Source organism: Streptomyces sp. NPDC088766 (assembly GCF_044750845.1).
In the GTDB taxonomy this organism is placed as follows: domain Bacteria; phylum Actinomycetota; class Actinomycetes; order Streptomycetales; family Streptomycetaceae; genus Streptomyces.
The window spans coordinates 20,041-76,800 of the sequence record NZ_JBIVKQ010000020.1 but is presented as its reverse complement, the minus strand read 5'-3'; the positions used below and the strand labels follow the sequence as shown (position 1 = coordinate 76,800).

General features: G+C 71.6%; 52 protein-coding genes and 5 tRNA genes. 37 read left to right on the top strand and 20 right to left on the bottom strand.

What is annotated here, in order from left to right:
• Positions 1-120: 120 nt before the first annotated feature.
• From ureA to ACIP5W_RS25370, 6 genes are all read left to right on the top strand, one after another.
• Positions 121-825, top strand: coding sequence for an urease subunit gamma (gene ureA / locus ACIP5W_RS25395; RefSeq protein WP_401477837.1), 705 nt, complete (start codon positions 121-123; stop codon positions 823-825).
• Positions 822-2,531 carry an urease subunit alpha gene (locus ACIP5W_RS25390; RefSeq protein WP_401477834.1) on the top strand — a complete coding sequence of 570 codons (1,710 nt, stop codon included), beginning with the start codon at positions 822-824 and terminating at the stop codon, positions 2,529-2,531. The genes ureA and ACIP5W_RS25390 overlap by 4 nt, the downstream gene beginning before the upstream one ends.
• An 11-nt stretch (positions 2,532-2,542) precedes the next feature.
• Positions 2,543-3,610, top strand: a complete 1,068-nt coding sequence (locus tag ACIP5W_RS25385; protein WP_401477831.1) for an agmatine/peptidylarginine deiminase — start codon at positions 2,543-2,545, stop codon at positions 3,608-3,610.
• Positions 3,591-4,202 (top strand): TetR/AcrR family transcriptional regulator, encoded by a 612-nt coding sequence (locus ACIP5W_RS25380; RefSeq protein WP_401477828.1) that lies wholly within the window; start codon positions 3,591-3,593, stop codon positions 4,200-4,202. The genes ACIP5W_RS25385 and ACIP5W_RS25380 overlap by 20 nt, the downstream gene beginning before the upstream one ends.
• A 328-nt stretch (positions 4,203-4,530) precedes the next feature.
• Positions 4,531-6,135, top strand: a complete 1,605-nt coding sequence (cimA, locus tag ACIP5W_RS25375) for a citramalate synthase (protein WP_401477825.1) — start codon at positions 4,531-4,533, stop codon at positions 6,133-6,135.
• A gap of 276 nt (positions 6,136-6,411) precedes the next feature.
• The gene (locus ACIP5W_RS25370) at positions 6,412-7,764 is read left to right on the top strand and encodes a hypothetical protein (RefSeq protein ID WP_401477822.1); all 1,353 of its coding nucleotides are present in this window, start codon (positions 6,412-6,414) and stop codon (positions 7,762-7,764) included.
• Positions 7,765-7,951: 187 nt separating this feature from the next.
• Here ACIP5W_RS25370 and ACIP5W_RS25365 read toward each other — a convergent pair whose 3' ends face one another.
• On the bottom strand, positions 7,952-8,734 hold the full coding sequence (locus tag ACIP5W_RS25365; RefSeq protein ID WP_401477819.1) for a serine protease: 783 nt from the start codon (positions 8,732-8,734) through the stop codon (positions 7,952-7,954).
• Between the two features lie 441 nt (positions 8,735-9,175).
• On the opposite strand from ACIP5W_RS25365, the gene ACIP5W_RS25360 reads away from it, so the two are divergent.
• A complete protein-coding gene (locus tag ACIP5W_RS25360; RefSeq protein WP_401477816.1) occupies positions 9,176-9,484 on the top strand; it encodes a YdeI family protein in 309 nt (102 codons plus the stop codon).
• Between the two features lie 28 nt (positions 9,485-9,512).
• Here ACIP5W_RS25360 and ACIP5W_RS25355 read toward each other — a convergent pair whose 3' ends face one another.
• Together ACIP5W_RS25355 and ACIP5W_RS25350 are read right to left on the bottom strand one after the other, a co-directional pair.
• On the bottom strand, positions 9,513-10,148 hold the full coding sequence (locus ACIP5W_RS25355) for a hypothetical protein (RefSeq protein ID WP_401477813.1): 636 nt from the start codon (positions 10,146-10,148) through the stop codon (positions 9,513-9,515).
• A 577-nt stretch (positions 10,149-10,725) separates the two neighbouring features.
• The gene (locus tag ACIP5W_RS25350) at positions 10,726-11,334 is read right to left on the bottom strand and encodes a YceI family protein (RefSeq protein ID WP_401477810.1); all 609 of its coding nucleotides are present in this window, start codon (positions 11,332-11,334) and stop codon (positions 10,726-10,728) included.
• Positions 11,335-11,735: 401 nt separating this feature from the next.
• On the opposite strand from ACIP5W_RS25350, the gene ACIP5W_RS25345 reads away from it, so the two are divergent.
• A complete protein-coding gene (locus ACIP5W_RS25345; protein WP_401477807.1) occupies positions 11,736-13,331 on the top strand; it encodes an acyl-CoA carboxylase subunit beta in 1,596 nt (531 codons plus the stop codon).
• 57 nt (positions 13,332-13,388) lie between these two features.
• Entirely contained in the window at positions 13,389-13,583 is a 195-nt protein-coding gene (locus tag ACIP5W_RS25340) for an acyl-CoA carboxylase subunit epsilon (protein WP_401477804.1), read from the top strand.
• 254 nt (positions 13,584-13,837) lie between these two features.
• Here the strand turns inward: ACIP5W_RS25340 and ACIP5W_RS25335 are convergent, their stop codons facing one another.
• The 8 genes from ACIP5W_RS25335 to ACIP5W_RS25300 all read right to left on the bottom strand — a co-directional run bounded on the left by ACIP5W_RS25335 (position 13,838) and on the right by ACIP5W_RS25300 (position 24,425).
• Positions 13,838-14,419, bottom strand: coding sequence for an ATP/GTP-binding protein (locus tag ACIP5W_RS25335; RefSeq protein WP_071369867.1), 582 nt, complete (start codon positions 14,417-14,419; stop codon positions 13,838-13,840).
• Positions 14,400-14,987 carry a DUF742 domain-containing protein gene (locus ACIP5W_RS25330; RefSeq protein WP_401477800.1) on the bottom strand — a complete coding sequence of 196 codons (588 nt, stop codon included), beginning with the start codon at positions 14,985-14,987 and terminating at the stop codon, positions 14,400-14,402. The genes ACIP5W_RS25335 and ACIP5W_RS25330 overlap by 20 nt, the downstream gene beginning before the upstream one ends.
• 96 nt (positions 14,988-15,083) lie before the next feature.
• Positions 15,084-15,497 (bottom strand): roadblock/LC7 domain-containing protein, encoded by a 414-nt coding sequence (locus tag ACIP5W_RS25325; protein WP_004983065.1) that lies wholly within the window; start codon positions 15,495-15,497, stop codon positions 15,084-15,086.
• Between the two features lie 10 nt (positions 15,498-15,507).
• On the bottom strand, positions 15,508-18,795 hold the full coding sequence (locus tag ACIP5W_RS25320) for a nitrate- and nitrite sensing domain-containing protein (RefSeq protein WP_401477797.1): 3,288 nt from the start codon (positions 18,793-18,795) through the stop codon (positions 15,508-15,510).
• A 380-nt stretch (positions 18,796-19,175) separates the two neighbouring features.
• On the bottom strand, positions 19,176-19,751 hold the full coding sequence (locus tag ACIP5W_RS25315; RefSeq protein WP_030793795.1) for an ATP/GTP-binding protein: 576 nt from the start codon (positions 19,749-19,751) through the stop codon (positions 19,176-19,178).
• Positions 19,732-20,130, bottom strand: a complete 399-nt coding sequence (locus ACIP5W_RS25310; RefSeq protein ID WP_263213113.1) for a DUF742 domain-containing protein — start codon at positions 20,128-20,130, stop codon at positions 19,732-19,734. Before ACIP5W_RS25310 ends, ACIP5W_RS25315 begins: the two co-directional genes overlap by 20 nt.
• Positions 20,131-20,243: 113 nt before the next feature.
• Positions 20,244-20,657: a roadblock/LC7 domain-containing protein gene (locus tag ACIP5W_RS25305; protein WP_003993189.1), complete on the bottom strand. Its 414-nt coding sequence runs from the start codon at positions 20,655-20,657 to the stop codon at positions 20,244-20,246.
• Positions 20,658-20,666: 9 nt separating this feature from the next.
• The gene (locus tag ACIP5W_RS25300; RefSeq protein WP_401477793.1) at positions 20,667-24,425 is read right to left on the bottom strand and encodes a nitrate- and nitrite sensing domain-containing protein; all 3,759 of its coding nucleotides are present in this window, start codon (positions 24,423-24,425) and stop codon (positions 20,667-20,669) included.
• Positions 24,426-25,019: 594 nt separating this feature from the next.
• Between ACIP5W_RS25300 and ACIP5W_RS25295 the strand changes: the two genes are divergently transcribed.
• From ACIP5W_RS25295 to ACIP5W_RS25255, 9 genes are all read left to right on the top strand, one after another.
• Complete coding sequence (locus tag ACIP5W_RS25295) at positions 25,020-25,205, top strand: hypothetical protein (protein WP_401477791.1); 186 nt, start codon at positions 25,020-25,022, stop codon at positions 25,203-25,205.
• Positions 25,206-25,336: 131 nt separating this feature from the next.
• Positions 25,337-26,113, top strand: a complete 777-nt coding sequence (locus tag ACIP5W_RS25290) for a fumarylacetoacetate hydrolase family protein (protein ID WP_401477788.1) — start codon at positions 25,337-25,339, stop codon at positions 26,111-26,113.
• Positions 26,106-27,590 (top strand): glutamate--tRNA ligase, encoded by a 1,485-nt coding sequence (gene gltX, locus ACIP5W_RS25285; RefSeq protein ID WP_401477785.1) that lies wholly within the window; start codon positions 26,106-26,108, stop codon positions 27,588-27,590. Before ACIP5W_RS25290 ends, gltX begins: the two co-directional genes overlap by 8 nt.
• A 203-nt stretch (positions 27,591-27,793) precedes the next feature.
• The gene (locus ACIP5W_RS25280; protein WP_401477782.1) at positions 27,794-28,525 is read left to right on the top strand and encodes an HAD family hydrolase; all 732 of its coding nucleotides are present in this window, start codon (positions 27,794-27,796) and stop codon (positions 28,523-28,525) included.
• Between the two features lie 91 nt (positions 28,526-28,616).
• Positions 28,617-28,688, top strand: a tRNA-Gln gene (locus tag ACIP5W_RS25275).
• 56 nt (positions 28,689-28,744) lie between these two features.
• A tRNA-Glu gene (locus tag ACIP5W_RS25270) sits at positions 28,745-28,817 on the top strand.
• Between the two features lie 62 nt (positions 28,818-28,879).
• Positions 28,880-28,952, top strand: a tRNA-Glu gene (locus ACIP5W_RS25265).
• Between the two features lie 20 nt (positions 28,953-28,972).
• Positions 28,973-29,044: transfer RNA gene (locus tag ACIP5W_RS25260), tRNA-Gln, on the top strand.
• Positions 29,045-29,072: 28 nt separating this feature from the next.
• Positions 29,073-29,145, top strand: a tRNA-Glu gene (locus ACIP5W_RS25255).
• Positions 29,146-29,236: 91 nt separating this feature from the next.
• Here ACIP5W_RS25255 and ACIP5W_RS25250 read toward each other — a convergent pair.
• Complete coding sequence (locus tag ACIP5W_RS25250; protein ID WP_401477780.1) at positions 29,237-29,881, bottom strand: MerR family transcriptional regulator; 645 nt, start codon at positions 29,879-29,881, stop codon at positions 29,237-29,239.
• A gap of 80 nt (positions 29,882-29,961) precedes the next feature.
• Here ACIP5W_RS25250 and ACIP5W_RS25245 point away from each other — a divergent pair, with 80 nt between their 5' ends.
• Positions 29,962-30,468: a DUF4188 domain-containing protein gene (locus ACIP5W_RS25245; protein ID WP_401477777.1), complete on the top strand. Its 507-nt coding sequence runs from the start codon at positions 29,962-29,964 to the stop codon at positions 30,466-30,468.
• A gap of 98 nt (positions 30,469-30,566) precedes the next feature.
• Here ACIP5W_RS25245 and ndgR read toward each other — a convergent pair whose 3' ends face one another.
• Positions 30,567-31,283 carry an IclR family transcriptional regulator NdgR gene (gene ndgR / locus ACIP5W_RS25240; protein ID WP_081219617.1) on the bottom strand — a complete coding sequence of 239 codons (717 nt, stop codon included), beginning with the start codon at positions 31,281-31,283 and terminating at the stop codon, positions 30,567-30,569.
• Between the two features lie 207 nt (positions 31,284-31,490).
• Here ndgR and leuC point away from each other — a divergent pair, with 207 nt between their 5' ends.
• The 4 genes from leuC (at position 31,491) to ACIP5W_RS25220 (ending at position 34,823) form a co-directional block, all read left to right on the top strand.
• The gene (gene leuC, locus ACIP5W_RS25235; protein ID WP_401477775.1) at positions 31,491-32,921 is read left to right on the top strand and encodes a 3-isopropylmalate dehydratase large subunit; all 1,431 of its coding nucleotides are present in this window, start codon (positions 31,491-31,493) and stop codon (positions 32,919-32,921) included.
• A 6-nt stretch (positions 32,922-32,927) separates the two neighbouring features.
• Positions 32,928-33,521, top strand: a complete 594-nt coding sequence (leuD, locus tag ACIP5W_RS25230; protein ID WP_401477772.1) for a 3-isopropylmalate dehydratase small subunit — start codon at positions 32,928-32,930, stop codon at positions 33,519-33,521.
• 271 nt (positions 33,522-33,792) lie between these two features.
• Complete coding sequence (locus ACIP5W_RS25225; RefSeq protein ID WP_401477769.1) at positions 33,793-34,023, top strand: hypothetical protein; 231 nt, start codon at positions 33,793-33,795, stop codon at positions 34,021-34,023.
• Between the two features lie 137 nt (positions 34,024-34,160).
• The gene (locus ACIP5W_RS25220) at positions 34,161-34,823 is read left to right on the top strand and encodes an HU family DNA-binding protein (protein WP_401477766.1); all 663 of its coding nucleotides are present in this window, start codon (positions 34,161-34,163) and stop codon (positions 34,821-34,823) included.
• Between the two features lie 95 nt (positions 34,824-34,918).
• Here the strand turns inward: ACIP5W_RS25220 and ACIP5W_RS25215 are convergent, their stop codons facing one another.
• Positions 34,919-35,122: a hypothetical protein gene (locus ACIP5W_RS25215; RefSeq protein ID WP_363092086.1), complete on the bottom strand. Its 204-nt coding sequence runs from the start codon at positions 35,120-35,122 to the stop codon at positions 34,919-34,921.
• Positions 35,123-35,132: 10 nt separating this feature from the next.
• Positions 35,133-35,771: a 2-phospho-L-lactate guanylyltransferase gene (cofC, locus tag ACIP5W_RS25210; RefSeq protein ID WP_401477762.1), complete on the bottom strand. Its 639-nt coding sequence runs from the start codon at positions 35,769-35,771 to the stop codon at positions 35,133-35,135.
• Positions 35,772-35,942: 171 nt separating this feature from the next.
• Here cofC and ACIP5W_RS25205 point away from each other — a divergent pair, with 171 nt between their 5' ends.
• From ACIP5W_RS25205 to ACIP5W_RS25195, 3 genes are read left to right on the top strand one after another with little or no spacing between them, the layout of a single operon-like run.
• Positions 35,943-36,734, top strand: a complete 792-nt coding sequence (locus tag ACIP5W_RS25205; RefSeq protein ID WP_401477759.1) for a lysophospholipid acyltransferase family protein — start codon at positions 35,943-35,945, stop codon at positions 36,732-36,734.
• Complete coding sequence (locus tag ACIP5W_RS25200; protein ID WP_401477756.1) at positions 36,731-37,741, top strand: NAD(P)H-dependent glycerol-3-phosphate dehydrogenase; 1,011 nt, start codon at positions 36,731-36,733, stop codon at positions 37,739-37,741. The genes ACIP5W_RS25205 and ACIP5W_RS25200 overlap by 4 nt, the downstream gene beginning before the upstream one ends.
• Before the next feature lie 59 nt (positions 37,742-37,800).
• Complete coding sequence (locus tag ACIP5W_RS25195) at positions 37,801-38,976, top strand: D-alanine--D-alanine ligase family protein (RefSeq protein ID WP_401477753.1); 1,176 nt, start codon at positions 37,801-37,803, stop codon at positions 38,974-38,976.
• 10 nt (positions 38,977-38,986) lie between these two features.
• Here the strand turns inward: ACIP5W_RS25195 and ACIP5W_RS25190 are convergent, their stop codons facing one another.
• Positions 38,987-39,487: a DUF3515 domain-containing protein gene (locus tag ACIP5W_RS25190; RefSeq protein WP_401477750.1), complete on the bottom strand. Its 501-nt coding sequence runs from the start codon at positions 39,485-39,487 to the stop codon at positions 38,987-38,989.
• A gap of 20 nt (positions 39,488-39,507) precedes the next feature.
• On the bottom strand, positions 39,508-39,741 hold the full coding sequence (locus ACIP5W_RS25185; RefSeq protein WP_382781682.1) for an Lrp/AsnC family transcriptional regulator: 234 nt from the start codon (positions 39,739-39,741) through the stop codon (positions 39,508-39,510).
• 206 nt (positions 39,742-39,947) lie between these two features.
• On the opposite strand from ACIP5W_RS25185, the gene ACIP5W_RS25180 reads away from it, so the two are divergent.
• Together ACIP5W_RS25180 and thiD are read left to right on the top strand one after the other, a co-directional pair.
• A complete protein-coding gene (locus ACIP5W_RS25180; RefSeq protein ID WP_401477746.1) occupies positions 39,948-40,913 on the top strand; it encodes a thiamine-phosphate kinase in 966 nt (321 codons plus the stop codon).
• Complete coding sequence (gene thiD / locus ACIP5W_RS25175; protein WP_401477743.1) at positions 40,910-41,731, top strand: bifunctional hydroxymethylpyrimidine kinase/phosphomethylpyrimidine kinase; 822 nt, start codon at positions 40,910-40,912, stop codon at positions 41,729-41,731. Before ACIP5W_RS25180 ends, thiD begins: the two co-directional genes overlap by 4 nt.
• Before the next feature lie 141 nt (positions 41,732-41,872).
• Here thiD and rpmB read toward each other — a convergent pair whose 3' ends face one another.
• Positions 41,873-42,058, bottom strand: coding sequence for a 50S ribosomal protein L28 (gene rpmB / locus ACIP5W_RS25170; protein WP_004924906.1), 186 nt, complete (start codon positions 42,056-42,058; stop codon positions 41,873-41,875).
• A gap of 255 nt (positions 42,059-42,313) precedes the next feature.
• Here rpmB and ACIP5W_RS25165 point away from each other — a divergent pair, with 255 nt between their 5' ends.
• Entirely contained in the window at positions 42,314-44,035 is a 1,722-nt protein-coding gene (locus ACIP5W_RS25165; protein ID WP_401477740.1) for a DAK2 domain-containing protein, read from the top strand.
• Between the two features lie 77 nt (positions 44,036-44,112).
• On the opposite strand, the gene ACIP5W_RS25160 is transcribed toward ACIP5W_RS25165, so the two are convergent.
• A complete protein-coding gene (locus ACIP5W_RS25160) occupies positions 44,113-47,100 on the bottom strand; it encodes a tetratricopeptide repeat protein (protein ID WP_401477737.1) in 2,988 nt (995 codons plus the stop codon).
• Positions 47,097-48,941 (bottom strand): HSP90 family protein, encoded by a 1,845-nt coding sequence (locus ACIP5W_RS25155; RefSeq protein WP_401477734.1) that lies wholly within the window; start codon positions 48,939-48,941, stop codon positions 47,097-47,099. Before ACIP5W_RS25155 ends, ACIP5W_RS25160 begins: the two co-directional genes overlap by 4 nt.
• A gap of 167 nt (positions 48,942-49,108) precedes the next feature.
• Here ACIP5W_RS25155 and recG point away from each other — a divergent pair, with 167 nt between their 5' ends.
• From recG to mutM, 8 genes are all read left to right on the top strand, one after another.
• Positions 49,109-51,313: an ATP-dependent DNA helicase RecG gene (gene recG / locus ACIP5W_RS25150; RefSeq protein ID WP_401477731.1), complete on the top strand. Its 2,205-nt coding sequence runs from the start codon at positions 49,109-49,111 to the stop codon at positions 51,311-51,313.
• 265 nt (positions 51,314-51,578) lie between these two features.
• A complete protein-coding gene (gene rsmD, locus ACIP5W_RS25145; RefSeq protein WP_401477728.1) occupies positions 51,579-52,166 on the top strand; it encodes a 16S rRNA (guanine(966)-N(2))-methyltransferase RsmD in 588 nt (195 codons plus the stop codon).
• Between the two features lie 26 nt (positions 52,167-52,192).
• Entirely contained in the window at positions 52,193-52,672 is a 480-nt protein-coding gene (gene coaD / locus ACIP5W_RS25140; RefSeq protein WP_401478022.1) for a pantetheine-phosphate adenylyltransferase, read from the top strand.
• Between the two features lie 99 nt (positions 52,673-52,771).
• Positions 52,772-53,848, top strand: a complete 1,077-nt coding sequence (locus tag ACIP5W_RS25135) for an ATP synthase F0 subunit B (RefSeq protein WP_401477725.1) — start codon at positions 52,772-52,774, stop codon at positions 53,846-53,848.
• A 175-nt stretch (positions 53,849-54,023) separates the two neighbouring features.
• On the top strand, positions 54,024-54,677 hold the full coding sequence (locus ACIP5W_RS25130) for a YceD family protein (RefSeq protein WP_401477722.1): 654 nt from the start codon (positions 54,024-54,026) through the stop codon (positions 54,675-54,677).
• Positions 54,678-54,679: 2 nt separating this feature from the next.
• Positions 54,680-54,853 carry a 50S ribosomal protein L32 gene (gene rpmF, locus ACIP5W_RS25125; protein ID WP_007493396.1) on the top strand — a complete coding sequence of 58 codons (174 nt, stop codon included), beginning with the start codon at positions 54,680-54,682 and terminating at the stop codon, positions 54,851-54,853.
• A gap of 7 nt (positions 54,854-54,860) precedes the next feature.
• Positions 54,861-55,709 carry a ribonuclease III gene (gene rnc / locus ACIP5W_RS25120; RefSeq protein WP_401477719.1) on the top strand — a complete coding sequence of 283 codons (849 nt, stop codon included), beginning with the start codon at positions 54,861-54,863 and terminating at the stop codon, positions 55,707-55,709.
• An 83-nt stretch (positions 55,710-55,792) separates the two neighbouring features.
• A complete protein-coding gene (gene mutM / locus ACIP5W_RS25115; protein ID WP_401477716.1) occupies positions 55,793-56,653 on the top strand; it encodes a bifunctional DNA-formamidopyrimidine glycosylase/DNA-(apurinic or apyrimidinic site) lyase in 861 nt (286 codons plus the stop codon).
• The last annotated feature ends 107 nt before the right edge of the window (positions 56,654-56,760 follow it).

Genomic DNA, 56,760 nt, shown 5'->3' with positions numbered 1-56,760 from the left:
GCACTCTCGTTTGAACAACGCTCAATTCAATGAGCGCCTGTGCGTCAAGAAGCCCATGGAGTGGGTCCCAATGGGTTAGAGTGACGCTCTAATCCAGAGGATGCGAGGAGGTGTCCCGGCGTGAGACTGACTCCGACGGAACGGGACCGGCTGCTGCTCTTCGGTGCCGCCGAGCTGGCCCGTGCCCGCCGCGCCCGCGGCCTGCGGCTGAACGTGCCGGAGGCCACCGCGCTGATCGCGGACGCCGTCTGCGAGGCCGCCCGCGACGGCGCCCGGCTCGCCGAGGCGATCGAGCGCGCCCGCGCGGTCCTCGGCCCCGGCGACGTCCTGCCGGGCGTCGCCGACGTCGTCACGGAGGTGCACGTCGAGGCCGTCTTCGACGACGGTTCCCGGCTCGCGGTGGTCTCCGACCCGATCGGGGGCGGTCTCGGGGCCGGGGCGCCCGGCGCGCTGCTGCCGGGGCCCGAGCACGCCGAAGCCGGGGCGGCGGTCCGGCTGACGGTCACCAACACCGCGGACGTGCCCGTCTCCGTCACCTCGCACTTCCACTTCTTCGAGGCCAACCCGCGCCTGCGCTTCGACCGCTCGGCCGCCTACGGCATGCGGCTCGCCGTCCCCGCCGGCTCCTCCGTGCGCTTCGGACCGGGCGAGCGCGGCGAGGTCGGACTGGTCCCCATCGGGGGCGACCGGATCGCCATCGGCTTCGCCGGCCTGGTGGACGGGCCGCTGGACGCGCCGGGAGCCCGGGAAGAGGCCCTGCGCAGGGCCGCCGCCTGCGGCTATCTCGGCGTACCGGGAACGACGGACGAGGAGCGCGGACGATGAGCCGCCCCGCAGGACACCCCGCCGAGGCCCGCCGCCTCACCCCGTACGAGTACGCCGCCACCCACGGCCCGCGCGCGGGCGACCGCCTCCGGCTCGGCGACTCCGGGCTGGTGATCCGCGTCGAGTCCGACTCCCAGCGCCCCGGCGACGAGTTCCTCGCCGGGTTCGGCAAGACCGCCCGCGACGGACTGCACCTGAAGGCCGCCGCCGTGCGTGAGACCTGCGACGTCGTCATCAGCAACGTCGTCGTGATCGACGCCGTGCAGGGCGTCCGCAAGGTGTCCATCGGCATCCGCGAGGGCCGGATCCACTCGATCGGGCGGGCCGGGAACCCCGACACCCTCGACGGGGTCGACGTGGTCGTCGGCACGGGCACGTCGATCGTGTCCGGCGAGGGGCTGATCGCCACCGCCGGTGCCGTCGACACGCACGTCCACCTGCTGTCGCCGCGGATCATGGAGGCCTCGCTGGCCTCCGGCGTGACCACGGTCATCGGGCAGGAGTTCGGGCCGGTGTGGGGCGTCGGCGTCAACTCGCCCTGGGCGCTGCGGCACGCGTTCAGCGCCTTCGACGCCTGGCCGGTCAACATCGGCTTCCTGGGCCGGGGTTCCTCCTCCTCGCCGGACCCGCTCGTCGAGGCGCTCGCCGAGGGCGGCGCGTCCGGCTTCAAGGTCCACGAGGACATGGGCGCCCACACCCGGGCGCTCGACACGGCGTTGCGGGTCGCCGAGGAGCACGACGTGCAAGTAGCTCTGCACAGCGACGGGTTGAACGAGTGCCTGTCCGTCGAGGACACCCTGAGCGTGCTGGAGGGCCGCACGATCCACGCCTTCCACATCGAGGGCTGCGGCGGCGGACACGTGCCGAACGTGCTGAAGATGGCGGGAGTCCCGCACGTCATCGGCTCCTCCACCAACCCCACCCTGCCGTTCGGCCGGGACGCGGTCGCCGAGCACTACGGCATGATCGTCTCGGTCCACGACCTGAAGACCGACCTGCCCGGCGACGCCGCCATGGCCCGTGACCGCATCCGCGCCGGGACCATGGGCGCCGAGGACGTCCTGCACGACCTGGGCGCGATCGGCATCACCTCCTCCGACGCGCAGGGCATGGGCCGGGCGGGCGAGACCGTCCGCCGTACGTTCGCGATGGCCGGGAAGATGAAGGCCGAGTTCGGCGCCCCGGCCGAGCACGACAACGACCGCGTCCTGCGCTACATCGCGAAACTGACCATCAACCCCGCCATCGCGCACGGGCTGTCGCACGAGGTCGGCTCCCTCGAGACCGGCAAGCTCGCCGACATCGTGCTGTGGCGCCCCGAGTACTTCGGGGCCAAGCCGCAGCTCGTCCTCAAGGCCGGCTTCCCGGCGTACGGCGTCGTCGGCGATCCGGGCGCGGCCACCGACACCTGCGAACCCCTCGTCCTGGGACCGCAGTTCGGCGCGTACGGCGCCACGCCCGCCGACCTCTCGGTGGCCTTCGTCGCGCGGGCCGCGCTGGACCGGGGCAACGACCGGATGCCGACCCGCCGGCGCCGGGTCGCCGTCCGCGGCACCCGTGGCATCGGCCCCGCCGACCTGCGGCTCAACTCCCGTACCGGAGCGGTGGACGTCGACCGGCGCACCGGCCTGGTCACCCTCGACGGAGAACCGCTCCGCTCCGAGCCGGCCGACTCCGTCTCCCTCAACCGCCTCTACTTCCTGTGAGGACCTCCCCGATGAGCAAGGCCGCCGCCGACGGCTTCCGGATGCCCGCCGAATGGGCCCCGCACGAGCGCACCTGGATGGCCTGGCCGTCCCCCAACCCCACCTTCGACGACCCCGAAGGCCTCGCCGCCTCCCGTGCCGCCTGGGCGTCGGTCGCCCGTGCGGTGCGCCGCTTCGAGCCGGTGACGGTGGTGTGCGGACCGGGACAGTCGGCCGAGGCGCGCGCCCTGCTGGGGGACGGCGTCGACACGGTCGAGCGGGACCTGGACGACGCCTGGATGCGCGACATCGGCCCCACGTTCCTCACGAACGGGCGCGAACTGGCTGCCGTGGACTGGACGTTCAACGGGTGGGGCGCCCAGGGCTGGGCCCGCTGGGAGCACGACGCGAAGATCGCCGCGTACGTCTCGGACCTCGCGGGGGCGAGGACGTACGCCTCGAGCCTGGTCAACGAGGGCGGGGCGATCCACGTCGACGGCGAGGGGACGGTGCTGCTGACGGAGACCGTCCAGCTCGGCCCCGAGCGCAACCCGCACTGGACCCGCGCACAGGTCGAGGCGGAGATCCACGCCCAGCTCGGCACCCGCAAGGCGATCTGGCTGCCGCGCGGCCTCACCGGCGACTATCCCCCGCACGGCTTCGGCACCCTCGGCCACGTCGACATCGTCGCCGCGTTCGCCCGCCCCGGCGTGGTCGTCGCCCACAGCCAGCCGGACCCCGCGCACCCGGACCACGAGGTGACGAAGGAGGTCGTCGGCCTGCTGCGGGCGCAGACCGACGCCCGCGGGCGCCGGCTGGAGGTCGTCGAGGTCCCGGCGCCCACCGTCCTGGAGGCCGACGGCCACTGGGCCGACTACTCCTACATCAACCACTACCTCTGCAACGGCGGGGTCGTCCTGTGCGGCTTCGACGACCCGCGCGACGAGATCGCGGCCGGCGTCTTCCGCCGGCTGTTCCCGGACCGGACGGTGACGCTGGTCGACGCCCGTACGATCTTCTCCGGTGGCGGTGGCATCCACTGCATCACGCAACAGCAGCCGAAGACCCACAGGAGTCCCGATGCCCGGTGCGGCACGTGAGCGCAGGCACGCCCCGCCCCGCGAGGACGTCCTCGCCGCCGCCATGGCGATGATCGCCGAGCGCGGTCTGGAGAAGCTCACCATGGCGGCGCTCGGACGCGAGGTGGGGATGAGCAGCGGGCACCTCCTCTACTACTTCCGCTCCAAGGACGAACTGCTCCTGCAGGCCCTGGAGTGGAGCGAGGGCCGCCTCGGCGCCGAGCGCGGCCGGCTGCTGACCGGCCGGGCCACGGCCCGCGAGCGGCTCGACGCCTACGTCGACCTGTACGTCCCCGACGGCCACCGCGACCCGCACTGGACCCTGTGGCTGGAGGTCTGGAACCGCTCGCAGAACGCCGCCGCCGACGCGGACGCCCGCGACCGGCAGGCGGCCATCGAGGGCGCCTGGCACCGCGACCTGGTGGCACTGCTGGCGGAGGGCGTCTCCCGCGGCGAGTTCCGCCCCGTCGACCCCGACCGGTTCGCCACCCGGCTGCGGGCGCTGCTCGACGGCTTCTCCATCCATGTGGCGATCGGGCTGCGCGGCACCGGCCGAGAGCAGGTCATCGGGCACGTGACGGAATTCGTGACCGACACCCTGCTCGCATCGTGACCGACACCCTGCTCGCATCGTGACGGACACTCTGCTCGCATCCTGAGACAGTCGGTGAGCGCGGGGCTGCCCTGTGCCACACTCCCCTCGTGCTCTCGTTCGCCACGATTATTGGCAGCAGGCGCGCCGGTCCGCAGTGACCGCCACGTACGACCAGGTACGGGCGGCCATCGTCGTCCTCGACCCGCGCGCAGACCTCTCGCACCCGCGAGGGGTTTTTCGTTTTCCTGGCCCACCTTCAGCCGGGAGACAGGCGCGAGGGACCATGGGGGGACGGTGGAGCCGGTCATTCCGGTAGACCGAGATCCAAAACAGGAGCCTTGAGACCATGACGGAAACCAGCGAGCTCGACGACTCGTTCCACGTCTTCGACACCACCCTGCGCGACGGCGCCCAGCGCGAGGGCATCAACCTCACGGTCGCCGACAAGCTCGCGATCGCACGGCACCTGGACGAGTTCGGCGTCGGCTTCATCGAGGGCGGCTGGCCCGGCGCCAACCCGCGCGACACCGAGTTCTTCGCCCGGGCGCGGCAGGAGATCGACTTCCGGCACGCCCAGCTCGTCGCCTTCGGCGCCACCCGCCGGGCCGGCGCCAAGGCCTGTGAGGACCCCCAGGTCAAGGCACTCCTCGACGCGGGCGCCGACGTGATCACGCTGGTGGCCAAGTCGCACGACCGGCACGTGGAACTGGCGCTGCGCACCACGCTCGACGAGAACCTGGCGATGGTCGGCGACACGGTGTCCTTCCTCAAGGAGCAGGGCCGCCGCGTCTTCGTCGACTGCGAGCACTTCTTCGACGGCTACCGCGCGAACCCCGAGTACGCCAAGGCCGTCGTCCGGACGGCGGCGGAGGCCGGCGCGGACGTCGTCGTCCTCTGCGACACCAACGGCGGCATGCTCCCCGCGCAGATCCAGGCCGTCGTCTCCACCGTCCTCGCCGACACCGGCGCCCGCCTCGGCATCCACGCCCAGGACGACACCGGCTGCGCGGTCGCCAACACCCTCGCCGCCGTGGACGCGGGCGCCACCCACGTGCAGTGCACGGCCAACGGCTACGGCGAGCGCGTCGGCAACGCCAACCTGTTCCCGGTCGTCGCCGCGCTGGAGCTGAAGTACGGCAAGAAGGTCCTCCCCGAGGGCCGGCTGCGCGAGATGACCCGCATCTCGCACGCCATCGCCGAGGTCGTCAACCTCACGCCCTCCACCCACCAGCCGTACGTGGGAGTCTCCGCCTTCGCCCACAAGGCCGGCCTGCACGCCTCCGCCATCAAGGTCGACCCGGACCTGTACCAGCACATCGACCCCGAACTGGTCGGCAACACCATGCGGATGCTCGTCTCCGACATGGCCGGCCGCGCCTCGGTGGAGCTGAAGGGCAAGGAGCTCGGCATCGACCTGGGCGGCGACCGCGAGCTGGTCGGCCGCGTCGTCGACCGGGTCAAGGAACGCGAGCTGAAGGGCTACACCTACGAGGCGGCCGACGCCAGCTTCGAGCTGCTGCTGCGCGCAGAGGTCGAGGGCCGGCCGCTGAAGTACTTCGACGTCGAGTCCTGGCGGGCCATCGTCGAGGACCGCCCCGACGGCACCCACGCCAACGAGGCCACCGTCAAGCTGTGGGCCAAGGGTGAGCGCATCGTCGCCACCGCGGAGGGCAACGGCCCGGTCAACGCCCTCGACCGCGCCCTGCGCGTGGCCCTGGAGAAGATCTACCCCCAGCTCGCCAAGCTGGAGCTGGTGGACTACAAGGTCCGCATCCTGGAAGGCGTGCACGGCACCCAGTCCACGACCCGCGTCCTGATCTCCACCACCGACGGCAGCGGCGAGTGGTCCACGGTGGGCGTCGCCGAGAACGTGATCGCCGCGTCCTGGCAGGCCCTGGAGGACGCCTATACCTACGGTCTGCTGCGGGCGGGGGTGGCCCCGGCCGAGTAGGCCGGGGCCACCGGGATCACCGCAGGGCCCACTTCTGGTCGGCGGCGCCCGTGCAGCTCCACATCTGGGCCCGGGCGCCGTTGGCGGAGGGCACCGCTGCCGTTCATCGGCCAGGCCGCGGTGCCGGTGAAGGAGGCGCCGCCGGCCGGGCGCCGCCGACGGGCCGCCGAACGGACGCCGAGGAGAGGCGCCGCGGAATCCGGCGGAGGTGGACCGCGGGGCCCGGGTCTCGCTCCGGGTGCCCTGCTTTGTCGTCATACGAGGTAGCTTCGAAGTATGAAGGTCGCACTTTCGACCCGAGGCCTCGCCGGACTGCTCCTCGTACTGGCGCTCGCCGCCCTGACGCTGCTGTCGGCGGGCGCCCCGCGCGCCGCGGCCGAGACCAGGGTGTCGACGATCGCCGCGGCCCTGCGCGAGAGCCCCGTCTACGTCGACCCGGCGGCGTCCGCCCAGCTCTCCCAGCCGGACGCCCGCGCCCTCCGCAAGAAGATCGAGGACGCCGGCAAACCCCTCTTCGTCGCCGTCCTCCCCGCCGGCTACCCGACGGAGAACCTGTTCACCGACCTGCGCACCGCCACCGGCGTGACCGGCCTCTACGCGATCCGCCTCGGCGACCGCTTCGACGCCCGCGCCGACTCCTCGGTCCTGCCGACGGCCGCCGTGCGCAACCTCGTCACCAGTGTCCAGGGCGAGAGCGACGCCACCGTCCAGCTGAACGACTTCACCGACCGGGCCCTCGCCAACATGGGCGGCTCCGCCCCCACGAGCTGGGGTTCCCCGGACAGCGGCGGCGGGGTGTCGACGGCAGGCCTGGTCACCGCGGGCGTGCTGGTCGCGGTCGGCGGCGCCGGCGCGTACACCCTCGTGCGGCGCAGCCGCCGGCGGCACGCTCAGGAGCAGCGGGCCGCCCTGGAACGGCTCCGGGTCGTCGTCGACGAGGACATCACCGCCTTCGGCGAGGAACTCGACCGGCTCGACTTCCACCCGGCCGAGCCCGGCGCCGACGACGCGATGCGCGGCGACTACGAACACGCCCTGGACGCCTACGAGAAGGCCAAGTCGTACATGGCGGACGCGACGGGACCGCAGGACGTGCGCCCCGTCACCGAGGTCCTGGAGGACGGCCGCTTCACCCTGGCCCGGCTCGCCGCCCGCCGGGCCGGCGAACCGCTGCCCGAGCGCCGCCCGCCGTGCTTCTTCGACCCGCGCCACGGCCCCTCCGTCGCCGACGCCGCCTGGACCCCGCCCGGCGGGGCCGCCCGCGAGGTCCCGGTCTGTGCGGCGGACCGCACCCGGCTCGCGGACGGCCGCGACCCCGTGGTCCGCGAGGTCGACACCGACTACGGCCGCCGCCCCTACTGGGAGGCGGGCCCGGCCTACGGCCCCTGGGCGGGCGGCTACTTCGGCGGCGGCCTGCTGCCCGGCCTGCTCGTCGGCACGATGCTCGGCGGCCTGATGGCCACCCCCTCCTACGCCTCCGACTACGGCAGCGGCTACGGCGACTTCGGTGGCGGCTACGAGGGCGGCGACGTGTCCGGAGCCGACTTCGACACCGGCAGCTTCGGTGACTTCGGCGGCGGCGGGGGAGGGGACTTCGGGGGCGGAGGGGACTTCGGGGGAGGTTTCTGACCGCTGACCGCTGCTTTCCGGCTGGTCGACCGTCCACCGTCGGCAGCAGGCTGCAGACCGTGGATCGCCCACTGCGTACCACCTACCACCGGCCACCTACCACCGGCCATCGGCCATCGCGCACGGGCCCGGCGCCGGACGCGCCGGGCCCGTGGACGTCGTACGGACGCGGTGGGGTACGGGTGGGTCAGAGGGAGGCCGCCGCCGAGGCGATGGCCGAGGCGAACGTGGAGACCTCGCTGTAGACGCCGGGCGCGTTGGGCCGGGCGCAGCCGATGCCCCAGCTGACGATGCCGACCTGGATCCATGCGTTGGCCGAGTCGCGGCGGAACATCGGGCCGCCGGAGTCGCCCTGGCAGGTGTCGACGCCGCCGGCCGCGTACCCGGCACAGATCTCGTCGCTCGCGATCAGGCCGCTGTAACCGCTGTAGGAACGGCAGGTGGCGTCGCTGACGAACGGCACGCTCGCCTTGAGCAGGTACCGCTGCTGGGCGCCGCCCTCGGTGGCCGAGCCCCAGCCGGCGACGGTGAAGGTGCCGGTGTTGTACTGCGTGGTGGTCGCGATCTTCAGCGTCGGCAGGTTGATGGGCTGCGCCAGCTTGATGAGGGCCCAGTCCTTGCCGTTGCCGTTGTAACCGGGGGCCCGGTAGACGTAGGTGGAGCGGACCTGGACCCGGCCGGTGGTGGACTGGAGGTCCACGACGCCGGCGGTGGCGGTGATGCTGGTGTTGGCGCCGGTCGAGCCCACGCAGTGCGCGGCGGTGAGCACGATCTGCTGGGTGTAGAGCGCGCCGCCGCAGCCCATGGAGAGCCGGACCATGAACGGGAACTCGCCCTGCGCGGCGCGGGTTCCGCCCACGACGGGCGAGGGCGCGGCCTGGGCGGACGAGACGGGCTGAAGGCTGGCGATCGCGAGCGCGGCGGCGCCGACGGCCGCGAGTCTCTTGAGCGCCGTGAGGAGTTTCTTCAACGTGATGCCTTCCGTGGGGGGTGACCCGGAGTCGGGGGGATCTGGTGGTGCCCGAAACACGGAATTGACGAGTCCATGACAACAGCGGCAACAAAAGAATGCCCATTTGCTGGCATGGGCAGGTCAAATCTGTTGCTGGATTATGAGAACGCCGCAAGCCTTCGCACAAGAGAGGCGATCCGGCCACGCCCGAGCACCCCGCCGGGCCCCTCGGCCACGCGGGCGTCCGCCGCCGGGCCGACACACCTTCCACTCCTCCAGCGGTTCCACGCCGAGCGACTTGTAGAAGCCGATGGCCGGCTCGTTCCAGGCCGGCACCCACCACTCGAACAGCGGATCACCCCGCGCAGGCCGGGCAGCCTCTGGTCGGCGGTCGGCGGTCGGCGGTCGGCGGTCGGCGGTCGGCGGTCGGCGGTCGGCGGTCGGCAGTCGGCGGTCGACGTGCGCCGGGTCGATGAGCTGACCGCGGCCGGCCGGATGCGGCCCGCCGGGGTCGCCGAGGTGGCGGCGGCACAGGCCGACGGACGGTGGGCGGCGGCGTACGCCTCGCAGCGGCACGCCACCGCTCCCGCGGAACTCGAAGCCGCCCTGGAACGCGGTCCACGGGCCCGCGCGGTCTTCGAGCGGCCGGGCCGCACCGACCGGTACCTCGCCATGCTCGGCGTGCTCCGCGCCCGCTCCCCGCAGCAGCGGACCGCTCGGGCGGCGACCGTCGTCGCGCGGCTGGAGGCCGCGGCCGACGGCGGGTGACGCGCCGCCGGCCCTTCGGCGAGGGCGGTCAGCCCTGTACGGCCGCCTTCGCCAGCCGGATCAGTTCGTCGAAGTCGATGGCTCCCGGGTCGCCGTGGTCGTTCTCCGGCACGTGCATGTGCCCGCACACGCCCTTGAAGGCGTTCCAGCGCGCCCCGCTCATCCGCTGCCCGGCCCCGTTGCCGTAGGACTTCGGGTACGCCGGCCACAGCGCCGGGCCACGCAGCGGTACGTCGTGCTCCTCGTGCGCCCAGGCCAGGAAGCGGGCGAGTCCGCGGAGCGCCCACTCCGGCGCCTTCGGCCAGTAGACGTGGGCCTTCCCGCCCATCTGCCACTTGGTGTGCGTCTCGGGGTCGCAGGTGCCGACCAGCTCCACCTGGCAGACGTTCAGTGTGTTGGTCTCCACCCCGCCGGGCCTGTTGCGCAGGGCGCGGGAGGAGATGTCGATGTCGAAGTGCTGGTACCACGTCAGCTTCTTCGCCGCCAGGTCCGGCACCGCCGTGAGGTTGGGCGCGGAGGCGCCGCCCTGGTAGCCGGGCAGCGAGCGGCCCTCGGTGGTGTGCAGGACGACGACGTTGACCTCCATCCGGTCGCCGCCGAAGTCGTCCTGGTACCAGTGGTCACGGTGTGCGCCGGGGTAGTGCTGCGGTCCGGTCCTGGTCATGGCGCCTCCTCTGTCACGATCCCCGGCCGCGTCGGCGGGGGCGCCCTGATGAACGACCGACACCCACGACCGTCGCGCACCCGGCGGCCCCGCACCTGTGTCCGGGTCCGCCCTGCCCTCGCGCCCCGCCCCGCCGGGCGCCCGCGCCCCGCCCCGCACCGACGTCCGCGCCCGTGTCCACGCCGAGCACCGGGCACGCGCCGCGTCCCGCGTCCGCGTCCGGACCTGCGGGCACGTCCCGCGTCAGCGTCCGGACCTGCGGGCACGTCCCGGTCCGCGCCGGCTCCGGCGTCGTAGCGCGTGCCCGCGCTCCGTCCGCGCCGGTGCCCACCCGCCCGGCGCCCGCGCTTCGCGCGCCGGTACCCGCCCCGCGCCCGCGCCCCGAGCGCTCGAGCCGGCTCCGCGCCCCGCGCACGCCCGGTCCGGACATCCGCACCCCGCCGCCCCCTCCGGCGCGCGCATCCGCACCCCGTCGCCCCCGCTCCCACCGCCCGCGCCCGGACATGCCGAGCGCCCGCCCTCCCCACGGGGGGAGTGGAGGGCGGGCGCGCTCAGGGTGCGTGGCGTCGCTGACGCGTCACGCGTTCTTGATGGCCGAGATGTCGAAGTTCAGCTTGATCTTGTCGGAGACCAGGACGCCGCCGGTCTCCAGCGCCGCGTTCCAGGTCAGGCCCCACTCGGAGCGCAGGATCTCCGCCTTGCCCTCGAAGCCGACGCGCTCGTTGCCGAACGGGTCCTTGGCGGAGCCGTTGAACTCCAGGTCGATGGTGAGCGGCTTGGTGACGCCGAGGATGCTCAGGTCGCCGGTGATGCGGTAGTCGTCGCCGCCCAGGGCCTCCGCGCCGGTCGAGCGGAAGGTCATCGTCGGGAACTCGTCGGTCTTGAAGAAGTCCGCGGTCCTGAGGTGGTTGTCGCGGTCGGCGGACCCGGTGTCGACGCTCTGCATCGTGACGTCGATGGTGGCGGTGGACCTGGCCGGGTCGGCGCCGTCGAGGTGCAGCGAGCCGGTGAACTCGTTGAACTTGCCCTTGACGTTGGTGACCATCGCGTGCCGGGCGACGAACCCGATGGTCGAGTGCGCCGGGTCGATCGTGTAGTCGCCGGTCAGGGCGGCGAGGTCCGGGTTCACGGCGGCGGCCGTGGGCGCGGTGGTCTCGTCGGTGTTCTTGCGGCCGAAGATGCCCATGTCGTGCTCCTTGGGGACGGATCGATCAACGGATCGATGAAACGGGCGGTGATGTTGAATGTTCAACGAGGCCTTCAACAAGGCAGACCGTAGACCTATTCCGTTCAACTTTCAACTTCATTCGCGCATGTCTTCCGGATGCCCTTCCATCGTCGCGCGAGGCCGCCCTTCCGGAGACCTCGCGCGGCCCCCGTCACTCCACTGGGCGGCGACCGTCGGGCGATGATGTGAAGTTGGTCTCACGGCCGCTCTTTGTGCGACCCCCACAAGCGGCACGGGCCCTGAGCAGTCGGAACGCCTGCATGCCGGCATGGTTCTGTTCAGGGGTACCAGGAAAACGCGCCGGAGACTGTACGGAGTCGACGTCTCACTTTCCTTGATGGTCTTCGTAAGGTCACTACATGACCGTTTTGGAAGAGACGACCGGTGAGCCGACCGCCGAGCCCACGGACGCGCGCGGGCGTGTCGCCGAGCTGCACGAGATCCGTGCGCAGGCGCTGGCCGGGCCGGGCGAGAAGGCGACCCAGGCGCAGCACGCCAAGGGCAAGCTGACCGCCCGGGAGCGGATCGAGCTGCTGCTGGACCCGGGGTCCTTCCAGGAGGTGGAGCAACTGCGCCGGCACCGGGCGACCGGTTTCGGCCTGGAGGCCAAGAAGCCGTACACCGACGGTGTCATCACCGGCTGGGGCACGGTGGAGGGCCGTACGGTCTTCGTCTACGCCCACGACTTCCGCATCTTCGGCGGCGCGCTGGGCGAGGCCCACGCCACCAAGATCCACAAAATCATGGACATGGCCATCGCGGCCGGGGCCCCGCTGGTGTCGCTGAACGACGGCGCCGGGGCCCGTATCCAGGAGGGCGTCTCCGCGCTCGCCGGCTACGGCGGCATCTTCCAGCGCAACACCCGGGCGTCCGGCGTCATCCCGCAGATCAGCGTGATGCTCGGCCCGTGCGCGGGCGGTGCGGCCTACAGCCCCGCCCTCACCGACTTCGTCTTCATGGTCCGCGAGACCTCGCAGATGTTCATCACCGGCCCCGACGTGGTCAAGGCCGTGACCGGCGAGGAGATCACGCAGAACGGCCTCGGCGGCGCCGACGTGCACGCCGAGACCTCCGGCGTCTGCCACTTCGCCTACGACGACGAGGAGACCTGCATCGCGGAGGTGCGCTACCTCCTCTCCCTCCTCCCGCAGAACAACCGCGAGAACCCGCCGCGCCACGAGTCCACGGACCCGGCGGACCGCCGCAGTGACGTCCTGCTCGACCTGGTCCCGGCGGACGGCAACCGGCCGTACGACATGACCAAGGTCATCGAGGAGATCGTCGACGACGGCGAGTACCTGGAGGTCCACGAGCGCTGGGCGCGCAACATCATCTGCGCCCTGGCCCGGCTCGACGGCCAGGTCGTCGGCATCGTCGCCAACCAGCCGCAGAGCCTCGCCGGCGTCCTCGACATCGAGGCCAGCGAGAAGGCCGCCCGCTTCGTGCAGATGTGCGACGCCTTCAACATCCCGATCATCACTCTTCTGGACGTACCCGGCTTCCTGCCCGGCGTCGATCAGGAGCACGGTGGGATCATCCGCCACGGCGCGAAGCTCCTCTACGCCTACTGCAACGCGACCGTGCCCCGGATCTCCCTGATCCTGCGCAAGGCGTACGGAGGTGCTTACATCGTCATGGACAGCCAGTCCATCGGCGCCGACCTCACCTTCGCCTGGCCCACCAACGAGATCGCCGTCATGGGCGCCGAGGGTGCCGCCAACGTCATCTTCCGCCGCCAGATCGCCGAGGCCGAGGACTCCGAGGCCATGCGGGCCCGCATGGTCAAGGAGTACAAGTCCGAGCTGATGCACCCGTACTACGCCGCCGAGCGCGGCCTCGTCGACGACGTCATCGACCCCGCCGAAACCCGCGAGATCCTCGTCAGGTCCCTGGCGATGCTGCACACCAAGCACGCCGACCTGCCCTCGCGCAAGCACGGCAACCCCCCGCAGTAACCCAGCGGACTTTCCGCGACCCCCTTGCGGAAACCTCTCTCACGGAGACTGACATCCATGACCACGCCTGACATCCGCGTCGAGAAGGGCCACGCCGAGCCCGAGGAGGTCGCCGCTCTCACGGCGATCCTGCTGGCCCGTGCCGCCTCCCGTTCCTCCGAGCCCACCCGGGCCCACCACGGCCGCCGCAAGGCCGGCTGGCGCCGCCTCGAGCGCGAGGGCGGCTTCCGCGCCCCGCACAGCTGGCGCTGACCGCCCGCAAGCACGACGAAGGCCCCGACGCCCCCTTGAATCCAAGCACGGGCGGCCGGGGCCTTCACGCATGCGGTGGGCCGCGGTTCGAGGACGCAGGGGGCGAGCGGGCCCCGAGGGTTTTCGGCCACTCCCGCCGGCGGCGGCGTCCCGCGCGGCCGCCGGCCGGGACCCCGCCCGGCTCCACTGACCGGTGACGTGAAAAAGCCCCTGTGCCCTCCGGAGAGGGGCACAGGGGCTTTTTCACGGAAGTCCTACCGCAGGCGCGCCATCAGCGCGTGCTCCACCAGTGTGATCAGCGCCGACTTGGCGTCCGCGCGGTGGCGGGCGTCGGTCGTGATGATCGGGGTGTCGGGGCCGATCTGGAGAGCCTCACGCACCTCGTCCGGCTGGTACGGCTGGTTGCCGTCGAAGCCGTTGAGGGCGATCACGAAGGGGAGACCCGAGTTCTCGAAGTAGTCGACCGCCGGGAAGCAGTCGGCGAGTCGGCGGGTGTCCACCAGGACGATCGCGCCGATGGCGCCGCGCACCAGGTCGTCCCACATGAACCAGAAGCGGTCCTGGCCGGGTGTACCGAAGAGGTACAGGATCAGGTCCTGGTCCAGCGTGATGCGGCCGAAGTCCATGGCGACCGTCGTGGTCGTCTTGTCTCCGGTGTGGGTGAGGTCGTCGATGCCTGCCGAAGCAGACGTCATGACGGCCTCGGTACGCAGCGGGTTGATCTCCGAGACGGCCCCGACGAACGTGGTCTTGCCCACGCCGAAGCCACCCGCCACCACGATCTTCGCCGAGGTGGTGGAGCGGGAAGGACCGCCGCTAGAGCTTGCGAAGTCCACTGAGCACCCTTTCGAGCAGTGTCACGTCTGGCTGGCCGCCGGCGCTCTCGTCGCCGCCGGGCTGATGGATGGCGACCAGTCCCGCCTCCGCCAAGTCGGCGACGAGGATCCTGGCCACACCGAGAGGGATCGTCAGGAGGGCCGAGATCTCGGCCACCGACTTGATCTCCCGGCAGAGGTTGCAGATCCGCTGATGCTCGGGCAGCTGCCCCTGCATCTGGTGCGGAGCCGCGGTGGTGTGCACCAGTGCCTCGATGGCGAGCTGGTACCGCGGGCGAGTCCGGCCGCCGGTCATGGCGTACGGACGCACCAAGGGGTTGTTCGTCCCCCCGGCGGGCGCCGGTTCTGGGGCGTGGCGCTGTGGCTGCACGGGCTGGATGCGCGGCTGGTGCGGCTGGTCGTACGGCGACGGTCCGGGGCCCTGCGGGCCCTGGGGCGCGTACGGCTGACGCTGGTTCGGAGCGGAGGGGAAGGCGTAACGGTTCGGGTCGTACGAACCGTCGCCCTGGCCCTGGGCAGGGCCGTACGACCAGTTGCCCGAATGGGAACCGTCTGGGGGTGTTGCCACTTTCTCTCCTCCTCCGACTGTGCCTGGCACCCATCATGTGGAAGCCGCGTCCCGAAACCCTACGGCCTCGGAACGCCAAAACGCACCGTCTGTCTGTTAGTTGAGAAGGCTCCCTTGGAGCTCCGCACGAAGGTCGGGCGTCAGGACCGTACCGGCTCGGTCCACCAGAAGGGCCATCTCGTACCCGATGAGGCCGATGTCCGCCTCGGGGTGGGCGAGGACCGCGAGCGACGAACCGTCCGAGATGGACATGATGAACAGGAATCCCCGCTCCATCTCCACAACCGTCTGGTTCACGCTGCCTCCCTCGAAGATCCGGGAGGCGCCTGCCGTCAGCGACGTCAGACCGGAGGCGACGGCCGCGAGCTGGTCGGCACGGTCGCGGGGAAAGCCTTCGGACATCGCCAGAAGGAGTCCGTCGGCGGAGACCACCACCGTGTGGGACACCCCCGGGGTGTTGTCCACGAAGTTGGTGATCAACCAGTTCAGGTTCTGTGCCGCCTGGCTCATCGGGCTCACACTAACGCTCCTGGTTGTAGGTGCTGTCAGGGCCACTGTGCTGGTTTCTGGCCTGACCGTTCGGTTCACTTCCTGCGTTGCGTCCGCGCTGAACGCCTCGACGCAGGTTGCTCAACCTGCCTCGGACGTCCTCCGGGGCGCGGGAGACCTGGGGGCCTCCCTGGGGGGTGCTCTCGGCGGTGCCCTCGACCAGATTGGCCTTGGGCACCCGTCGCGGCAGACCGGAGGAGGTGACTCCGCCCGCCTTCGGCTTCTTGAGCTGGGCGGCCTGCTGCCAGCGCTCGTCGTTCGCCGAACGCCAGTCGGCGGGGCCGTCCGCGACGGAGCCCGGCGCTTCCTGGGCCACGGACCGTGCACCGTTCGCACCGTTCGCCGCGGGGGATCCGCGGCGGGGCAGTCCGGCGTCGGTCAGCTCGTGGGCGGCGGCGGGGGCCGGTCCCGGACGGTCGAAGCCTACGCCGTCCTGCTCACCGGCGTCAGCGGCCTGTGCGGATTCCGCTTGCGGAGCGTACTGGTCCGGGTAGCCGTTCTGATAACTGTTCTGCTGCGGCCAGTCGTCCTGGTAGGGCTGCTCCTCGTACGGCTGGAAGCCCTCCGGCGCGGCCTGCCGTTCCGGCGCCCGCTCCTCCTGGGCGGCCTCCGCATACGCGGGGTCGGGGTAGCCGCCGTGCTGCCCGAAGGCACCGTTCTGCGGCCCCGTGCCGCCCGCCGGGAAGGCCTCGCCCTGCGGCACACCGCCGTTGGACGTGCCGTACGGGTCCTCGTACGCCGTCTGCTGCCGCTCCTCGTACGACGTCTGCCGGTCGTACGCCGGCGACTGGTCGGCATAGCCGGTCGCGCCGTTGTCGTAGCCGTTCTGCGCCGGGGCGTAGCCGTCGGGGGAGGCGTCGAACGCGGGCTGCTGCTGCGGCTGGTCGAAACCGTCGCCGTACGCGGGCGTCGTGGCGGACCGCTGCTGGTCGGGCCCGTCCGGCGCCGGGGAGTCCAGGGCCGCCCGGCGTTCCTCGCGCATCAGGGAGCGGCCGACCGGGTCCAGGTCGCGCGGATCGTCGGGGACCTCCGCGTACTGGCTGTCGTCGAAGCCCAGCTCGGCCGCCGTGCGCAGCGGCTGGTGGTTGAAGTCCTCACCCTGGAACCGCTGCTCCGGGATGATCTGCGAGACGGTGAAGTCGGTGCGCTCGGGCTGCTCGCCACCGCCACCGTGGGTGATCGCGTCGGGCAGCATGACCAGCGAGGTGGTGCCGGCCTGCTCGCCCGAGGGGCGCAGCTGGACCCGGATGCCGTGCCGGTCGGACAGCCGGCCCACCACGAACAGGCCCATGCGCTGCGAGATCGCGGCGTCCACGGTCGGCGGGTTGGCCAGCTTGTGGTTGATGTCCGCGAAGTCCTCGGCGGTGAGGCCGATGCCCTTGTCGTGGATCTCGATCATCACGCGGCCGTCGGGGAGACGGGTCGCGGTGACCCGGACCTTGGTCTGCGGGGAGGAGAACGTGGTGGCGTTCTCGAGGAGCTCGGCCAGCAGGTGCACGAGGTCGGTCACGGCACGGCCGTGGATCTCGGCCTCCGGGACGCCCGACAGCTCGATGCGTTCGTACTGCTCCACCTCGGAGGAGGCGGCGCGCAGCACGTCGACCAGCGGGACCGGCTGGTCCCAGCGGCGGCCCGGCTCCTCGCCGGCGAGGACCAGGAGGTTCTCGCCGTTGCGGCGCATACGGGTCGCGAGGTGGTCCAGGCGGAAGAGGTTCTCCAGCTGGTCCGGGTCGGCCTCGTTGTTCTCCAGATCCGTGATCAGGGTGAGCTGGCCCTCGATCAGGGACTGGTTGCGGCGCGACAGGTTGGTGAAGATCGCGTTGATGTTGCCCCGCAGCAGGGCCTGCTCGGCGGCGAGCCGGACGGCCTCACGGTGGACCTGGTCGAAGGCGCGGGCGACCTCGCCGATCTCGTCCGTGGTGGTGATCGGGATCGGCGTGACCCGGGTGTCGACCCGGCCGGGGTCGGTCCGCGAGAGCTGGTCGACCAGCATCGGCAGCCGCTGCTCGGCGATGCCGAAGGCGGCGTTGCGCAGCTGGCGCATGGAGCGGCTCATCTGGCGGGCCATGAGACTGGCGATGATGAACGCGGTCAGCAGGGCGATGATGACGATCGCGCCGTTGATGACGGCGTCCTGCTGGGCGTCGGAGGCGATCTGGCCGGCGTCGGTCACCGCGCGGTCGATGAGTTCCTTCTCGACCTGGCTGTACCCCTCGAACTTCAGGGTCGCGGCGGACATCCAGGCCTGGGCGGTGACGCCCTGCTCGGCCAGCTGCGCCGGCGACTGCCCGCTGCCGATCGCCTGGACCATCTTGTCCATGGCGGGCGGGGCGACGTAGTCCTGGTCGGCGGCCTCCGCCTTCTCCTGGGCTTCGGCGGCCTGCTTCTTGCCTTCCGCGGTCTTCTCGTTCATGACCTCGGTGAGGCGCGCCGCGTCCTGCGTGGTGCCACCGGAGACGTACTCCTGGAGAGCCACGTTCTCCAGGTAGGCGTACGAGGTGAAGGCGGTGAGCTGCTGGCGGAAGACCGTCTCGTCGGGGCTGGGCCGGACGAGGAGGTGCATGCCGATCGCACGCTGGAGGGACTCGGAGCCCTTGGCGAGGGCGATCGCGTAGACCGTGCGGCCGTAGGCCGTGATGTTGCCGGTGCCGAGGCCGAGTTCGTTGGAGAACTCCATCAGCAGGTGCTCGACCGCGACGTAGCCCTCTTCGGTCTTCACCGGGTCGAGCGCCTTGGTGTAGGCGGCCGCGCGGATCTTCGCGAGAGCCGGCTCCGCCTTGGTCACCAGGTCGAGGCGGCGCTTGAGGCCTTCCTTGTCCGGCATGCCGGCCGTCTCGCTGCGGAAGGCGGCGGCTTTCTGGTCGGTCAGGGCGCGGGCGTCCTTGACGACCTCGCTGTCCTTCTTGTTCTGCAGCAGTGGTTCGGCGGAGACGTCACGCTCGTTCAGCAGGGCTTCGGCGTACTCGCCGGCGGCGGCCACGATCTTGGCGACCTTCTCGGCGTCGCGGGCCTGCTGCCAGGTGTCGATCGAGCCCTTCACCTGGAAGCCGCCCATGACGAGGCCGACCAGCACGGGTATGAGCAGGATCGCGTTCAGCCTGGTGGGCACCCGCCAGTTGCGCGGGGAGAGGCGGCCGCCGCTCTTGGCGGGTGCGGCCGACGGCTCCGAGCCGGGCACAGGGGCGGGCGCCGCTCCGCGCGGCGGCGGGGTGAAGTTGCCCCGGGCCGCCGGCTCGGGACTTTTCTTGCTTCGCCTCACTCGACCAACAACCTCTCGGCGGTCGGCACCTTCGTCGTGCCGCAGTGTCTCAGAGCCCGGTCAGCCATCGACCATGAGTACGTCATTGACTATTGGGCAGTTCAGGCATTCCAGCACGACGACCAGTGCAGTTCCAAACATGGAGTAGTACTGGTTCGTAGTGATGTAAGCCCCAGATAAAACGGTCAAAAAGAGCGAGCCCCGCCAAATGACGGGGCCCTCGTGTGCGCAACGGCACCAAGCGACCGCGACGCGTGGCGGTATCACCCGATTCCTCTGCCGAAACGTTATGAACACCGGAGCCGGCCGTGTCCAAGTCCACAGCCGGCTCCGGAACGCCTACGACAACCGGCGTACGGCCCTACATATAGGTGTCCTGCCTACCGCAGGCGAGCCATGAGCGCATGCTCCACCAGTGTGATCAGCGCCGACTTGGCGTCCGAACGATGCCGGGCGTCGGTCGTGATGATCGGGGTGTCCGGCCCTATCTGCAGTGCCTCGCGGACCTCCTCCGGCTGGTACGGCTGCTGACCGTCGAAGCCGTTGAGGGCCACGACGAACGGCAGACCCGAGTTCTCGAAGTAGTCCACCGCCGGGAAGCAGTCGGCCAGCCGACGGGTGTCCACCAGCACCACGGCGCCGATGGCACCGCGCACCAGGTCGTCCCACATGAACCAGAAGCGGTCCTGGCCCGGCGTACCGAACAGGTACAGGATCAGGTCCTGGTCGAGCGTGATACGCCCGAAGTCCATGGCCACCGTGGTGGTGGTCTTGTCCCCGGTGTGGGTGAGGTCGTCGATGCCCGCGCTGGCGGACGTCATCACGGCCTCCGTGCGCAGCGGGTTGATCTCGGAGACGGCGCCCACGAACGTGGTCTTGCCCACGCCGAAGCCGCCCGCCACCACGATCTTCGCGGAGGTGGTGGCCCGCCCTCCGTCAGAGCTTGCGAAGTCCACTGAGCACCCTTTCGAGCAGCGTCACGTCAGGTGCGCCACCGTTGTTCTCGTCGCCGCCCGGCTGGTGAATGGCCACCAGTCCGGCTTCGGCGAGGTCCGCCACGAGGATCCGCGCCACACCCAGCGGCATGGAGAGGAGCGCCGAGACCTCTGCGACCGACTTCACCTCACGGCAGAGGTGGCAGATGCGCTGGTGCTCGGGGAGCAGCCCCATGAGCGCTGCCGGGTCGGCCGTCGTGCTGATCAGCGCCTCGATGGCGAGCTGGTAGCGCGGCCGGGTCCGGCCGCCGGTCATCGCATACGGACGAACCAGCGGCTGGTCGCCCTCGTCCCCGTACGGCTCCGCGTACGGATCATGAGAGGCGGTGGGCGGGGTCATGAATCCTCCGGGCGGGACAGCAAGTCTCGGTCAGTCGTGCCGTCCGTCGAGGCCGGTGGGGGGATTGTGTCGGCCGGACGGTGATTTCGTGAGGCGGGTGGAACCCGGGCGGGTCAGTGGAGCAGACTGCCCTGTAGTTCGGCGCGCAGGTCGGGCGTGAGCACCGCGCCCGCGCGGTCGACCAGGAGCGCCATCTCGTAGCCGACGAGGCCGATGTCGCACTCGGGGTGCGCGAGCACGGCGAGGGACGAGCCGTCCGAGACGGACATGAGGAAGAGGAAACCCCGCTCCATCTCGACGACCGTCTGCGCCACGCTGCCGCCCTCGAAGATCCGGGAGGCCCCGGCCGTCAGCGAGGTGAGACCCGACGCGACGGCGGCCAACTGGTCGGCACGGTCGCGGGGGAAGCCCTCGGACATGGCGAGCAGGAGCCCGTCGGCGGACACGACAACGGTGTGGGACACCCCGGGGGTGTTGTCCACGAAGTTGGTGATCAACCAGTTCAGATTCTGTGCCGCCTGGCTCATCTGGCTCAACTAACGCTCCTGCTGGTGAGTGGGGCTGGGGAAACTGCCGGTCTGCGGGCCGTTGCCGGCCTGTCGACCCTGTGCGATGCCCCGACGGAGATTGGTCAGCCGTCCGCGTACGTCGTCAGGCGCACGCGAGACCTGCGGACCGGCTTGGTGCTGTTGCTGCTGAGCCGTGCCCGGGACGAGGTTAGCCCTGGGCACCCGGCGCGGCAGGCCGGAAGTGGTGACACCGCCCGCGGCGGGCTGCCGGACGCGCTCGGCCTGTCGGACGAGTTCGTCGTTCGGCGAGGTGCGCCAGGAGGCGCCGGTCGCCGCGGGACGTTGGGGGGCAGCCGGAGCCTGCGGCTGCTGTTGCTGCGGCGTGGGGGCCGAGCCGTTGCCGTTTCCGCCTGCCTGCTGTCCGTGGAACCAGTTGGTCTCCAGGGTGTCGAACAGCGGGGTACGGCCGTCCCCCGGACCGGCCGGCGGCAGGGCCTCCGGCTCGGGGCGGGCGGCGGGGCGCGGCGGAACGTGCTGCTGCTGCGGATAGCCGTAGCCGCTGCCGTTACCGCCGTTGGCGTTCTGGGGGCGGTCGAACTGGCCCGTGGACGAGGGGTCCTGGCGGCCGGGCAGCGCGTGCTGACCGGTGCCGGAACCGTCCTGGCCCGGGGCCGGGTACTGACCGGTGGAGCCGTTGTCGTAGGCCTGCGGAGCGGCGAACCGGCCCGGACCCGACGGCGCGTTCTGCCCGCCCGGCGTGCCGAAGACGTCGTTGCGGACGAAGCCGTCCTGTCGTCCGCCCGCGCCCGGAGCCGGGAACTGGCCCGTGTCCTGGGCGCCGTTCAGACCGGTGTACTGGCCCATGTCCTGGTACTGACCGGTGTGCTGCGGGCCGCTCGTGCCGGGGCGCGCGAAGTCCGCGGGGCCGGCCGGACCCTGGTGCTCGTCGATCCGCGGGATCTCGGCGGTGGCGCCGGGACCCTGGCGGTCGTCGATGCGCGGCATCTGCGAGGTCTGCGCGACATCGGGCTCGTCGTGGCCGCGCGGGGCGTCCAGCGGAGTGCGCGCAACCGGCGGCTGGGCGTTCTCGTCGCCCCAGCTGGTGCCGCGGGGCTGCTGGTCGCCGCCCGGCAGCTCGGCGCGCGGACCGCCGCGTGGCGGCAGCTGCGGCTGACGGCCACGGCCACGGCCGCGACCGCCCTGCTCACCGCGGTTGTCGTTCTGGCGCGGCGCGGGCGGACGCCCGGCACCGAACAGGTCCTGGCCCTGTCCCGGCGTACCGGTACCGGCCGCCTGGAGACCCTGCGGCCCACCCGGGGCCTGGCCGCCGAAGCCGGCGCCGGCCGGAGCCGGGCGGCCCTGCGGGGGCGAGGCCGGACCCTGCGGCCCGCGCGGCGCGCCGGGACGGCCACCGCCGTCACGGCCGGGCAGCGCGGCCCGGGGACCCTGACCGGCGGCGAGCCGGCCGCCCGTGCCCGGGCCGGCGCCGAGGGCACCACCGCCCGGCGCACCGGCACCGAGGGCACCGCCCTGGCCGTTCTGCCGACGGGCCGCTGCGGCACCGGCGGCGGCCTGCGCGGCGGCGGGACCGCCGGACACGCCGCCCTGACCGGGCTTGGGCTGCGGCTTCTTGCCGCCCTGGGCGACGTCCACGGGCAGCATGACCAGCGCGGTCGTACCACCGGAGTCGGACGGGCGGAGCTGGATGCGGATGCCGTGCCGCTGCGACAGCCGGCCGACCACGAAGAGGCCCATGCGGCGGGAGACGGAGACGTCCACGGTGGGCGGCGACGCGAGCCGCTCGTTGATCGCGGCGAGGTCCTCGGGGGAGAGGCCGATGCCGGTGTCGTGGATCTCGATCAGGACGCGGCCGTCGGGCAGCGCGTGACCGGTGACCTTGACCTTGGTCTGCGGGGAGGAGAACGAGGTCGCGTTCTCGAGCAGCTCGGCGAGCAGGTGCACGAGGTCGTTGACGACCCGGCCGGCCACTTCGGTGGTCGGCACGGAGGACAGCTCGATGCGCTCGTACTGCTCCACCTCGGAGGCGGCGGCACGGAGCACGTCGACCAGCGGGACCGGGCGGGTCCAGCGGCGGCCGGGCTCCTCACCGGCGAGGACGAGGAGGTTCTCGCCGTTACGGCGCATACGGGTCGCGAGGTGGTCGAGCTTGAACAGCGAGGACAGCTGGTCCGGGTCGGCCTCGCGCGACTCCAGTTCGGAGATCAGCGACAGCTGACGCTGGATGAGGCCCTGGGAGCGGCGCGAGAGGTTGGTGAACATCGCGTTGACGTTGCCCCGCAGAAGGGCCTGCTCGGCGGCGAGGCGGACGGCCTCGCGGTGCACGTCGTCGAAGGCCGCGGCCACCTGGCCGATCTCGTCCCGGGAGTGCACACCGACCGACTCCACGGACGTGTCGACGTCCTGCGGGTCGGACTCGGACAGCTGCTTGACCAGCTCGGGCAGCCGGTCCTGGGCGACCTTGGTGGCCGTCTCCTGGAGCCGGCGCAGCGAGCGGATCATGGACCGGGCGACGACGAACGCGCCGACCAGCGACACACCGAGCACCAGCAGGATCAGCGCACCGGAGATGATCGCCTCGCGCTCGGACTCGGCGCGCAGCTCACGGGCCTTCTGCTCCATGTCCTCGAGCAGCGTGGTCTCGATGTTGTTCATCTGCCGGATCTTGGTCGTGCTGGCGTCGAACCAGTCCTGGTACGACCGCTTGTCCAGTGACCGCAGACCGGTGGGGGAGCTGAGCGCACGCGTGGCGTACGTGTCGGCGTCCTCGATGGTCGGGCTGCCCTGCTCGACGGGCTGGAGCAGCACCTCGGCGCCCTCGTCGCCGTAGATGCTGCGGAAGCTGGCGAGTTCGGAGTCCTGGTTCTCCAGCGCGGCCTCGGCGTACTGCCGGTCGTTCTCCGATATCTCGCCGTAGACGTCGTCGTTGACCGGCAGCGCGGCCGCGAGGACGGCGCGCTGGACGGAGGCGTACTCCTTGGCGGCGGAGAAGGCGGACAGCGCGCGGGTGCGCTGGATCATCTCCGGGTTGCTGGTGGCCTGCGCCATGTCCTGCGAGAGGTCGAGCAGGTGGGTGATGAGGCGGTGGTAGGCCTCCACCGTCTGGGTGGAGTTCTTCTGCTCGGCGAAGGCCGTCTTGCGGACCTTCGCGAGGTTGCCGAGGTCGCTGAGGAGACCCACGAGGCTGTCGCGGACACCCTGGAGGTTGCCGTCCGTGCTGGAGGCGTCGATCTCCTCGGAGGCGTCCTTGAAGGCGTCCAGCGACTGGTCGGTCTTCTCGCGGGCGCCCTTGACCGTGAAGTCGGCCGCGGTCTTGCCGTGGGCGAGCGGACCGGCGGACTTGTCGCGCTCGTCCTGGAGCCGGATGGCCAGCTCGGTGGCCTGCTTGGTCATGTCCGTCAGCAGCTTCATGTTGTCGAGCTGCTGGATGTCGTCCATGGACTGGTTGATGCGGAGCGTGCCCAGTGTGGTGGCCGCGACCACGGGCAGCGTCAGCAGCGCGACCAGACGCGTGGAGATGCGCCAGTTGCGCAGGGCCACACGCGGTCCGGGGCCGGGAGTGCCGGCCGGCGGCTTGACCGTGGGAGCCGGGGTGCTCGGCGACGCGGGCGCGCCGGGGCGTCCGGGGCGCTCACCGCCGTCACCGGACGGGGCCGGGCCCGGGTTCTGGGCGTGCTGGGGCGAGGAGCTGCCGGCCATCGGGCCAGTCCCGCCGTGCGGCTCCGGCTCGGCCGAAGCACTGCCATCCCTCTTGAAACGTCCCTGCACTAGCGTCGCAACCTCTGGACCAGGCGCCCCTCCGCGTGAACGGAAGGACGGTGTCGGCGTCTTGAGGGGCGCCCTGAATACGCCCCCCGATTTGGTCGTGAGTACCGGCGCTGGCTCCCCCTTCCAGCCGCCGCTCGGCGCTGCTGTGCGCCCTGCGCGCCGGCTCGTTCCCGCGGCGGTCCGTGGAATTCCAGCACAGTGCAGGATCTCCAACAAGGCTTGTTGGCCGGGCTGTGACATCCGTGACAGCGGGTGAGTGATGGATCACCGGACGTAGAAAGTGATCCCGGGCAATTCATGTGCAAAGGGGCGAACGGCCGGGCCGTGGAGGGTGTCCCAGTCGCCATGATCAGGAGCGGAATGAGAGCTTCAGGGGGGCAATGTCCGTTTCGTAGCGGTCGATCAAGAGCCTGGATTGACCGGTTTGAGCGCTCGTTCGTGAGCAAACTCACACCCTGATCATGAGACCTCCACGCGTTCTCCGGGAATCGCGTGTTTAGCCTGACGCTTTACAGAGATGGCAAATCCGACAAGACGCGCCCACGCAGGCTCCCCGGCCGCCCGGCGCCCGACAGGACAGGGTTCACCACAACAGTGAAGACGACGACGATGTTCCACAAGATCGCCAACCCGCGGCGCACGACGCTGGCGCACCTCAAGGACGCCGACGAACTGCGGCTCCCGGAGCAGCAGGAGCACTCCGTCGACCTTCCGGCCCAGACCGCCAACCCCAGGCGCACCGTCCTCGTCGAGGTCCCCGCGACCTCCTTCGCCGAGTAGATACGCACAACGGCCGCCGCATGTTCAAGGCGGCGGCCCCGGATGTCAAGGGCGTCCCCGGCCGGGGGCGCCCTTCCGCGTTAGCCTGGAGCGTCAGACTCCAGCCAGCTCATCAAGGGGCCAAGCAACCCGTGCGCATCGCCAGGTTCTCCATCGACGGGAACGTCGCCTTCGGCGCGGTCGAGGGCGACAAGCCGGACGAGCTCGTCCTCGACATCATCAAGGGCATCCCGTTCACGGAACACGAGCTCTCCGGCACGAAGGTGCCGCTGAGCAAGGTCCGGCTCCTGCCGCCCGTCCTCCCCAGCAAGGTCGTGGCCTTCGGCCGCAACTACGCCGAGCACGCACGCGAACTCGGCAACGAGGTGCCCGACGCCCCGTTCGCCTTCTTCAAGCCGTCCACCTCCGTGGTCGGACCCGGGGACGACATCCGGTACCCGTCCTTCTCCGAGGACCTCCACCACGAGGCCGAACTGGCCGTGGTCATCGGCCGGATGTGCCGCGAGGTCCCGCGGGAGCGCGTCAAGGACGTGATCTTCGGCTACACCTGCGCCAACGACATCACGGCGCGCGACGTCCAGAAGCGCGAGAAGCAGTGGGCCAGGGCCAAGGGCTTCGACTCCGCCTGCCCGCTCGGCCCCTGGGTGGAGACCGACCTCGACCCGAGCGACCTCACCATCCAGCTGACGGTCAACGGGCAGCAGCGGCAGCTCGGCCGCACCAGCGAGATGATCCACTCGATCGAGGATCTGATCGTCAACATCACCGAGGCCATGACGCTGCTCCCCGGCGACGTGATCCTCACGGGCACCCCGGCAGGGGTCGGCCCGCTCGCTGTCGGCGACGAGGTCTCCGTCAGCATCGAAGGCATCGGCACTCTCACCAACAAGGTTGTCAAGCGTGGCTAGCGCACCCGGCTCCCCCGTACGCGTCCGTTTCTGTCCGTCGCCCACCGGTAACCCCCACGTGGGCCTGGTGCGCACCGCCCTGTTCAACTGGGCGTTCGCCAAGCACCACCAGGGCACGCTGGTCTTCCGCATCGAGGACACCGACGCGGCCCGCGACTCCGAGGAGTCCTACGACCAGCTCCTGGACTCGCTGCGCTGGCTGGGCTTCGACTGGGACGAGGGTCCTGAGGTCGGCGGCCCGCACGCGCCGTACCGCCAGTCGCAGCGGACGGACCTCTACAAGGACGTCGCCGACAAGCTCCTCGCCGCCGGCCACGCCTACCGCTGCTACTGCTCCCAGGAGGAGCTGGACACCCGCCGCGAGGCCGCCCGCGCCGCCGGCAGGCCCTCCGGCTACGACGGTCACTGCCGCGAGCTGACCGCCGCGCAGGTCGAGGAGTACCAGGCCCAGGGCCGCACCCCGATCGTCCGCTTCCGGATGCCCGACGAGACGATCACCTTCACGGACCTGGTCCGCGGCGAACTGACCTTCACCCCGGAGAACGTCCCGGACTACGGCATCGTCCGCCCCAACGGCGCCCCGCTCTACACGCTGGTCAACCCGGTCGACGACGCCCTCATGGAGATCACCCACGTCCTGCGCGGCGAGGACCTGCTCTCCTCCACCCCCCGCCAGATCGCCCTGTACAAGGCGCTGATCGAGCTGGGCATCGCCAAGGAGATCCCCGCCTTCGGCCACCTGCCGTACGTGATGGGCGAGGGCAACAAGAAGCTCTCCAAGCGCGACCCGGAGTCGTCGCTCAACCTCTACCGGGAGCGCGGCTTCCTCCCCGAGGGCCTGCTCAACTACCTCTCGCTGCTCGGCTGGTCCCTCTCGGCCGACCAGGACATCTTCACGATGGACGAGATGGTCGCGGCCTTCGACATCGGGGACGTCAACCCCAACCCGGCGCGCTTCGACCTGAAGAAGTGCGAGGCGATCAACGCCGACCACATCCGTCTGCTGGAGGTGAAGGACTTCACCGAGCGCTGCCGCCCCTGGCTGCGGGCCCCGATCGCCCCCTGGGCGCCGGAGGACTTCGACGAGACGAAGTGGCAGCGGATCGCCCCGCACGCCCAGACCCGCCTCAAGGTCCTCTCCGAGATCACCGACAACGTCGACTTCCTCTTCCTCGCCGAGCCGGCCGTCGACGAGGCGAGCTGGACGAAGGCGATGAAGGAGGGCTCGGACGCCCTCCTCGCCACGGCCCGCGAGAAGCTGGACGCCGCCGACTGGGCCAGCCCGGAGTCGCTCAAGGAAGCCGTCCTGGCCGCCGGCGAGGCCCACGGCCTCAAGCTCGGCAAGGCCCAGGCCCCGGTCCGCGTCGCCGTCACCGGCCGCACGGTCGGCCTGCCCCTCTTCGAGTCCCTGGAGGTCCTGGGCAAGGAGAAGGCGCTGGCCCGCATCGACGCGGCGCTGGCCAGGCTCACCGCCTGAACCGTCCCGCCCCTGTGAGGTGCGGCACCCCGTCCGGGTGCCGCACCTTCCCCGTTCCGCCGGACGCGCACCCCGCCCGCGCGCCCCCGTCGGTGTCATGGCGATCACAGCCGTCGTCCGGGGCGTCGACGACACCCTCTTCGACGCTGCCTGCATCGAGGGACGACCCCCGGACCCCAGCCGGTCCGGGTACTGTCGGTGTCATGGCGATCACAGCCGTCGTCTGGGACGTCGACGACACCCTCTTCGACTACACGACCGCCGACCGTGAGGGGATGCGCGGCCATCTCGCGGCGGAGGGCCTCCTCGACCGGTACGGCACCGCCGAGCGGGCTCTGGAGCGGTGGCGGGAGGTCACCCACCAGCAGTGGGCGCGCTTCTCCGCCGGCGGTGTGACCTTCGAGGAGCAGCGCCGCGACCGGGTCCGGGCCTTCCTGGAGCGGGAGATGAGCGACGCCGAGGCCGACGCCTGGTTCCAGCGTTATCTCGTGCACTACGAGACCGCCTGGGCCCTCTTCCCGGACGTCCTGCCCGTCCTGGACGCCCTCGCCGCCAGCCACCGGCACGCGGTGCTCTCCAACTCCACCATCCACGTCCAGGACCGCAAGCTGCGCGTCCTCGGCGTCCACGACCGCTTCGAGTCCATCCTGTGCGCGGCCGAGCTGGGCGTCTCCAAGCCCGAGGCCGCGGCCTTCCTCGCGGCCTGCGAGGCCCTGGCCCTGCCCCCGCACGAGGTGGCGTACGTCGGCGACCATCCGGAGATCGACGGCCGGGGCGCGGCGGACGCCGGCCTGCTCTCGGTGTGGATCGACCGCAGTGGCGGCACGGCCACCGTCGAGCTTCCGTCGGGGCGCCACCGGATCGCCACCCTCGCCGAACTGCCCGCTCTCCTCGGCGCCGATACCCGTTTTGGAGCGCAGTCCACCTTCGGGTAATGTTCTTCCTGCGCCGCCGGGGAGCGGGCCGAAAGGCCGGGACCCGGGGGAGCGAACTAGAACAAGATCCCCTCCGGGGCTTGAGTTCCAGTGGCCTATGGTGTAATTGGCAGCACGACTGATTCTGGTTCAGTTAGTCTTGGTTCGAGTCCAGGTAGGCCAGCTCGCAGATGCTTTGAAATCCAGCAGGGCATCTGCATCGCGGATCACATCCGCAAAGCCCCCGTTGTGTAGCGGCCTAGCACGCTGCCCTCTCAAGGCAGTAGCGCCGGTTCGAATCCGGTCGGGGGTACAGATCCTTCCCGCGGTAACAGTCCGGGTCGCACCCGTTGTTGTCGATGCAGGATCGCTAGGGCCCCCGTTGTGTAGCGGCCTAGCACGCCGCCCTCTCAAGGCGGTAGCGCCGGTTCGAATCCGGTCGGGGGTACTGACTGGTCTAAACCACTTTGGTCTATGGTGTAATTGGCAGCACGACTGATTCTGGTTCAGTTAGTCTTGGTTCGAGTCCAGGTAGACCAGCTCGGACCTGCGGAGACGCAGTGTCCACGCCCCCGTTGTGTAGCGGCCTAGCACGCCGCCCTCTCAAGGCGGTAGCGCCGGTTCGAATCCGGTCGGGGGTACGCATCAGGGAAGGCCCTCCACTTCGGTGGGGGGCCTTCGCCGTTTCCCGGTGCCGACACCGGCGCCATCGCCGTCACGGCCCGGCAGGGCTCACTCGAAGCCGTACCGCCGGGCCGACTCCTCCTCCTGGGCCAGCCGGTGCAGCGCCTGGAGCATCGGCTCGACCAGGATCGCGCTCAGTACGGCCGCCTCGATCCGCTCCGCCTCCGTCTCCCGCGTCTCCACGAAATCGAGGTCGAGGACGGCCGCGCGGTGCATCAACCGGGCGTAGGGGACGAGGAGTTCGGCGTCCCAGTCGTAGCCGAGCCGCCGCATCGCGGCCACCGCCACCACCAGTGAGCGGTAGGCGGGCGAGATACTGGTGAGCAGTTCGGCGTTCCGCCAGCCCAGGGTCCGCAGGAGTTCGCCCGCCTCGCGGTGGGCGGCCCGGAGGCAGTCGTCGTCGGCGTCCGGCTCGGGCACCCGGGGGAGGGCCCACAGCGCCGCGCCGAGGCGGATCGTTCGGCCCAGGGAGTCGTCGTCCACATGCCCGAGGACCTCGCGGACCGTGGCCACCGGCACCCCGCCCACCTGGATCATCGCCCGCACCAGCCGCAGCCGGCGCAGGTGCTCCTCGTCGTACTCGGCGGTCGTCGCGTTGACCTGACGGCCGGGCCGCAGGAGGCCCTCGCGCAGGTAGTACTTGATCGTCGCGGTGGACACCCCGCTGCGTTCGCTCAGCTCGGCCAGTCGCATCCCTTGCGGCCCTCCTTGGTTAGCGGCACTATCCAACCAGGACCGCTTGGAGAGCGCCGCTAGCCAACAAGGGGGAGTGCATGTCCGCGAAGCCCACCACCGCCGGCCGTACCACCGCCGACGCCCGCGGTGACGTCGTCGTCCTGCTCATCGGGATGCGCGTCAACCACTTCTGGGCCGTGCACCAGTGGATCCCGGTCATGCTGGCGATGTTCCGCATGCTGGCCGAACTGAAGAAGGACCCGGACCGCGGGCTGCTCTCCCGCGTGCTGCTGACGGCCTCGCCGCGGACGTACTGCGTCGTCCAGTACTGGGCGTCGGCGGAGAGGCTGTACGCCTACGCGAGCGCGCCCGACGCCTTCCACCACCAGGTCTGGGCCCGGGTCAACCGCATGGAGCGGGACGGGAAGGTGCGGGGACACGTGGGGATCTGGCACGAGACCTACGTCGTGCCGGAGGGGCGGTACGAGGCGGTCTACGGCGACATGCCGCCGTTCGGGCTCGCGGCGGCGCACGGTCAGGTGCCGTTGGCGGAGCGGGGACGGACCGGGAAGGACCGGTTCGCCTGGCGCGCCCCGGCGTCGTAGGAGTTCCGGGAACCGGGCGTGCCGCGGCGTTGAGGCCCGCTCGGTTCCCTGCTTCGCTGCTTCCCCGTTTTCCGTTTTCCGGGCTCCGGTTTCCCGCGTCAGCCGGTGCGGCGCAACGCCTCCGACAGACGGCCCGCCGCGTCGATGACCGCCTGGGCGTGCATCCGGCCCGGGTGGCGGGACAGGCGCTCGATGGGGCCGGACACCGAGACGGCGGCCACCACACGGTTGGACGGTCCGCGCACCGGCGCGGAGACGGACGCGACCCCCGGCTCCCGCTCGCCGATCGACTGGGCCCAGCCCCGGCGCCGTACCCCCGACAGGGCCGTCGCCGTGAAGCGGGCGCCCTGGAGGCCGCGGTGGAGGCGCTCGGGCTCCTCCCATGCCATCAGGATCTGTGCCGAGGAGCCGGCCTTCATCGTGAGCGTCGAGCCGACCGGGACCGTGTCCCGCAGGCCGGACAGGCGCTCCGCCGCGGCGACGCAGATGCGCATGTCGCCCTGGCGGCGGTAGAGCTGAGCGCTCTCGCCCGTGATGTCACGGAGGTGGGTGAGCACCGGGCCGGCGGTCGCCAGAAGGCGGTCCTCGCCCGCGGCCGCGGCCAGTTCGGCCAGGCGCGGGCCGAGGATGAAACGGCCCTGCATGTCCCGCGCCACCATACGGTGGTGTTCCAGAGCCACGGCCAGACGGTGAGCCGTGGGTCGTGCGAGTCCGGTGGCAGCGACCAGGCCCGCGAGGGTGGCCGGACCGGACTCCAGGGCGCTCAGGACAAGGGCTGCCTTGTCCAGAACGCCGACGCCGCTACTGTTGTCCATGAAACGATATTCCCGTCTCACTCTGTGAAACGCAAGTTCAATTTTCCGTGAGACGCGCAACCCTTGGACATACAGCGGCCCGAGGACCAACGGGCCAGGCGGCGGCTGCCCGGCAAGCAGGGGCGGCCGGTGAGCCGGAAGGGCGCGTCGTCGCCTCCACAAGATCTCTAGTTGGGCCGGCGCAGCCTGCCGGTCGGAGGGAAAGCGATGGGTAGGACACTCGCGGAGAAGGTCTGGGACGACCACGTCGTCCGGCGCGCCGAGGGCGAGCCCGACCTCCTCTTCATCGATCTGCACCTGCTGCACGAGGTGACCAGCCCGCAGGCCTTCGACGGCCTCCGCAAGAGCGGCCGGCAGGTGCGCCGCCTCGACCTCACCATCGCCACCGAGGACCACAACACCCCGACCCTCGACATCGACAAGCCGATCGCGGACCCGGTCTCGCGCGTCCAGCTCGAGACGCTGCGCAAGAACTGCGCCGAGTTCGGCGTCCGGCTGCACCCGCTCGGCGACGTCGAGCAGGGCGTCGTGCACGTCGTCGGCCCGCAGCTCGGACTGACCCAGCCCGGCATGACCGTCGTCTGCGGCGACTCGCACACCTCCACCCACGGCGCCTTCGGCGGCCTGGCCTTCGGCATCGGCACCTCGCAGGTCGAGCACGTGCTGGCCACCCAGACGCTGCCGCTGGCCCGCCCGAAGACCATGGCGATCACCGTCGACGGCGAACTGCCCGACGGCGTCACCGCCAAGGACCTGATCCTGGCGATCATCGCGCGGATCGGCACCGGCGGCGGCCAGGGCTACATCCTGGAGTACCGCGGCTCCGCCATCGAGAAGCTCTCGATGGAGGCCCGGATGACCATCTGCAACATGTCGATCGAGGCCGGTGCCCGCGCGGGCATGATCGCCCCCGACGAGACCACCTTCGCCTACCTCAAGGGGCGCCCGCACGCTCCCGAGGGCGAGGACTGGGACGCCGCCGTCGCGTACTGGAAGACGCTGAGGACGGACGAGGACGCCGAGTTCGACGCCGAGGTCGTGATCAAGGCCGACGAGCTGTCGCCGTTCGTCACCTGGGGCACCAACCCCGGCCAGGGCGCGCCGCTTTCGGCCGCCGTCCCCGACCCGGCCTCGTACGAGGACGCTTCGGAGCGCCTCGCCGCCGAAAAGGCCCTGGAGTACATGGGGCTGGAGGCCGGGCAGCCGCTGCGCTCCATCAAGGTGGACACCGTCTTCGTGGGTTCCTGCACCAACGGGCGGATCGAGGACCTGCGCGCCGCCGCCGAGATCGTCCGGAGCCGCAAAGTCGCCGACGGCGTAAGGATGCTGGTCGTCCCCGGCTCCGCGCGGGTCGGTCTCCAGGCCGTCTCCGAGGGGCTGGACGTCGTCTTCAAGGAGGCCGGCGCCGAATGGCGGCACGCGGGCTGCTCGATGTGTCTGGGCATGAACCCCGACCAGCTGGCCCCGGGTGAGCGCTCCGCGTCCACCTCCAACCGCAACTTCGAGGGCAGGCAGGGCAAGGGCGGACGTACGCACCTGGTGTCGCCCCAGGTCGCGGCCGCCACGGCCGTCCTGGGCCACCTGGCCTCCCCGGCCGACCTGTCCGACGCCGAGACCCGTACGCCCGCTGGAGTCTGATCAGTCATGGAAGCATTCACCACGCACACCGGCCGGGCCGTCCCGCTGCGCCGCTCCAACGTCGACACCGACCAGATCATCCCTGCTCACTGGCTCAAGAAGGTCACGCGGGACGGGTTCGAGGACGGGCTGTTCGAGGCCTGGCGCAAGGACGGGTCCTTCGTCCTCAACCAGCCCGAGCGCAAGGGCGCGACCGTCCTGGTCGCCGGCCCCGACTTCGGCACCGGATCCTCCCGCGAGCACGCCGTCTGGGCGCTCCAGAACTACGGCTTCAAGGCCGTGATCTCCTCCCGCTTCGCCGACATCTTCCGCGGCAACTCGCTGAAGAACGGTCTGCTCACGGTCCTTCTGGAGCAGAAGATCGTGGACGCGCTGTGGGAGCTGACCGAGCAGGACCCCACGACCGAGATCACGGTCGACCTCGAACGGCGCGAGGTGCGTGCCGAGGGCATCACCGCCGCCTTCGAACTCGACGAGAACGCCCGCTGGCGGCTGCTGAACGGGCTGGACGACATCTCGATCACGCTCCAGAACGAGGCCGACATCGCCGCCTACGAGGCCAAGCGGCCGTCGTACAAGCCGAGGACCCTCCAGGCCTGACCGCCGGCCGGGACGACCGGCCCTGGTCGAATTCCGGCCACCGCGAACCCCCTCCGTACCCCCGATCGGCCCGATCGGGGGTACGGCCGTGTCTGCGTCCGTTCGGGCCCGCGCGTCCGCGACGCCGCCGGCAACTTCCCACGTTAAGGCGGTGGTTGCCGGGGTAGGCGGCCGCTGAGGACGTGACCTGCCGAGGTGCCGGACGCGCCGCGCCGGGCGCCAGTTGCCCCCTGGGCGGGCGACAACTCGCCCCAGATGGCACAATCTGTGCATGGGACACGACGGCCAACTCGAGCTCTATACGGCGGTCGCGAACCAGCTCAAGGAAGCGCACGCAAGGGTGCGCGCACTGCAAGTCCCGGAGGGCGTACGGATGGCGCTGACCCGGAAGCTGCTGGTCATTACGGCCGCGGCCAAGCACGATCTCGCCGACGCGACAAGGCGGCTGGAGCGGTTCATGGCGGACCTCGACGCGGGACGCGTCCCGGAAGAGGAGCGTTGATCGTCTCCGGAGCGGCCGAGTTCGTTGCGGCACAAGGGTGATTAGCCCGTTTCGTGTTTGATTTGCGGTATATATCTGCCTAACGTGCGAAAACGCTTGAACACTTTCGTTCTGGCAATGTCTCCGAAGGGGAAGACGTGAACAAGGCGCAGCTCGTAGAAGCGATTGCCGACAAGCTCGGTGGTCGCCAGCAGGCCGCCGACGCGGTCGACGCGGTCCTGGACGCCATCGTCCGCGCGACCGTCGCGGGGGACAGGGTCTCGGTCACCGGCTTCGGTTCGTTCGAGAAGGTCGACCGCCCGGCCCGCTACGCCCGCAACCCCCAGACGGGCGAGCGGGTTCGGGTCAAGAAGACGTCCGTGCCGCGCTTCCGCGCCGGTCAGGGCTTCAAGGACCTGGTGAGCGGTTCGAAGAAGCTCCCGCGCGGCGGCGAGGTCGCCGTCAAGAAGGCCCCCAAGGGCAGCCTGACCGGCGGTGCCACCGCCACGGTCAAGAAGGCCGCCGCGAAGAAGGCCGCCCCGGCGAAGAGGGCCACGGCCGCCGCCAAGAAGACGACGGCCGCCGCGAAGAAGACGACGGCCGCCGCGAAGAAGGCCACGGGCGCCGCGAAGAAGACGACCGCCAAGAAGTCGGCCGCCAAGACGGCGACGGCGGCCGCAAAGAAGACCACGGCGAAGACGGCCACGGCCCAGAAGACCGCCGCCAAGAAGGCCCCGGCGAAGAAGGTGACGGCCAAGAAGGCCCCCGCCAAGAAGTCGAGCGCCCGCAAGACCACCGCCAAGAAGACCACCGCTCGCTGAGGCGCAAGCGTTCACGGCACTCACGCGCCGGGCCGGACTCCCCGCGGAGTCCGGCCCGCGGCGTTTTCCGCCGGGCTTCCCGCAGTCCCGCCAGGTCAGAAGGTCTGGAGGGTGACCAGGGTGATGCGCCGGGAGTCGCCGTCGCCCTCGGTCTCGATCCGCACCCGCTGCCCGGGGCGCAGCAGCCTCAGCCCGCCCGCGTCGAACGCCGGCGCGTCGAAGGGCACCGGGGTGCCGTCGTCCAACAGCACCTGTCCGCTGCGGGTGCCGGGGTCGTACGTGTATGCGGTGGCCTGCATGACCGGCAGCCTACTGCCCCGGAATCAGCAGGCGCGCGACCGCGGCGGCCGTTCGGGGACCCACCCCCAGCGCCAGCGCCGTCCGCAGATCCTCGCCGGTGTCCACGTCCTGGCGCACGGAATCCACCGCCGTCGGCCGGAGTTCCACGGCCCCCGACGCACGGTGACGGGCACGCGAATCGGTGCCGAAAGCGGGAAGCAATTCACGGCCGGCGGCCACCGCGAGAAGAGTCGTACCGATTGCGGCCGCATCGGGGAGAAAAGCGCGGGGGAATTCCGCGGCGGCGTCCAGGACGCGGGCCAATTCCGCTGGACGCAGAGCCGGCAGATCGGCGTTGAGAGCGGCCACCGCACTGTCGGGCCGCCCGGCGCGCACGACCGCCGCCGCATGCGCCAGAGCGGCGTTCAGGCCCGCGCGGGGTTCGTCGGCGACGACGCGCGCCCCGAGCCCGGCGAGTTCGCGCCCGGCCAGCACGTCGTCCGTGACCACCGCCACATCGCGCACCGCGGCACAGGCCAGCGCGGCCGCCACGGTGTCCACGGCGAAGGCCAGGGCCAGGCCCGGACGCAGGGCGTCGCCGGCGGTGTCCGCGAGCCTGCTCTTGGCCAGCGCCAAGGGCTTCAGGGGGATGACCAAGCTCCACTGCACCGGCGTACCGTCTCTCTCTCGTCGCGGACATTGTCCCCCGGTCCTTCCGGCGCCCCCTCGATCGGGGCGTACGGTGTTCTCGACAGACCGGCGGCACGGGGCGACACTTGTCCGGCCCCCGGCCCGGAAGAAGTCAGGGAAGTCAGGGAAGTCCTAGAGGAAGGTGTCCGCGTGCCCCGCCGCAGAATCGGCTTCTGGTACCGCTTCGCAGCGGTGCTCTGCAAACCGCCACTGGTGATTCTGATCAAGCGGGACTGGCGCGGAATGGAGCACATGCCGGCCGAGGGCGGGTTCATCACCGCGGTGAACCACAATTCGCACGTCGATCCCTTCGCCTACGCGCACTACCAGTACAACACCGGGCGCGTGCCGCGATTCCTGGCGAAGAGCGGGCTGTTCGGCAAGGGGTTCGTCGGCGCCGCGATGCGCGGCACCGGACAGATCCCCGTCTACCGCGAGTCCACCGACGCGCTCAGCGCCTTCCGGGCCGCGATCGAGGCCGTGGAGCGCGGCGAGTGCGTCGCCTTCTACCCCGAGGGCACCCTCACCCGCGACCCCGACGGCTGGCCGATGACCGCCAAGACCGGGGCCGCGCGCGTCGCCCTGCAGACCAGGTGCCCGGTGATCCCGGTCGCCCAGTGGGGCGTCAACGAACTGCTGCCGCCCTACGCCAAGAAGCCGGACCTCCTGCCGCGCAAGACCCACCACGTCCTGGCGGGCCCGCCCGTGGACCTCAGCCGGTTCTACGACCGGGAGATGACTCCCGAACTGCTGAAGGAGGCCACGGAGGCCATCATGGCCGACGTCACCCGCCTGCTGGAGGAGATCCGCGGCGAGAAGGCGCCCGACAGGCCCTACGACCCGCGCCGGGAGCGGATCGAGCAGCGACTCCGCACCCAGGCGCAGACCAGCCACGGCAGGTCCCAGGCACGGACCGGCCACAAGGGGGAGAACCGCACGTGAGCAAGCCCGTCAAGGCCGCCGTCTTCGGCACCGGTTCCTGGGGTACGGCCTTCGGCACGGTCCTCGCCGACGCGGGCTGCGAGGTCACGCTGTGGGCGCGCCGCGCCTCGCTCGCCGACACGGTCAACTCCACGCGAACCAACCCGGACTACCTCCCCGGCATCGAGCTCCCGGCGAACCTCCGCGCCACCGCGGACCCCGCCGAGGCCGCCCGCGACGCCGACTTCACCGTCCTCGCGGTCCCCTCGCAGACCCTGCGCACCAACCTCGCCGCCTGGCGCCCGCTGCTCGCCCCGGACACCGTCCTCGTCTCGCTGATGAAGGGTGTCGAACTCGGTACGACCATGCGGATGAGCGAGGTGATCGAGGACGTCGCCGAGGTGGGCCGGGACCGGATCGCCGTGGTCACCGGGCCCAACCTCGCCAAGGAGATCGCCTCCCGCAGGCCGGCCGCCGCCGTGGTCGCCTGCACCGACGAGAGCGTCGCCCGGCGGCTCCAGACGGCCTGCCACACGCCGTACTTCCGCCCGTACACCAACACCGACGTCGTCGGCTGCGAACTCGGCGGCGCCGTGAAGAACGTCATCGGTCTCGCCGTCGGCATCGCGGACGGCATGGGGCTCGGCGACAACGCCAAGGGCTCGCTCATCACCCGCGGACTCGCCGAGACCACCAGGCTGGGCCTGGCGATGGGCGCCGACCCGCTGACCTTCTCCGGACTCGCGGGCCTCGGCGACCTGGTGGCGACCTGCTCCTCGCCGCTCTCCCGCAACCACACCTTCGGCACCAACCTCGGCAGGGGCATGACCCTCCAGGAGACCATCGCGGTCACCAGGCAGACCGCCGAGGGCGTCAAGTCCTGCGAGTCCGTGCTGGATCTGGCCCGCCGGCACGGCGTCGACATGCCCATCACGGAAACCGTCGTCGGGATCGTCCACGAGGGCAAGCCGCCGATGGTTGCTCTCAAGGAGCTGATGTCGCGCAGCGCGAAGCCGGAACGACGCTGAGCGACCCCCCTGAGTCGACGCTGTATCCGCGCCCTACCACCGGGTACTCTCATGCCGATATGAGCACCGAGAACCTTCCCCAGAGCCCTGAGCAGCCGTCTCGTAAGCCGCGTGTGGCCGTCGTGTTCGGCGGACGCAGCTCCGAGCACGGGATCTCCACGGTCACCGCCGGCGCCGTCCTCAAGGCCATCGACCGGACGAAGTACGAGGTCCTTCCGATCGGCATCACCCGGGAAGGCCGCTGGGTGCTCACCGCCGACGAGCCGCAGCGGATGGCGATCACCGAACGCCGTACCCCCGGCGTCGAGGAACTGGCCGACTCGCAGGAGGGCGCCGTGGTGCTCTCCGTCGACCCCGCGAACCGCGAAGTCGTCTACAGCGAGCCCGGATCGGTGCCCAAGGCCCTCGGTGACGTCGACGTCGTCTTCCCGGTCCTGCACGGCCCCTACGGCGAGGACGGCACCCTGCAGGGACTGCTGGAGCTGTCCGGCGTGCCGTACGTGGGGTCGGGCGTGCTCGCCTCGGCCGTCGGCCAGGACAAGGAGTACATGAAGCGGGTGTTCACCTCCTTCGGGCTGAAGGTCGGCCCGTACGTGGTGGTCCGGCCGCGAGAGTGGGAGCAGCCCGCCCCGGACGGGGACGGAGGTGCCGCCGCCCGGAAGAAGATCGTCGACTTCGCCGGTGAGCACGGCTGGCCGCTGTTCGTGAAGCCCGCGCGCGCGGGCTCGTCGATCGGCATCACCAAGGTCGACGACCTGTCGGGGCTGGACGATGCCATCGCCGAGGCCCGGCGCCACGACCCGAAGATCCTCGTCGAGGCGGCGCTGCGCGGCCGCGAGATCGAGTGCGGAGTCCTGGAGTTCGAGGACGGGCCGCGGGCCTCCGTGCCGGCCGAGATCCCGCCGCCGGACGCCCACGCGTACTACGACTTCGAGGCCAAGTACATCGACTCGACCCCCGGCCTGGTGCCGGCCCCGCTGACGCCGGAGGAGACCGCCGAGGTGCAGCGGCTCGCGGTGGACGCCTTCGAGGCCGCCTCCTGCGAGGGGCTGGTCCGGGCGGACTTCTTCCTCACCGAGGACGGCGAGTTCGTCATCAACGAGATCAACACGATGCCGGGCTTCACGCCCATCTCGATGTACCCCGCGATGTGGCAGGCGAGCGGAATCACCTACGGGGAACTGGTGGACCGCCTGATCCAGGCAGCACTGCGCAGGTCCACGGGACTGCGGTAGTCGGTAGTCCTCAGTCGGCGATCCCCTCGGGGATCGCCTTCCTGACGGCCGACGCCAGGTCGATCAGCGCCGACGAACTGTCCGCCCCCTCCAGCACCGTCACCTCGACATAGGCACGGCGACCGGCGGTGGTGAACCGGTACCCCCCGCCGTCCCGCTTCTCCATCAGCCAGTTGACGCCGTTCACACCGCCCGCGACCGCGTCCGGGTCGGCGCCCTGGGCCACCTTCGGATCCGCCATCTTCGGCGGCCGCTCCACACCGCAGCGCAGTATGATCGCCGGGTTCCCCCAGCCCGCGGTCAGCGCGGAGGCGGGCTCGGGATCCCGGCGATCCATACCGTCCACCTTCGACGGCAGTGCCTCGTCCAGGTTCCTGCACAGTCGCGCGACCTTCGTCGCGGGACTGGGAACCGGGGCCGACGCGCCGTCGTCTGCCGATGAGCAGCCCACGGCGGCACAGAGCAGAACAAGGGCGGGCACACCACTGAGCCGGTGACGGAAAAGGTTCACCGGCCAAGGGTAGACGGGGGCTACAGATGCACGACCGGGCAGGTCAGGGTGCGGGTGATCCCGTCCACCTGCTGCACCTTGGCGACCACCATGCGGCCGAGGTCGTCGACCGTGTCGGCCTGGGCCCGCACGATCACGTCGTAGGGACCTGTGACGTCCTCGGCCTGGACGATGCCGGGAATCCTGCCGATCGTCTCGGCGACGGTCGAGGCCTTGCCGACCTCGGTCTGGATCAGGATGTACGCCTGTACCACGGAACCTCCAGGGCGGCCACGAGGATCATGTGGGGAAAAGGAACGCCACGGTATCGCGTCGCCGCTCGCCGCGGGGAGACCTGCGGCGACCACGGCTCGCGCGCCGGGGTGCAGGCACGACAGAGGTTGACGGTTCCCTCGACCGTATCGAGGACACCCGTGACGCGCGACCGGGCACGGACTGGGACAGAAGGGGAGCTGGGGCGATGAAGGGCACTGTTGGTGAGCTCGGGGAGTTCGGGCTCATCAGGGAGCTCACCTCCCGTCTCACCACCACGCCGGCGGTCCGGGTCGGACCCGGTGACGACGCCGCGGTGGTGGCCGCGCCCGACCGCCGGGTCGTGGCGAGCACCGACATCCTGCTGGAGGGCCGGCACTTCCGCCGCGACTGGTCCACCGCCTACGACGTCGGCCGCAAGGCCGCCGCCCAGAACCTCGCCGACATCGCCGCGATGGGCGCCGTGCCGACCGCACTGCTCCTCGGCCTCGTCGTACCCGGCGAACTGCCGGTCACCTGGCCCACCGAGCTGATGGACGGGCTGCGCGACGAGTGCCAGGTCGCCGGCGCCGCCGTGGTCGGCGGCGACGTCGTGCGCGGCGACACGATCATGGTGTCGATCACCGCCCTCGGGGATCTGCGCAACCAGGAACCGATCACCCGCTCCGGCGCCCAGCCCGGCGACCTCGTCGCGGTGACGGGCTGGCTGGGCTGGTCCGCCGCCGGATTCGCCGTCCTCTCCCGCGGGTTCCGCTCGCCCCGCGCCTTCGTCGAGGCCCACCGCCGCCCCGAGCCGCCGTACCACGCCGGTCCGGCGGCTGCCGCCCTCGGCGCGACCGCGATGTGCGACGTGAGCGACGGGCTGATCGCCGACCTGGGGCACATCGCGGAGGCCAGCAAGGTCCGCATCGACATCCGCTCCGGCGCGATCGACGTGCCCACCCAGATGAACGACATCGGACAGGCCGTCGGCGTCGACCCCATCCAGTGGGTGCTGACCGGCGGAGAGGACCACGCCATCGTGGCGACCTTCCCGCCGGACGTGAAGCTCCCGGCCCGCTGGAAGGTGATCGGCGAGGTCCTCAATCCCTCCGCCCTGCCCCAGGTGACGGTCGACGGGGCGCCCTGGACCAGCAAGGGCGGCTGGGACCACTTCGGGGACATGGAGTCGTGATCCCCCCGAGGGTACTGACGGTGGCCGGCTCCGACTCCGGCGGCGGCGCGGGCATCCAGGCCGACCTCAAGACGATGCTCGCGCTCGGCACGCACGGCATGAGCGTGATCACCGCGGTCACGGCGCAGAACTCCCTCGGCGTCCAGGGCGCGTGGGACCTGCCGGTGGCGGCGGTGCGCGCCCAGTACCGCAGCGTCGTCGACGACATCGGCGTCCAGGCCGTGAAGACCGGGATGCTCTCCTCCGCTGAACTCGTCGAAGCGGTGGCCGAGTTGATCGCCGGCACCGACGCCCCGGTCGTCGTCGACCCGGTCGGCGTCTCCAAGCACGGCGACCCGCTGCTGGCCGCCTCGGCCCTCGACTCCGTCCGCACCGAGCTGCTTCCCCTCGCCACCGTCGCCACGCCCAACCTCGACGAGACGGCCCGGCTGACCGGCGTACGGGTCGAGTCGGAGCGCGGGCTCAGGCAGGCCGCGGCGGCCGTCCTGGCGTACGGCCCGCGGTGGGTGCTGATCAAGGGCGGTCATCTGCCCGGTGACGCCGTGGACCTGCTCACCGACGGCTCCGAGGAGCACTGGCTGCGCGCGCCCCGGCTCGACAACCGGCACACGCACGGCACGGGCTGCACCCTCGCCTCGGCGATCGCGGCGCAGCTCGCCAAGGGGGAGACCGTGCCGCGGGCGGTGGCGACGGCCAAGGAGTACGTCACCGGGGCGATCGCCGCCGGCTTTCCCCTCGGCGGCGGGATCGGTCCCGTGGACCACGGCTGGAGGCTCGGCGTCCGGGACGCCCACGAGGGGGACGGTCCCGCGCGGTGACGCGGGCGCGGGCCCACGGGCCACCGCGCAGCGCAAAGAGCCGGCCCACCAGAGGTGGACCGGCTCTTTCAGCAACCAGCAGGGCCGCGCGCGACGGGGGTCCCCCCGCCTCGGGCGGAGCCGAGAGGTGGGGGATGTGCGTCAGCGCGAGACCTTGCCGGCCTTGATGCACGAGGTGCAAGCGTTCACGCGCTTCGGCGTCCCACCGACCACGGTACGCACGCGCTGGATGTTCGGGTTCCAGCGACGGGGCGTACGGCGGTGCGAGTGCGAGATGTTGTTGCCGAAGCCCGGCCCCTTGCCGCAGACGTCGCAGTTGGCAGCCACGGGTCACTCCAAAGACTTCAGATGCACTTACGGTTGATCCCGGCATGCCGGGATCAAGATCGTGGGATCAGAGATCTGAGTGGCGGTGCCAGGGGGATGGCCCGATGGGATCGGGCAACCGGAGCAGCATACAACGGCTGCGCCAGTACAACGAAAATACCATGGCTGCTCAGGGGCCCCGCCCTTGCCCGCCACCGGCCGACACCCGCCCACGGTCTACGCTGCGTCCCAGTCCAGCAGCTCAGGGAGGCCCAGGTGCCGCAGGTGCCGCAGACATTCTTCGATGCTCTCGCGGTGCGCACCTGGTGCGGTCTCGCGCTCCGGACGCTGGGACGCGCGCGTGAGGAGATCGACGCGATCAACGTGTACCCGGTCGCCGACGGGGACACCGGGACCAACCTGTACCTGACCGTGGAGTCGGCCGCGACCGCGGTCGAGGCGGTGTTCACCGGTCACGCGGCCGGCGCCGCCGCGCACGGCACCCCCTCCCTCGCCGACGCCGCGCGCGCGATGGCGCACGGAGCGCTCATAGGCGCGCGCGGGAACTCCGGGACCATCCTGGCGCAGCTGCTGCGGGGCATGGCCCAGGTGCTCGCCGCCGAGGGGGAGAGCCCGCACACCGACGCGGCGGGGCTGCGCCTGGCGCTGCGCCGCGCCGCCGACTCCGCCCGCCAGGCCGTGGCCCGCCCGGTCGAGGGCACGCTCCTGTCGGTCGCCTCGGCCGCCGCCGACGCGGCCGCGGACGCCGAGGGCGACTGCGGGACGGTCGCGAGGGCGGCCTACCGGGGCGCGTGCACGGCGCTCGCCGCGACGCCTGGCCAGCTGGCCGTCCTGGAGCGTGCCGGGGTGGTGGACGCGGGCGGGCGGGGACTGGTGGCGGTGCTCGCGGCGCTGGTGGAGACGTTCACGGGGGAGACGGCGGCGGTCCCCTCCGGGGCCGGCGCGTTCGCCGCCACCGAGGGGCGCGACCGCGCCGAGGGCCCGGTGGACCCGCAGGCCTCCGGGCTCCGGGCGGGCGCGGAGTCCTGCGCCGACGACGATGCCGGCAGCGGCGGGCCCGCCTTCGAGGTGATCTACCTGCTGGAGGCCGAGGACGCCGCCGTCGCCCGGCTGCGGGAGCGGCTCGACGCACTGGGTGACTCGCTCGTCGTGGTCGGCGGGGACGGGCTGTGGAACGTGCACGTGCACGTGGACGACGCCGGCGCGGCCGTGGAGGCGGGTGTCGAGGCCGGCCGGCCGTACCGGATCCGCATCACCCACTTCGGCGCCGACGACGTCCACGCGCGCGGGGAAGGGCGTCCGCCCCGCGCGCGCGTCCAGCGGGCGGTGGTCGCCGTCGTGCCCGGCGAGGGCCTGGCCGGTCTGTACACCGAGGCCGGCGCGACCACCGTCCTCGCGCGCCCCGGGGAGCCGCCCGCCAGCGGTGAGCTGGTCCAGGCCGTACGGCGGGCCCACGCGCGCGAGGTCGTGCTGCTGCCCAACGACGCCGATCTGCGCCACACCGCGGCCGCGGCTGCCGAGCAGGCACGCGCGGAGGGCATCCGGGTGGCCCTCATCCCGACCCGTTCCGCGGTCCAGGGGATCGCCGCGCTCGCCGTGCACCAGCCCGACCGCCGCTTCGACGAGGACGTCGTCGCGATGACCTCGGCGGCCGGCGCCACCCGTTACGCCGAGGTCGCCGTCGCCGAACGCCAGTCCTGGACCATGGCCGGCATCTGCCAGGCCGGCGATGTCCTCGGCCTCGTCGACGGCGACGTGGCCGTCATCGGCGCCGACGTCACCGCCGTCGCCGAAACGGTCCTGGACCGCATGCTGGCGGCGGGCGGGGAGCTCGTCACCCTCGTCCTCGGCGACGAGGCCCCCGAAGGCGTCGCCGGCCGGCTGGAGGCGCGGGTGCGGGAGGCGTACCTCGCCGTCGACACGGTGGTGTACCACGGGGGACGGCAGGGTGCGCTGCTGCTGATCGGCGTGGAATGACGGTCGCGGGGAGGCGGTGAGCGCCGTCGGGGGAGGCGGTGAGCGCCGCCCCACCGCCCGCCCTGTCCCTGCGCCCCCTACTCCTGCGCAGCCTCCTGCTCGGCCGCTTCCGCCGCCGCCTGGAGCAGTTGCTCCGCCTCCGCCCGCCGTGCCCGTACGGTCTCCTCGTCCCCGCCCTCGAAGCCGGCGTCCGTCTCCGCGTCCGCGTACGCCGCGAGTACCGCACGCGCGCGTGCGGCCGCCTCCGCGGGACGGCCCAGGTCGGTCTCCAGCCAGCCCGCCGCCAGCTCGGCACCGGTGCGCGGCGGCAGGGCGGCGGCCCCGAGGGAGACGAACACCGCGACCGCCTCCGACATCTGGGACAGCGCCTCGTCCATGGCGGCACGGATCGAGTCGTCGTCGGCGTCCTCGGCTGCCGAGCGGGCCAGGAGATCGCCGAACTGGCGGTGGGTGTGACCGAGTTCGAAGACCAGCCGCAGACGCGTCTCCTCGTCGTCCGCGACCTCCAGCGCGTCGGCGCACTCCCCGACGGCGTCCGACATCAGCTCCCGCGCCGCCCGGGCGCCGTCCTGCGCGCGCAACGCCAGCCAGGCACGCGCACGCAAGGAGCGCACCAGCCCGTGCACATTGCCCAGGGAACGCCACAGCTCGCCCGCGCGCGCGTACGCCCGGTCCGCGTCCGCGTGCAGCCCCGCCTGGCCGAGGGACTCGGCGGCCAGGTGCGCCAGCGTCGCGTGGTCGTGCTGCTCGGGCCAGTGCCGGGCGGTCTCGGCGGCCTGCAAACGGCGTTCGGCGGCGGCCCGGTGCTCGCCCAGCTCGCTCAGGCAGTCGCCGAGCCACCACTGCGTCTGCACGACCGCCCCGTCGCCGTGCGTCTCGACGGTCAGGTCCGCCAGCGCCGACTCCAGCACCTCCGCGGCCTCCGCCCACCGGCCCTGCCGCACCAGGAATCCGCCCAGCTGGTGCCGCGCCCACGCGCCGAACGTCGGGCCCTCGCCCGCCTCGTCGGCCCAGTGTGCCGCCTCCAGGGCGTGCTCGGCGGCCTCCCCCGCCTGCCCCCGGCCCCCGACGACCTCGGCGAGCTGGAGGTGCAACTGCGCCCGGCCGACCGGCTCCAGGAAGCCGCCGCCGTGCTCCAGGGCCGCCCGCAGCGCCCGTTCCGCCTCCGCCATGTCGCCCAGGTGGTGCGCGAGAGCGGCCAGTCTGGCCTCGTACTCCACGGCGAACCAGGGCAGCCCCGCTCCGACGAACTCCGCGGCGGCCCGGGCGAACAGTTCGGCGCCCGCCTCGGCGTCGCCCGAGCGCGCCGTCAGCTCCGCGAGCATCGCGTGTCCCTCGGCGACCCGCGCGAGGAGCCGCACGTCGTCCCCGGCCCGCCCCTCCACGAGCGCGAGCACCTCCCGGACGGCGCCCTCGGCCTCTGCCAGCACCCGCTCGGCGACCGGCCCGTCGGCCTCGTGCACGCGTCGCATCAGGATCCGCGCACGGCCCATGAGGACCCCCGCCGCCTGCCGCACCTGCGTGCCGCCCTCGGCGTACAGCGCGAGGACCCGGTCGTAGGGCTCGGCGACCGCGGCGAGCGCCTCGTCGATCTCCCCGGTGAGCGCGCGGACGTAGGCCGCACGCGTGCGTGCCGCCAGAGCCTCGCCGGGGTCGCCCGCCTCCGCGTACAGCCCGGCCGCCAGCTCGAACGTTTCGGCACCCTCCGCGCCCAGTCCCATCGCCCGGTGGTCGGCGATCTCGGCGCGGTCGCGCGCGTCCAGCCCGGCGCCCTCGGCCCCCTCGGCGGCCACCGCCACCGCCGCCCACGCCTCCACGGCGTGCGGCCGCAAGGTGTCCGACAGCCGCCGCGCCTCGGCGAGCAGCGCGGGCAGATCCGGCGCGCCGGCTCCCGCCCCGGTTGCCGCCGTGGCTGCCGGCGCCGGGGGAGCGGCCGCGGGAACCGGCGGACGTACCGTGCGCACCCCCAACGGCAGCCGCTCCACCAGCGGCTGCTGCGACATCCGCGCGCGTGCCCGCTCGCCGACGTGCGACGTGCCGTTGCGCGCGTCGAACCGCGCGGCCAGCGCGAGTGCCTCCTCGCGCGCGTGGAGCGCGAGTTCCGCCGCCGTCCACACCCGCCCGGCGGGCCCGGGCACCCGCTGCCCGCCCAGACCCAGCGCGGACAGCCGCTCCATGAGCAGCACGACCACGCTCAGGAAGCCCAGCCTGCTGCGCGGCTGTCCCTCGTCCGTGAAGTACGCCGGGCGCTCCGCGAGCAGCTCCAGGCCCCGCGCCTCGTTGCCGGTCAGCGCGCAGAACTCCACATGGTCGGCGTACGCGCCCCGCATGCTCTCCATCGCCCGCACCAGCCGGAAACCGCGCAGGTGGTTCGCCCGGGCCTCGTCCGACCGGCCCAGCCGCAACAGCGGCACCAGGGACGACGCGAGCACGGTGTGCGGCTCGTGCGCGCACGTGTACGCGCCCTCCAGGACGGGCGCCCACAGCTCCAGGGCCTCCGCGTCCCGGCCCCGCTCCGCCCGCCACCAGCCCTGACCGTGCAGCTCGCACGCGTGGCAGTCGGCCATGCCGTCGCGATCCGCGGCCAGCCAGGCGGCGAACGCCCGCTCGGCCCGTGCCACGTCCCCGACGTGCGCGGCCACACTGAACTCGGCGCTGCGCACGGCCCGCTCGGAGTGCCCGGCGAGCCGGTAGCGGTGCTCCATCTCGCCGAGCCACTTCTCCACCGACGCCAGCGGAATGTGCGGCTGGTCGAGCATGCCGGCCGACATCCACTTGAAGACCCAGTGCAGCGAGTGCGTCTCGTGCGCGTCGAAGTCCTCGGGCCGTTCGTCCCACATGCGCAGCAGGCGCGCGAACGGGACGAACATCTTGTCCTTCTCGGAGCTGTAGTTGTAGACCTTCAGCTGGTGTCCGAGCGCCTCGATCACGGCGAGCGGGATGTTCAGCCTCTCGGCCTCCACGAGCAGCAGTTCCGCGCGCGCGTTGCGGGCCGGGCCCTCCGGCTGTTCGCCGTTCTCCGCCATCGCCCGGCGCAGGGAGTCGAAGTCCGTGATCGCGGTCATCGCCGCCCGTCCTCCTCAGGTGTGGCTTCCCCGTGCGTGGCCCACTCCAGCAGGCCGATGAACGCCCGGTTCAACAGTGCGGAGTCCGCCGGCCGCAGGGGCCGCTGCGCCATCAGCAGCGCCTGCCCGTACAGCGACTCCGTGGCGGTGCCGATCAGCTCGGCGTCCCGCAGGGAACTGATCCGCCGGACCAGCGGGTTGAGATGGTTGAGCACCAGACGCGCGCGCGGGGCACTGCCGCGCAGGGATCCCAGGATGCCCGCCCACAGGTCGTCCGCCTGCGACTCGGCGTCCGCCCGTGCCTGCTCGTGCCGGGCCGCCCGGTCGTCCAGATGCAGGGCGGGCACCGACAGCGGGTGGAAGGCGCGCAGGACGACGTCGCAGCCCAGAGGGTCGAGCTTCGCCCGCGCGGCCGCCAGGAAACCCGACAGCGCCAGCTCCTCCGCCGCGTCCACGGCGTCCAGATGCGCGGTCACGGTGTCCGCGTCCAGCTCGGCGACCACCGTCCCCGGCCGCACCGACGGCAGCGCCTCGACCAGTTCGCTGTCGTACGTGTAACCCCCGTTGACCACCCCGACGCCCTGCGCCGACGCGATCGGCGCGACCTGCCGGTACTCCTCCACGGTCCGCGTGAAGTGCACCACCGGATGCCGCTGCGCGAACTCCTCCAGCGACAGCCGGCCGTCACTCGTCTCGAACGGCAGCCACGGCAGCATCGTCCGCAGCATCTCCCTGTCGTGCCGCGCCAGGGACTTCACCCCCAGGTGGTGCACGGCGAGGAACGCCGCCAGCCGCTCCGGATCCCCGGCGGCCAGCCCCGTCAGCCATGCCCGGATCCGCTCGCCCAGCGCCTCCCGCACGGCCGCCAGCGTCTCGTCCTCGTACAGCGACTCGCGTGAGGCCGTGGGCCGCAGGCTGTCGGTGTCCAGGACACAGCGCACGAAGAACGCCCAGTCCGGCAGAAGCTGTTCGGCGCGGTCGGTCAGCAGCATGCCCTTGAGGTGCACACGGTGACCCGCCCGCTGGGCCGGACTGACCGCGGCCGGCAGCACGTACGCCACCCCGCGGATGCCGGCCAGCGGCACGTTCAGCTCGATCGAGTCCAACGGTGCGAACCCGAACAGCTCGTGACAGTGCCGGGCCAGCGCCACCCGCCGGTTCGCGGGAGAGGCGTACGGCCGGTCCCAGGGCGCCGGCAGATCGGTGACCGCCTCCTCGCCGACCCGGACGTCGTACGGCAGCAGCGAGCCGAAGTCGCGCGCCAGCTCAAGGACCCGCTGCTCGGTGAGCCACTCACCGGCACCGGCCCGCGCCACCAGATGCACGGTCGTGCCCGGCTCGGGGCGCTCCTCGTCGGGCAGCGTCCGCACCGTGTACGAACCGTCGTCGCGGGCCGTCCACTCCACCGGCGGCGCGCCGGGCGTACGGGAGCTGCGGCTGACCACCCGGATGCGCTCGGCGACCACGAAGCAGGCCAGCAGCCCGATGCCGAACTGCCCGAGGAAGTCGGAACGGGCCTCCTGCAGGCCGTCGGCGCGCTTGGAACTGCGGCCGATGGTGGCCAGCAGGCTGTGCACGTCGGACTCGGTGAGCCCGACACCGGAGTCCTCCACCCGCAGCTCCCCGCCCGCGGCGGACAGCCGCACCCGCGCCGGGGCGCCGGGCTCCTCCGCCCGCCGGGCGGTGATGGCGTCCACGGCGTTCTGGAGCAGTTCGCGCAGGTAGACCCGGGGACTGGAGTAGAGGTGATGGGACAGCAGGTCCACCAGGCCACGCAGGTCGACCTGGAAGGTATGAGGGGACGGTGATGCCTGGGATGACGGTGAGGTCTGGGAGTCCATCGCTGCTGCGCCGCGGCCTGGGGAGGGTCGACGGCGCGGGGTCGGGCGGTCCCGGTGGGGCGGTGACCGCGGGGGATGGCCGGAGCGCGCCATCCTAGAGCCCGAACGAGCCGCCTGACCAGGGGTTTCGGGACACGTATACGGCAATGTCAGTGGGGTGGTGTGCAATGGATCCCGTGCCCGCGCTCGAAGAACCGCTCAAGAAGGTGCTCGGCCCACCGACCGCGAAGGTGATGGCCGAGCACCTCGGCCTGCACACCGTCGGCGACCTCCTGCACCACTACCCGCGCAGATACGAGGAGCGCGGCCAGCTCACGCACCTCGCGGACCTCCCCATGGACGAGCACGTCACCGTGGTCGCCCAGGTCGCCGACGCCCGCCTGCACACCTTCGCCTCGGCCAGGGCCCCCCGCGGCAAGGGCCAGCGCCTGGAGGTCACCATCACGGACGGCAGCGGCCGCCTCCAGCTGGTCTTCTTCGGCAACGGCGTGCACAAGCCCCACAAGGACCTCCTGCCGGGCACCCGCGCGATGTTCTCCGGCAAGGTCTCCCTCTTCAACCGCCGCCTCCAGCTGGCCCATCCGGCCTACGAACTGCTGCGCGGCGACACCGAGGAAACGGTCGAGACCTGGGCCGGAGCCCTCATCCCGATCTACCCGGCCACCGCCAAACTCGAGTCCTGGAAGATCGGCAAGGCGATCCAGACGGTCCTGCCCAGCGCCCGGGAGGCCGTCGACCCGCTCCCGGACTCCCTGCGTGAGGGCCGTGGCCTGCTCCCCCTCCCCGAAGCCCTCCTCAAGATCCACCGCCCGCAGACCAAGGCCGACATCGACGACGCCCGCGCCCGCCTGAAGTGGGACGAGGCCTTCGTCCTCCAGGTCGCCCTCGCCCGCCGCCGCCACGCCGACGCCCAACTCCCGGCCGTCCCCCGCAGACCCGCCCCGGACGGCCTGCTCTCCGCCTTCGACGACCGCCTCCCCTTCACCCTCACCGAGGGCCAGCAGAAGGTCTCGAAGGAGATCTTCGACGACCTGGCGACCGAGCATCCGATGCACCGACTGCTCCAGGGGGAGGTCGGTTCGGGCAAGACGATGGTGGCCCTGCGCGCCATGCTCGCCGTCGTCGACTCCGGCGGGCAGGCCGCCATGCTCGCGCCCACCGAGGTCCTCGCCCAGCAGCACCACCGCTCCGTCGTGGAGATGATGGGGGAACTGGCCGAGGGCGGGATGCTGGGCGGCGTCGAGCACGCCACCAAGGTCGTGCTGCTCACCGGGTCGATGGGGGCCGCCGGGCGGCGGCAGGCGCTGCTCGATCTCGTCACCGGCGAGGCCGGCATCGTCATCGGCACGCACGCGCTGATCGAGGACAAGGTGCAGTTCCACGATCTCGGGCTGGTCGTGGTCGACGAGCAGCACCGGTTCGGCGTCGAGCAGCGGGACGCCCTGCGCGGCAAGGGCAAGCAGCCTCCGCACCTGCTCGTCATGACCGCCACACCCATCCCGCGCACGGTCGCCATGACCGTCTTCGGAGACCTGGAGACCTCCGTCCTGGACCAGCTCCCGGCCGGCCGGTCACCCATCGCCAGCCATGTCGTCCCCGCCGCCGACAAGCCGCACTTCCTGGACCGCGCATGGCAGCGGGTCCGCGAGGAGGCCGAGGGCGGCCACCAGGCGTACGTGGTCTGCCCGCGGATCGGCGACGAGGAGGACGGCCCGGGGAAGGCGAAGAAGAAGTCCTCGGAGGACGAGGCCGAGAAGCGTCCGCCGCTCGCCGTCCTGGACGTGGCCGACCAGCTCGCCGGGGGACCGCTCCAGGGGCTCGAGGTCGAGGTGCTGCACGGCCGCATGCCCCCGGACGACAAGGACGCCGTCATGCGCCGGTTCGCCGCCGGGGACACCGACGTCCTGGTCGCCACGACCGTCATCGAGGTCGGGGTCAACGTGCCGAACGCCACCGCGATGGTGATCATGGACGCCGACCGGTTCGGCGTCTCCCAGCTGCACCAGCTGCGCGGCCGCGTCGGCCGCGGCTCGGCCCCCGGACTCTGCCTCCTCGTCACCGAGATGCCCGAGGCCAGTCCGGCCCGCCAGCGCCTCGACGCGGTCGCCGCCACCCTCGACGGCTTCGAGCTGTCCCGCATCGACCTCGAGCAGCGCCGCGAGGGCGACGTGCTGGGCCAGGCACAGTCCGGCGCCCGCTCCAGTCTGCGCGTCCTCGCCGTCATCGAGGACGAGGAGGTCATCGCCGAGGCGAGGGAGGAGGCGGCACAAGTGGTCGCGTCCGACCCGGAACTGGCCGCCTACCCCGGCCTGCGCACCGCCCTGGACGCCCTCCTGGACGAGGAGAGGGAGCAGTACCTGGAGAAGGGCTGAGCGAGCGGCCGCCGGGTCCCGTGGGGTGCCGGCCCGTGTGCCGTGGCCGGTCGGCGGCTCCCCGCCCCCGGCGGGACGGATCCGGTTGCCCGCGCGCGGCGGGGGCGGACGGCCGCCCGCGTACGGCGGGGCGGGCAGTGCCCCGTGCCCGGCGGGGCGGAGGGTTCCCCGGACCCCACCGGGTGCCGCCGACCGTGATCGCGCACCCCGCACCTCCGCCTGCCAGACTGACCACGTAAAGACGCCCCCGAACAAGGACCCCGAGATGACCCGCGTGATCGCCGGAAAAGCCGGCGGACGTCGCCTGGCCGTCCCGCCAGGGACCGGCACCCGCCCCACCTCCGACCGCGCACGCGAGGCTCTCTTCTCCACCTGGCAGTCCCTGCTCGGCGGTGCCCCCCTCGACGGCGAACGCGTCCTGGACCTCTACGCCGGCTCCGGCGCCGTGGGGCTGGAAGCCCTCTCCCGGGGGGCCGGCCACACCCTGCTCGTCGAGGCCGACGCGCGAGCGGCCCGCACGATCCGGGAGAACGTGAGGACCCTCGGCCTGCCGGGCGCCGAGGTCCGGGCCGGCAAGGCCCGGCAGATCATCCAGACGCCGCCGACGCAGCCGTACGACCTCGTCTTCCTCGACCCCCCGTACGCCGTCACCGATGACGATCTTCGGGAGATTCTGCTCACACTCCGCTCGGAGGGGTGGCTCGCGGCGGAAGCCCTCGTCACCGTGGAGCGCAGCACCAGAGGCGGCATCTTCGACTGGCCGGACGGCTTCGAGGCGATCCGGTCCCGTCGCTACGGCGAGGGAACGTTTTGGTACGGTCGCGCCGCCTCTACGTGCGAAGACGCACGATGACCGGACCGGAGAGCGAGGGATCTCAAGTGCGCCGCGCCGTCTGTCCCGGGTCGTTCGACCCGATCACCAACGGACATCTCGACATCATTTCCCGCGCCTCCCGTCTGTACGACGAGGTCTACGTCGCGGTGATGATCAACAAGTCGAAGAAGGGCCTGTTCGAGATCGACGAGCGGATCGACCTGATCCGCCAGGTGACCGCCGAGTACGGAAACGTCCGCGTCGAGGCCTTCCACGGTCTCCTGGTCGACTTCTGCAAACAGCGCGAGATCCCGGCCATCGTCAAGGGCCTGCGCGCCGTCAGCGACTTCGACTACGAGCTGCAGATGGCCCAGATGAACAACGGCCTCTCCGGTGTCGAGACGCTGTTCGTCCCCACCAATCCGACCTACAGCTTCCTGTCGTCCTCCCTGGTCAAGGAGGTCGCGACCTGGGGCGGCGACGTCTCCCACCTGGTCCCGCCGATCGTCCTCGAAGCACTCGCCGGACGTCTCCGCAAGGACTGAGGAACTGACGGCCCGTCACTCGGTGTCCGCCGGACACCTCATGGCCGTACAGTCGTTCCGTCCGTCTCCAACACAGCAGTAGAGAGTGGCGAGCAACCGGTGGACGTGCAGAAGAAGCTCGACGAGATCGTCACGGCGGTCTCCAGTGCCCGGTCGATGCCGATGTCGGCCTCGTGCGTGGTCAACCGCGCCGAACTGCTCGCCCTCCTCGAAGAGGTGCGCGCCGCCCTGCCCGACTCCCTCGCCCAGGCCCGGGAGCTGATCGGCGGCCGCGAGCAGATGGTCGAGCAGGCCCGCCAGGAGGCCGACCGGATCATCTCCACCGCGCACGCCGAGCGCGGCTCCCTGATCTCCGACACCGAGATCGCCCGCCGCTCGCAGGCCGAGGCCGACCGCATCCTGGCCGAGGCCCGCAAGGAGGCCGAGGACATCCGAGCGGAGGCCGACGACTACGTCGACTCCAAGCTCGCCAACTTCGAGGTCGTCCTCACCAAGACCCTCGGCTCCGTCGGCCGCGGCCGCGAGAAGCTCCTGGGCACCGGACCCGGCGTCGACGAGCAGGGGTACGAGGACGAGGACGCCCCTGAGCGCAGCCACGATCCGGAGACCCTGCGCCGCGACGCCGACGCCTACGTCGACGTCAAGCTGGGCGCCTTCGAGGCGGTCCTCGCCAAGACCCTGGAGGCCGTCGGCCGCGGCCGGCAGAAGCTGCACGGCCGGATCGCCAGCGACGACCTCGGCGCCCTCGCCGACGACGACACGACCTTCCAGCACTCCTCCGACGCCGACTACCTCGCCGACCTCGCCGCCCTCGCCGAGCAGGACACCCCGGCCGGGCAGCCCGCGCAGCGGTCGTACGAGCAGCCCCAGGAGACCTACGCCTACCAGCAGCCGGACACGTACGGCTACCAGCAGCAGGGCTACGGCCGCCAGCAGGACGCCTACGGCTACCAGCAGGCCGACCCCTACGCCGCCACGTTCGACTACGCGCAGACGGGCGGGGCCCCCGCCCACGGCTACGACCCCCAGCAGGCGCCGTACGACCCGCAGCGGGACGTGCAGCAGCAGCCCCCGCAGGAGCAGCAGGGTTACGCCCTCGACGAGGCCAGCCTGTTCGACACCAGCATGATCAGCGCCGAGCAGCTGCGCGCCTACGAACAGGGCCGCGGCCTGTAGGGGGCGAGGCCCGGGGCGGGGGCGTGGACACCGGATTGGGCTGTGGGCGAATGCTCCAGTATCCTGGCTCTTCGGTCGCGTGTGCGCTTCGCTGACTGCGTATATGCCCGCGATCGCTGCTGCCCGCAACACCTGAGGGCGGCGGCCCCCACAGCACGGAAGATCGAAAGCAGGAATGGCTCTGAACGCCCGCCTCGACCACCGCAACCCTCTCGTGTTCGACACGCACGAGCTGGGGCGGCGTCCTGGCGCGCTCCAGCGCCTGTCCCGTGAGATCGAAGCCCCCGGGGACCTCGGGATCCAGGGGGTCATCGGAGTGCCGCAGGGCGCCCCGGTGAAGCTGGAACTCCGACTCGAGTCGGTCATGGACGGAGTGCTCGTCACGGGCACCGCCCGTGCACAGGCCGAGGGGGAGTGCGTAAGGTGTCTGGAGCCGGTCGGGCTGGAGCTCGAAGCGGACTTCCAGGAGATGTTCTCGTACCCTGACGCCGACGACCGGGGCCGCGTGAAGGCGGAACCGGCCGACGACGCCGAGGAAGACGAGGACATGCTCTTTCTCGAGGACGGCCTGTTCGACCTCGAGCCCGTGCTGCGTGATGCGGTGGTGCTCGCACTGCCGATGCAGCCGGTGTGCCAGGACGACTGCCCAGGACTGTGCGCCCAGTGCGGAGCACGCCTTGCGGACGACCCGGACCACCACCATGACGCCGTCGACATCCGTTGGGCGGCACTGCAGGGACTCGCCGGTTCACTCGAAGACGGCGAGAAGGACGAGATGAGTGGCGAAGCGCCTCGATCGGTGCCCGCCAACGAGAAGCAGGAGAAGTAGCCGTGGCTGTTCCGAAGCGGAAGATGTCGCGCAGCAACACGCGCCACCGCCGGTCGCAGTGGAAGGCTGCGGTCCCCACCCTGGTTGCGTGCGAGCGCTGCCACGAGCCCAAGCTGCAGCACATCGCGTGCCCGTCTTGCGGCACCTACAACAAGCGCCAGGTCCTCGAGGTCTGAGCGGCTGGTGAGAGGCACCGTGTCTAGCCCCAAGCAGGCAGATGACGCCAAGGCGGATTCAGTCGCCAAGAAAAAGGCGGACAACACGGCCTCGTCCCACACGCTTCTGGAAGGGCGGCTCGGCTATCAGCTCGAGTCCGCCCTTCTGGTGCGTGCGCTGACCCACCGTTCCTACGCGTACGAGAACGGCGGTCTGCCGACGAACGAGCGGCTGGAGTTCCTCGGGGACTCCGTGCTCGGCCTCGTCGTCACGGACACGCTGTACCGCACCCACCCCGACCTGCCCGAAGGCCAACTGGCCAAACTGCGGGCCGCGGTGGTCAACTCGCGTGCGCTGGCGGAGGTCGGTCGCGGCCTCGACCTGGGCTCCTTCATCCGGCTCGGCCGGGGCGAAGAGGGCACGGGCGGCCGGGACAAGGCGTCCATCCTCGCCGACACCCTCGAAGCGGTGATCGGCGCGGTCTATCTCGACCAGGGCCTCGACGCGGCCTCCGAACTGGTGCACCGCCTGTTCGACCCGCTGATCGAGAAGTCCTCGAACCTCGGAGCCGGCCTGGACTGGAAGACCAGTCTCCAGGAGCTCACCGCGACCGAAGGACTCGGCGTGCCCGAGTACCTGGTGACGGAGACCGGCCCCGATCACGAGAAGACCTTCACTGCTGCCGCCCGCGTCGGAGGCGTCTCGTACGGCACCGGCACCGGCCGCAGCAAGAAGGAGGCGGAGCAGCAGGCCGCCGAGTCCGCGTGGCGGTCCATCCGGGCCGCGGCGGACGAGCGTGCCAAGGCGGCGAAGGCGGCCCAGGCCGTCGAGGCCGTCGACGGCAGCAGCCCGGACCCCGAGTCCGCCTCCGCCTGACGAACACCGACGACAGCACAACCAGCAGTACGAGACGAGCGCCCGCCCCCAACCGGAGGCGGGCGTTCCGTACGGGGGATCCCATGCCCGAGTTGCCCGAGGTCGAGGTCGTCCGCCGCGGTCTGGAGCGGTGGGTCGCCCATCGCACGGTCGCCGACGCCGAAGTGCTCCACCCGCGTGCCGTGCGCCGTCACCTGGCCGGCGCCGACGACTTCACGCACCGCCTCGAGGGCCACCGCATCGGCACCCCCAGCCGCCGCGGCAAGTACCTGTGGCTGCCGCTGGAGGACACGCCGCAGGCGATCCTGGCCCACCTCGGCATGAGCGGGCAGCTCCTGGTCCAGCCCCACGCGGCTCCCGACGAGAAGCACCTGCGCATCCGGGTCCGCTTCGCCGACGAGGTGGACACCGAGCTGCGCTTCGTCGACCAGCGCACCTTCGGCGGTCTGTCGCTGCACGACACCACCCCCGACGGGCTGCCCGACGTCATCGCGCACATCGCGCGCGACCCCCTCGACCCGCTGTTCGACGACGAGGCCTTCCACCAGGCCCTGCGCCGCAAGCGCAGCACCATCAAACGGGCCCTGCTCGACCAGTCACTGATCAGCGGTGTCGGCAACATCTACGCCGACGAGGCGCTGTGGCGTTCCCGCCTCCACTACGACCGCCCCACGGCCGGCTTCACCCGCCCCCGCACCCTCGAACTGCTCGGCCACGTCCGGGACGTGATGACGGCCGCCCTCGCCGTGGGCGGCACCAGCTTCGACAGCCTGTACGTCAACGTCAACGGCCAGTCGGGCTACTTCGACCGGTCGCTGGACGCCTACGGGCGCGAGGGGCTGCCGTGCAGGCGCTGCGGCACGCCGATGCGCCGGCGCCCCTGGATGAACAGGTCCAGCTACTTCTGCCCGCGGTGTCAGAAGCCGCCGCGCGTCTCGTCGTAGCGCCCGCGGGACGCCGATGCGCCGGCGCCCCTGGATGAACAGGTCCAGCTACTTCTGCCCGCGGTGTCAGAAGCCGCCGCGCGTCTCGTCGTAGCGCCCGCGGGACG

Coding starts and splice junctions, on each gene's coding strand:
- ACIP5W_RS25390 (WP_401477834.1), top strand. CDS start 822: ATGAGCCGCCCCGCAGGACACCCCGCCGAGGCCCGCCGCCTCACCCCG.
- ACIP5W_RS25385 (WP_401477831.1), top strand. CDS start 2,543: ATGAGCAAGGCCGCCGCCGACGGCTTCCGGATGCCCGCCGAATGGGCC.
- ACIP5W_RS25380 (WP_401477828.1), top strand. CDS start 3,591: ATGCCCGGTGCGGCACGTGAGCGCAGGCACGCCCCGCCCCGCGAGGAC.
- cimA (WP_401477825.1), top strand. CDS start 4,531: ATGACGGAAACCAGCGAGCTCGACGACTCGTTCCACGTCTTCGACACC.
- ACIP5W_RS25370 (WP_401477822.1), top strand. CDS start 6,412: ATGAAGGTCGCACTTTCGACCCGAGGCCTCGCCGGACTGCTCCTCGTA.
- ACIP5W_RS25355 (WP_401477813.1), bottom strand. CDS start 10,148: ATGACCAGGACCGGACCGCAGCACTACCCCGGCGCACACCGTGACCAC.
- ACIP5W_RS25350 (WP_401477810.1), bottom strand. CDS start 11,334: ATGGGCATCTTCGGCCGCAAGAACACCGACGAGACCACCGCGCCCACG.
- ACIP5W_RS25345 (WP_401477807.1), top strand. CDS start 11,736: ATGACCGTTTTGGAAGAGACGACCGGTGAGCCGACCGCCGAGCCCACG.
- ACIP5W_RS25340 (WP_401477804.1), top strand. CDS start 13,389: ATGACCACGCCTGACATCCGCGTCGAGAAGGGCCACGCCGAGCCCGAG.
- ACIP5W_RS25325 (WP_004983065.1), bottom strand. CDS start 15,497: ATGAGCCAGGCGGCACAGAACCTGAACTGGTTGATCACCAACTTCGTG.
- ACIP5W_RS25310 (WP_263213113.1), bottom strand. CDS start 20,130: ATGACCCCGCCCACCGCCTCTCATGATCCGTACGCGGAGCCGTACGGG.
- ACIP5W_RS25305 (WP_003993189.1), bottom strand. CDS start 20,657: ATGAGCCAGGCGGCACAGAATCTGAACTGGTTGATCACCAACTTCGTG.
- ACIP5W_RS25280 (WP_401477782.1), top strand. CDS start 27,794: ATGGCGATCACAGCCGTCGTCTGGGACGTCGACGACACCCTCTTCGAC.
- ACIP5W_RS25250 (WP_401477780.1), bottom strand. CDS start 29,881: ATGCGACTGGCCGAGCTGAGCGAACGCAGCGGGGTGTCCACCGCGACG.
- ACIP5W_RS25245 (WP_401477777.1), top strand. CDS start 29,962: ATGTCCGCGAAGCCCACCACCGCCGGCCGTACCACCGCCGACGCCCGC.
- ndgR (WP_081219617.1), bottom strand. CDS start 31,283: ATGGACAACAGTAGCGGCGTCGGCGTTCTGGACAAGGCAGCCCTTGTC.
- leuC (WP_401477775.1), top strand. CDS start 31,491: ATGGGTAGGACACTCGCGGAGAAGGTCTGGGACGACCACGTCGTCCGG.
- leuD (WP_401477772.1), top strand. CDS start 32,928: ATGGAAGCATTCACCACGCACACCGGCCGGGCCGTCCCGCTGCGCCGC.
- ACIP5W_RS25225 (WP_401477769.1), top strand. CDS start 33,793: ATGGGACACGACGGCCAACTCGAGCTCTATACGGCGGTCGCGAACCAG.
- ACIP5W_RS25215 (WP_363092086.1), bottom strand. CDS start 35,122: ATGCAGGCCACCGCATACACGTACGACCCCGGCACCCGCAGCGGACAG.
- ACIP5W_RS25195 (WP_401477753.1), top strand. CDS start 37,801: ATGAGCACCGAGAACCTTCCCCAGAGCCCTGAGCAGCCGTCTCGTAAG.
- ACIP5W_RS25180 (WP_401477746.1), top strand. CDS start 39,948: ATGAAGGGCACTGTTGGTGAGCTCGGGGAGTTCGGGCTCATCAGGGAG.
- ACIP5W_RS25160 (WP_401477737.1), bottom strand. CDS start 47,100: ATGACCGCGATCACGGACTTCGACTCCCTGCGCCGGGCGATGGCGGAG.
- ACIP5W_RS25155 (WP_401477734.1), bottom strand. CDS start 48,941: ATGGACTCCCAGACCTCACCGTCATCCCAGGCATCACCGTCCCCTCAT.
- recG (WP_401477731.1), top strand. CDS start 49,109: ATGGATCCCGTGCCCGCGCTCGAAGAACCGCTCAAGAAGGTGCTCGGC.
- rsmD (WP_401477728.1), top strand. CDS start 51,579: ATGACCCGCGTGATCGCCGGAAAAGCCGGCGGACGTCGCCTGGCCGTC.
- ACIP5W_RS25130 (WP_401477722.1), top strand. CDS start 54,024: ATGGCTCTGAACGCCCGCCTCGACCACCGCAACCCTCTCGTGTTCGAC.
- mutM (WP_401477716.1), top strand. CDS start 55,793: ATGCCCGAGTTGCCCGAGGTCGAGGTCGTCCGCCGCGGTCTGGAGCGG.